This window comes from Geobacillus thermopakistaniensis (genome assembly GCF_000498995.1).
Taxonomy (GTDB): domain Bacteria; phylum Bacillota; class Bacilli; order Bacillales; family Anoxybacillaceae; genus Geobacillus; species Geobacillus thermoleovorans.
In genome coordinates this window covers 1-57,671 of the sequence record NZ_AYSF01000032.1, presented here as the reverse complement: position 1 = coordinate 57,671, position 57,671 = coordinate 1, and the positions used below count along the sequence as shown (strand labels likewise).

At 52.8% G+C, this 57,671-nt stretch carries 52 protein-coding genes and 6 pseudogenes (1 of these 58 running past the window's edge); 10 read left to right on the top strand and 48 right to left on the bottom strand.

The annotated features are described in order from the left end of the window. From T260_RS133920 to T260_RS133940, 6 genes are all read right to left on the bottom strand, one after another. Positions 1–1,487, bottom strand: the 5' portion of a protein-coding gene (locus tag T260_RS133920; protein WP_081712593.1) for an acetaldehyde dehydrogenase (acetylating). The gene continues 25 nt to the left of window position 1, outside the view; the window shows 1,487 of its 1,512 coding nt (coding positions 1–1,487); it begins with the start codon at positions 1,485–1,487; its stop codon lies off the left edge, out of view. Further along, entirely contained in the window at positions 1,471–1,872 is a 402-nt protein-coding gene (locus T260_RS133925; RefSeq protein ID WP_227016037.1) for a BMC domain-containing protein, read from the bottom strand. Before T260_RS133925 ends, T260_RS133920 begins: the two co-directional genes overlap by 17 nt. Positions 1,873–1,899: 27 nt before the next feature. Beyond that, a complete protein-coding gene (gene eutL / locus T260_RS133930; protein ID WP_031212365.1) occupies positions 1,900–2,553 on the bottom strand; it encodes an ethanolamine utilization microcompartment protein EutL in 654 nt (217 codons plus the stop codon). Between the two features lie 267 nt (positions 2,554–2,820). Further along, positions 2,821–2,925, bottom strand: a complete 105-nt coding sequence (locus tag T260_RS1000000140735; protein WP_236620415.1) for a hypothetical protein — start codon at positions 2,923–2,925, stop codon at positions 2,821–2,823. Positions 2,926–3,227: 302 nt separating this feature from the next. Further along, complete coding sequence (locus T260_RS133935) at positions 3,228–3,494, bottom strand: DUF2642 domain-containing protein (protein WP_011231505.1); 267 nt, start codon at positions 3,492–3,494, stop codon at positions 3,228–3,230. 188 nt (positions 3,495–3,682) lie between these two features. Next, complete coding sequence (locus T260_RS133940) at positions 3,683–5,173, bottom strand: peptide MFS transporter (RefSeq protein WP_023633551.1); 1,491 nt, start codon at positions 5,171–5,173, stop codon at positions 3,683–3,685. 332 nt (positions 5,174–5,505) lie between these two features. Between T260_RS133940 and T260_RS133945 the strand changes: the two genes are divergently transcribed. From T260_RS133945 to T260_RS0119775, 3 genes are all read left to right on the top strand, one after another. Further along, positions 5,506–5,889 (top strand): hypothetical protein, encoded by a 384-nt coding sequence (locus T260_RS133945; RefSeq protein WP_023633550.1) that lies wholly within the window; start codon positions 5,506–5,508, stop codon positions 5,887–5,889. Between the two features lie 155 nt (positions 5,890–6,044). Further along, complete coding sequence (locus T260_RS0119780) at positions 6,045–6,566, top strand: gamma carbonic anhydrase family protein (RefSeq protein WP_013523996.1); 522 nt, start codon at positions 6,045–6,047, stop codon at positions 6,564–6,566. Between the two features lie 53 nt (positions 6,567–6,619). Further along, positions 6,620–6,937: a hypothetical protein gene (locus tag T260_RS0119775; RefSeq protein WP_023633549.1), complete on the top strand. Its 318-nt coding sequence runs from the start codon at positions 6,620–6,622 to the stop codon at positions 6,935–6,937. An 86-nt stretch (positions 6,938–7,023) separates the two neighbouring features. On the opposite strand, the gene T260_RS133950 is transcribed toward T260_RS0119775, so the two are convergent. From T260_RS133950 to ilvD, 22 genes and pseudogenes are all read right to left on the bottom strand, one after another. After that, on the bottom strand, positions 7,024–8,019 hold the full coding sequence (locus T260_RS133950) for an alpha-ketoacid dehydrogenase subunit beta (protein WP_023633548.1): 996 nt from the start codon (positions 8,017–8,019) through the stop codon (positions 7,024–7,026). After that, positions 8,016–9,086 carry a pyruvate dehydrogenase (acetyl-transferring) E1 component subunit alpha gene (gene pdhA / locus T260_RS133955; protein WP_023633547.1) on the bottom strand — a complete coding sequence of 357 codons (1,071 nt, stop codon included), beginning with the start codon at positions 9,084–9,086 and terminating at the stop codon, positions 8,016–8,018. The genes T260_RS133950 and pdhA overlap by 4 nt, the downstream gene beginning before the upstream one ends. A gap of 39 nt (positions 9,087–9,125) precedes the next feature. Beyond that, the gene (locus tag T260_RS133960) at positions 9,126–9,920 is read right to left on the bottom strand and encodes an ABC transporter ATP-binding protein (protein ID WP_020278618.1); all 795 of its coding nucleotides are present in this window, start codon (positions 9,918–9,920) and stop codon (positions 9,126–9,128) included. Further along, on the bottom strand, positions 9,895–10,887 hold the full coding sequence (locus tag T260_RS133965; RefSeq protein WP_023633546.1) for an ABC transporter permease: 993 nt from the start codon (positions 10,885–10,887) through the stop codon (positions 9,895–9,897). The genes T260_RS133960 and T260_RS133965 overlap by 26 nt, the downstream gene beginning before the upstream one ends. A 14-nt stretch (positions 10,888–10,901) precedes the next feature. Next, positions 10,902–11,915, bottom strand: coding sequence for an ABC transporter substrate-binding protein (locus T260_RS133970; protein WP_014196076.1), 1,014 nt, complete (start codon positions 11,913–11,915; stop codon positions 10,902–10,904). A gap of 118 nt (positions 11,916–12,033) precedes the next feature. Further along, a complete protein-coding gene (locus T260_RS133975; RefSeq protein ID WP_014196077.1) occupies positions 12,034–13,176 on the bottom strand; it encodes a Leu/Phe/Val dehydrogenase in 1,143 nt (380 codons plus the stop codon). A 186-nt stretch (positions 13,177–13,362) separates the two neighbouring features. Beyond that, entirely contained in the window at positions 13,363–14,313 is a 951-nt protein-coding gene (locus T260_RS133980) for an NAD(P)H-dependent flavin oxidoreductase (RefSeq protein ID WP_023633545.1), read from the bottom strand. A gap of 321 nt (positions 14,314–14,634) precedes the next feature. Further along, positions 14,635–15,651: a phenylacetic acid degradation operon negative regulatory protein PaaX gene (paaX, locus tag T260_RS12755; RefSeq protein WP_023633544.1), complete on the bottom strand. Its 1,017-nt coding sequence runs from the start codon at positions 15,649–15,651 to the stop codon at positions 14,635–14,637. Between the two features lie 263 nt (positions 15,652–15,914). Beyond that, positions 15,915–17,133: pseudogene (locus tag T260_RS01000000137855) on the bottom strand (acetyl-CoA C-acyltransferase). 26 nt (positions 17,134–17,159) lie between these two features. Next, positions 17,160–18,023: a 3-hydroxyacyl-CoA dehydrogenase gene (locus T260_RS133985; RefSeq protein WP_023633543.1), complete on the bottom strand. Its 864-nt coding sequence runs from the start codon at positions 18,021–18,023 to the stop codon at positions 17,160–17,162. A gap of 249 nt (positions 18,024–18,272) precedes the next feature. After that, positions 18,273–19,667 (bottom strand): annotated as a pseudogene (locus T260_RS133990) (aldehyde dehydrogenase family protein); the annotation flags it as partial. 59 nt (positions 19,668–19,726) lie between these two features. After that, a pseudogene (locus tag T260_RS1000000140730) lies at positions 19,727–19,924 on the bottom strand (aldehyde dehydrogenase family protein); the annotation flags it as partial. A 128-nt stretch (positions 19,925–20,052) separates the two neighbouring features. Next, positions 20,053–20,826, bottom strand: coding sequence for an enoyl-CoA hydratase-related protein (locus T260_RS133995; protein ID WP_011231524.1), 774 nt, complete (start codon positions 20,824–20,826; stop codon positions 20,053–20,055). Between the two features lie 14 nt (positions 20,827–20,840). Beyond that, positions 20,841–21,089, bottom strand: a pseudogene (locus tag T260_RS134000) (enoyl-CoA hydratase-related protein); the annotation flags it as partial. Between the two features lie 12 nt (positions 21,090–21,101). After that, positions 21,102–21,878 carry an enoyl-CoA hydratase/isomerase family protein gene (locus T260_RS134005; RefSeq protein ID WP_011231525.1) on the bottom strand — a complete coding sequence of 259 codons (777 nt, stop codon included), beginning with the start codon at positions 21,876–21,878 and terminating at the stop codon, positions 21,102–21,104. After that, positions 21,871–22,182, bottom strand: coding sequence for an EthD family reductase (locus tag T260_RS134010; protein WP_011231526.1), 312 nt, complete (start codon positions 22,180–22,182; stop codon positions 21,871–21,873). Before T260_RS134010 ends, T260_RS134005 begins: the two co-directional genes overlap by 8 nt. Positions 22,183–22,206: 24 nt before the next feature. Continuing rightward, entirely contained in the window at positions 22,207–22,683 is a 477-nt protein-coding gene (gene paaD, locus T260_RS134015; protein ID WP_011231527.1) for a 1,2-phenylacetyl-CoA epoxidase subunit PaaD, read from the bottom strand. Between the two features lie 156 nt (positions 22,684–22,839). Beyond that, positions 22,840–23,673 carry a 1,2-phenylacetyl-CoA epoxidase subunit PaaC gene (paaC, locus tag T260_RS134020; protein WP_011231528.1) on the bottom strand — a complete coding sequence of 278 codons (834 nt, stop codon included), beginning with the start codon at positions 23,671–23,673 and terminating at the stop codon, positions 22,840–22,842. Next, on the bottom strand, positions 23,649–24,002 hold the full coding sequence (gene paaB, locus T260_RS134025) for a 1,2-phenylacetyl-CoA epoxidase subunit PaaB (protein WP_011231529.1): 354 nt from the start codon (positions 24,000–24,002) through the stop codon (positions 23,649–23,651). The genes paaC and paaB overlap by 25 nt, the downstream gene beginning before the upstream one ends. A gap of 12 nt (positions 24,003–24,014) precedes the next feature. Next, positions 24,015–24,926 (bottom strand): 1,2-phenylacetyl-CoA epoxidase subunit PaaA, encoded by a 912-nt coding sequence (gene paaA, locus T260_RS134030; RefSeq protein WP_023633539.1) that lies wholly within the window; start codon positions 24,924–24,926, stop codon positions 24,015–24,017. A 318-nt stretch (positions 24,927–25,244) separates the two neighbouring features. After that, positions 25,245–26,576 carry a phenylacetate--CoA ligase PaaK gene (gene paaK, locus T260_RS134035; RefSeq protein WP_023633538.1) on the bottom strand — a complete coding sequence of 444 codons (1,332 nt, stop codon included), beginning with the start codon at positions 26,574–26,576 and terminating at the stop codon, positions 25,245–25,247. Between the two features lie 287 nt (positions 26,577–26,863). Beyond that, positions 26,864–28,543: a dihydroxy-acid dehydratase gene (gene ilvD / locus T260_RS134040; protein WP_023633537.1), complete on the bottom strand. Its 1,680-nt coding sequence runs from the start codon at positions 28,541–28,543 to the stop codon at positions 26,864–26,866. A 520-nt stretch (positions 28,544–29,063) separates the two neighbouring features. Between ilvD and proB the strand changes: the two genes are divergently transcribed. The 3 genes and pseudogenes from proB to T260_RS134055 all read left to right on the top strand — a co-directional run. Next, complete coding sequence (gene proB / locus T260_RS134045) at positions 29,064–30,188, top strand: glutamate 5-kinase (protein ID WP_011231534.1); 1,125 nt, start codon at positions 29,064–29,066, stop codon at positions 30,186–30,188. Next, on the top strand, positions 30,185–31,429 hold the full coding sequence (locus tag T260_RS134050) for a glutamate-5-semialdehyde dehydrogenase (protein ID WP_011231535.1): 1,245 nt from the start codon (positions 30,185–30,187) through the stop codon (positions 31,427–31,429). Before proB ends, T260_RS134050 begins: the two co-directional genes overlap by 4 nt. A gap of 81 nt (positions 31,430–31,510) precedes the next feature. After that, positions 31,511–31,735: pseudogene (locus tag T260_RS134055) on the top strand (beta-eliminating lyase-related protein); the annotation flags it as partial. 229 nt (positions 31,736–31,964) lie between these two features. Here the strand turns inward: T260_RS134055 and T260_RS134060 are convergent. The 3 genes from T260_RS134060 to T260_RS134070 form a co-directional block, all read right to left on the bottom strand. Then, positions 31,965–32,375: a GtrA family protein gene (locus tag T260_RS134060; protein WP_011231537.1), complete on the bottom strand. Its 411-nt coding sequence runs from the start codon at positions 32,373–32,375 to the stop codon at positions 31,965–31,967. Then, positions 32,347–33,309: a glycosyltransferase family 2 protein gene (locus T260_RS134065; protein ID WP_023633536.1), complete on the bottom strand. Its 963-nt coding sequence runs from the start codon at positions 33,307–33,309 to the stop codon at positions 32,347–32,349. Before T260_RS134065 ends, T260_RS134060 begins: the two co-directional genes overlap by 29 nt. Positions 33,310–33,483: 174 nt before the next feature. Then, positions 33,484–34,533, bottom strand: a complete 1,050-nt coding sequence (locus T260_RS134070; protein WP_236620411.1) for a TgpA N-terminal domain-containing protein — start codon at positions 34,531–34,533, stop codon at positions 33,484–33,486. A gap of 184 nt (positions 34,534–34,717) precedes the next feature. Here T260_RS134070 and T260_RS134075 point away from each other — a divergent pair, with 184 nt between their 5' ends. Beyond that, complete coding sequence (locus tag T260_RS134075) at positions 34,718–35,128, top strand: hypothetical protein (RefSeq protein WP_020278605.1); 411 nt, start codon at positions 34,718–34,720, stop codon at positions 35,126–35,128. A 644-nt stretch (positions 35,129–35,772) separates the two neighbouring features. Here the strand turns inward: T260_RS134075 and T260_RS134080 are convergent. The 5 genes from T260_RS134080 to T260_RS134100 form a co-directional block, all read right to left on the bottom strand. Continuing rightward, positions 35,773–36,339 carry a shikimate kinase gene (locus T260_RS134080; RefSeq protein WP_020278602.1) on the bottom strand — a complete coding sequence of 189 codons (567 nt, stop codon included), beginning with the start codon at positions 36,337–36,339 and terminating at the stop codon, positions 35,773–35,775. 17 nt (positions 36,340–36,356) lie between these two features. Next, complete coding sequence (locus T260_RS134085) at positions 36,357–37,385, bottom strand: LacI family DNA-binding transcriptional regulator (RefSeq protein WP_031212350.1); 1,029 nt, start codon at positions 37,383–37,385, stop codon at positions 36,357–36,359. A 405-nt stretch (positions 37,386–37,790) separates the two neighbouring features. After that, the gene (locus tag T260_RS134090; protein ID WP_023633533.1) at positions 37,791–38,990 is read right to left on the bottom strand and encodes a CaiB/BaiF CoA transferase family protein; all 1,200 of its coding nucleotides are present in this window, start codon (positions 38,988–38,990) and stop codon (positions 37,791–37,793) included. A 25-nt stretch (positions 38,991–39,015) separates the two neighbouring features. Continuing rightward, entirely contained in the window at positions 39,016–39,789 is a 774-nt protein-coding gene (aroD, locus tag T260_RS134095; protein WP_023633532.1) for a type I 3-dehydroquinate dehydratase, read from the bottom strand. A 13-nt stretch (positions 39,790–39,802) separates the two neighbouring features. After that, positions 39,803–40,570 (bottom strand): IclR family transcriptional regulator, encoded by a 768-nt coding sequence (locus tag T260_RS134100; RefSeq protein ID WP_023633531.1) that lies wholly within the window; start codon positions 40,568–40,570, stop codon positions 39,803–39,805. A 588-nt stretch (positions 40,571–41,158) separates the two neighbouring features. Here T260_RS134100 and T260_RS134105 point away from each other — a divergent pair. Continuing rightward, positions 41,159–42,472: an MFS transporter gene (locus T260_RS134105; RefSeq protein WP_023633530.1), complete on the top strand. Its 1,314-nt coding sequence runs from the start codon at positions 41,159–41,161 to the stop codon at positions 42,470–42,472. Between the two features lie 189 nt (positions 42,473–42,661). Here T260_RS134105 and T260_RS134110 read toward each other — a convergent pair whose 3' ends face one another. From T260_RS134110 to T260_RS134150, 10 genes are all read right to left on the bottom strand, one after another. Next, complete coding sequence (locus T260_RS134110; RefSeq protein ID WP_023633529.1) at positions 42,662–43,945, bottom strand: TRAP transporter large permease subunit; 1,284 nt, start codon at positions 43,943–43,945, stop codon at positions 42,662–42,664. Next, positions 43,946–44,536, bottom strand: coding sequence for a TRAP transporter small permease (locus tag T260_RS134115; protein ID WP_023633528.1), 591 nt, complete (start codon positions 44,534–44,536; stop codon positions 43,946–43,948). Between the two features lie 78 nt (positions 44,537–44,614). Then, complete coding sequence (locus T260_RS0119765; protein ID WP_031212347.1) at positions 44,615–45,631, bottom strand: TRAP transporter substrate-binding protein; 1,017 nt, start codon at positions 45,629–45,631, stop codon at positions 44,615–44,617. Between the two features lie 274 nt (positions 45,632–45,905). Further along, positions 45,906–46,742 (bottom strand): sugar phosphate isomerase/epimerase family protein, encoded by an 837-nt coding sequence (locus T260_RS134120; protein ID WP_023633527.1) that lies wholly within the window; start codon positions 46,740–46,742, stop codon positions 45,906–45,908. Between the two features lie 30 nt (positions 46,743–46,772). Then, positions 46,773–48,536 (bottom strand): thiamine pyrophosphate-binding protein, encoded by a 1,764-nt coding sequence (locus T260_RS134125; protein ID WP_023633526.1) that lies wholly within the window; start codon positions 48,534–48,536, stop codon positions 46,773–46,775. Continuing rightward, positions 48,533–49,531 carry a zinc-dependent alcohol dehydrogenase gene (locus tag T260_RS134130; RefSeq protein ID WP_031212345.1) on the bottom strand — a complete coding sequence of 333 codons (999 nt, stop codon included), beginning with the start codon at positions 49,529–49,531 and terminating at the stop codon, positions 48,533–48,535. Before T260_RS134130 ends, T260_RS134125 begins: the two co-directional genes overlap by 4 nt. A gap of 14 nt (positions 49,532–49,545) precedes the next feature. Continuing rightward, positions 49,546–50,982 carry an aldehyde dehydrogenase family protein gene (locus T260_RS134135; protein ID WP_020278589.1) on the bottom strand — a complete coding sequence of 479 codons (1,437 nt, stop codon included), beginning with the start codon at positions 50,980–50,982 and terminating at the stop codon, positions 49,546–49,548. A 3-nt stretch (positions 50,983–50,985) separates the two neighbouring features. After that, positions 50,986–51,828: a citryl-CoA lyase gene (locus tag T260_RS134140; protein ID WP_023633524.1), complete on the bottom strand. Its 843-nt coding sequence runs from the start codon at positions 51,826–51,828 to the stop codon at positions 50,986–50,988. 275 nt (positions 51,829–52,103) lie between these two features. After that, entirely contained in the window at positions 52,104–53,495 is a 1,392-nt protein-coding gene (locus T260_RS134145) for a hypothetical protein (RefSeq protein WP_023633523.1), read from the bottom strand. An 87-nt stretch (positions 53,496–53,582) separates the two neighbouring features. After that, a complete protein-coding gene (locus tag T260_RS134150) occupies positions 53,583–54,434 on the bottom strand; it encodes an HAD family hydrolase (RefSeq protein ID WP_020278586.1) in 852 nt (283 codons plus the stop codon). A 388-nt stretch (positions 54,435–54,822) separates the two neighbouring features. On the opposite strand from T260_RS134150, the gene T260_RS134155 reads away from it, so the two are divergent. Together T260_RS134155 and desB are read left to right on the top strand one after the other, a co-directional pair. Next, the gene (locus T260_RS134155) at positions 54,823–55,236 is read left to right on the top strand and encodes an EamA family transporter (RefSeq protein ID WP_023633522.1); all 414 of its coding nucleotides are present in this window, start codon (positions 54,823–54,825) and stop codon (positions 55,234–55,236) included. A 283-nt stretch (positions 55,237–55,519) separates the two neighbouring features. Further along, positions 55,520–56,638, top strand: coding sequence for a Delta(10) desaturase DesB (desB, locus tag T260_RS134160; protein ID WP_023633521.1), 1,119 nt, complete (start codon positions 55,520–55,522; stop codon positions 56,636–56,638). Positions 56,639–56,813: 175 nt separating this feature from the next. Here the strand turns inward: desB and T260_RS134165 are convergent, their stop codons facing one another. Both T260_RS134165 and T260_RS134170 read right to left on the bottom strand, forming a co-directional pair. Further along, on the bottom strand, positions 56,814–57,197 hold the full coding sequence (locus tag T260_RS134165; protein WP_013145023.1) for a DUF302 domain-containing protein: 384 nt from the start codon (positions 57,195–57,197) through the stop codon (positions 56,814–56,816). 149 nt (positions 57,198–57,346) lie between these two features. Next, positions 57,347–57,577: pseudogene (locus T260_RS134170) on the bottom strand (TSUP family transporter); the annotation flags it as partial. Positions 57,578–57,671: the final 94 nt, after the last annotated feature.

The window sequence follows — 57,671 nt, the reverse complement described above, 5'->3', positions numbered from 1 at the left end:
CTCTTAACAATCTCTGCAATCTCTTCTCTGCTGACTGTTACATTCCCGCCTCGATCTACGGAAATGTTTTTTTCCGTTTCAGAAGCATCCGCCGTTTTGGCTGGCTGCAAAGTTCCACTCTTGGTAGTCTTGATCATCATCCCCTTTATACCAAATGCTACTCGTTTTATATTTATCAAGTGCTGTGGCCCGATGTTATCAGATGTAATATTGTTTCCATAAGAGCCACATCCAAGTGTCAAAGATGGAAAAATTCCTGTTGTTGCTCCTATCCCTCCAAATGCCGTTCCAGAGTTCACCACAATTCTTGAAGCTGGTTGCTTTAAAGCAAACGCTTTGATTACTGCTTGATCTTGACAATGGATCCCAAATGTATGTCCTAATCCTCCTGCCTCTAATAATTTAATGCAAACATCGCATCCTTCCTCCCAACCATCTACTGTATACAAGGCTAAAATCGGAGAAAGTTTTTCAATCGAAAAAGGAATATTTTTTCCAATCTCTTTTTCTTCCCCTATTAGCACTTTGATCTCTGCAGGAAAAAATAACCCTGCCATCTTACCGATTGCTTGAGGTGATTTTCCTACAATTTTCGGGTTTAAGGTTCCGCCAGTGAGAAGGATTGATTCGATTCTTTCTTTTTCCATTTCCGACAATAGATACGCACCATATTTTTTGAGTTTATCGATAAAATCCTGTTTGATTTCTCTTTCTACAACAACAGCTTGTTCTGAAGCACAAATGGTGCCATAATCAAACGATTTGCTCTCAATGATATGCCGCGCCGCCTGATCCAAATCGGCGCTTGTGTGAACGTACACAGGAACATTTCCTGGCCCTACCCCATAGGCAGGCTTGCCAGAACTATAAGCTGCTTTCACCATCGCGGGACCGCCGGTTGCAAGGATGACATCCGTCAATTTATGCGACATTAGTTCCCTCGTTCCCGGTAAAGATGGATATTCCATACACTGAATAATGTTTTCCGGTGCTCCAGCCTCTTTTGCAGCTTTTGCCATAATCTTTGCAGCTTCTAATGAACACTTCAGTGCTGAAGGATGAGGACTGAAAACAATCGCATTTCGTGATTTTACCGCAATAAGAGATTTAAAGATGATGGTGGACGTCGGATTCGTCGAAGGAATCACTCCTGCGATCACACCAACAGGCTCCGCTATTTCCCAAACTTGTTTATTTTCATCACTACCGATAATTCCGACCGTTTTCATATCTTTAATGGCAGCATAAACCTCTTTTGCTGCAAAAATATTTTTTATCGTTTTATCTGTTTCATTGCCGAATCCAGTTTCCTCTGTAGCCATTCGTGCTAAAAAGCTCGCATGTTTTTCCGCCTCTAAAGCCATATTTTCCACAATTCGATCAATCTGTTCCTGCGACAATTCTGCTAATTTTTTCTGTGCTTCCCTAGCTTTATAGAGAAGATTCCTTGCTTCCTGAACCGATAATAAATCAAAGTCTGCCATCATCATTGAGTGTCTCACCTCCCTGAGCAGTATACATATTGGCTGCTTGTGCTACATCAATACTTTTACTATCTCTAGCTCGACTTTTTTTCCTTGTTTCACTCTTTTTTCTCTCTTTATTAACCAGTTTATTAATTACATTACTACTAGGGCGTGGAATGACATGAGAGGTACGATACTCTCCAATCTGTTTGGCCTTCTCTACTCCTGCTGAAACAGCTTCTCTCACAGATGCTACATCCCCAATAAAATAAACTGTCACAATTCCTGCATCGGGTTTATGATATGTAATTATCTGGATATCGGCTGCTTTTGCAGCTTCATCAGCCGCTGCAATTAACGAAGTCAATCCTATTGTTTCAATCATACCAAGTGCATATTTTTTCATCGTCATGCCCCGTCATCATCCCTTTTTCTAAAAAGATTTATGAGGGTGCCGTGCAATATCCTGTACTGCTTCCGCAAAAGCATGAGCTGCTGCTGTACATGCAGATTGACTTCCAGTTAATAATCCTCCTCCAAAATTTGTTTCAGTCGGAGGGGCATACAGTTCACAAATTTTCACATCAGAGGCCTTTAGTGCCGCATCTAATCCGTACATTGCTTCAAGGGGGGGCGCTATTAAATAAGCTAATGGCTCACCTTGTTGAATCCCAGCAATCTTTGATAAGTAACTGCCTGTTCTCGATATTGTACAAGCATAATATGCATGGTTGCCTTCCTCATTTAATGAATAAAAGCAAGGGCCATTTTCAATCACCTCAAACACTGCTTCCAATCCACTCTTTACGTCAGAAGGATTTTCTGCCCCCAAAATCCCGATAAACTCTCCAGAGAGGGGCCCCGATGCATGAGCAGAGCCAGCATAGAAGGATTTGGCATATACTACTTCGACCGCTGCCTTTTTGGTAGCTTCATCTAAGGCCGTATATCCAACATCATCAATTGTTAATGTAACTAAAGCAAGACTTCGAATATGGGCTGCTAAATTTAATTTAATTGCTAAACCAGGATCAACATTTGAGATGATTCGACTAGCTAACACTTTCGCCCTAATTGGTTCTCCAATCACAATATTTCCACCTCCCCGAAACAAAAAGGTGCCTATATACAGAGGATATTCTCTGCATATGTAGGCACCTTTGCCTTACCACTTATGAACATGTAAGCATAGACCAAAACAAATTTCTAATAATCAGTATATTCATAATAAATTTATTTGTCAATATTTTTTAAAATATACTCTATCCCCATGCCCAGTTCTAAACACTCTATTTCCATTAGAAAAACCACTTCATCAAATATTCCAACAAGATCCCCCACGATTCCAAGATTTTTAATCCCCAAACGTCGTTCCTTCAAACCCAAGCAAACCAAGTACCGGAAGCAACAATGCCGGCAGGAAGGAAATCAAAATGCCGTTAGCAAATGCCCCCAGCACTACTACCCATCTGCCTCTTATGGAATTGCCGAATACACTGTAGCCGCTCCAGCGAAATCTTGAAAAGATAAGCCCAAATTCCAACACCCCAATTGCGCAAAAATTGGACTGATTCAATAAAAAAGCCACACGATCGATTTGTGTGACACCATCTAAACTATCTGCCCCTTCCTTGTCCGAACTCCTGCACTAACCGTGCGTGGACGCTTCCTAAGAAGGAGTGACCGTAAGGCAGTTGTCATTGCCCCCAGTTTTTCTTCGACTTATCTTTGCACGATCATATCCCGATCGTAAAGAATAGTTCAATCCTCATCCATTAAATATCGTTCCCATTCATCGTCGTCAGACGAACGATGAGGTTCATATCCGCTTCCTGTTCCTATTAACCGAAGCAGCGCGATAATTAATGCCAAACGGATCAGAATACGCCGTAGTCTTCCTCCAATATTCACCCGCATAACAATAAAATCATCGCCAACTCCCAATAATGTTCCGTGGAATTTTCCATGCACCGTCACAACAGTCACACGCTGCCCAACTAGCTGACGGGCTTGATGTTTAAAATCCATCGTTTCTCCTCCTTTCTACACTAACTATGTAATGTTTTGCAGGAGAAAAAGGTATGGTCATGATAACTACTGCAACAGCGGATTTTTTAACATCACTTGTCAAGAAGTCTCCCGCCTCTACACAAAATGTAGGTGTAAAAAATCAAAAAAATCCTCCCAGCCAATAAAGGCTAGGAGGATCAGATTCTTTAACGAATCCCTTTCATCAATCTCCCGATTCTTGGTGCAATGGCCAATAAGATCAAGCCTAGCACAAGCGCCGCACCGCCGATCGTGCCGAAATAGGCCGTTTCGTTTTCCGGCGTATAGAAGCGGACGAGCTGGGCGTTGATCGCTTGCGCGGCGGCGTTCGATAAAAACCAAAGGCTCATCGTTTGCGCTGAGAAGGCCGCAGGCGCAAGTTTCGTCGTCGCCGACAGGCCGACCGGCGACAGGCAAAGTTCACCAAGCACGACGATGAAATAGCTTAACACAAGCCAGATCGGATGGACGAGCCCTCCGCCGCTTAAATGGCCCGGCACGAGAATGACGATGAACGACAGGCCGGCAAACAACAAGCCGAGCGCGAATTTTTGCGGGATCGTCGGCTGCCGTTTACCGAGCTTCACCCACATCCATGCGAACACCGGAGCCAAAATGATAATAAATAACGGGTTCAGCGACTGGAACCATGCAGGCGACAAGTGGATGCCTGCTACATCCAACTGCGTCCGCTTGTCCGCATAGTTCGCCAAAATTGTCGATCCTTGTTCTTGAATCGCCCAAAACATCGCTGAAGCGACGAACAACGGAATGTAAGCGATCACGCGCGACCGCTCCTCCGCCGTCGTTTTCGGGCTGCGGTACATGACGACAAAATAGATGATCGGGATGATGATTCCTAAGATGCCGACAAGGGAAATAAACGTTTCCACAGTGAACCAACCGTTCGGAATCAAGATTGCTAGCAGCACGGCAATCACGACCGCCCCCACGGCCATGATCGAAGCCGCTTTTTTCTTTTCTGCCGGCGTCAGCGGGTTGGGCACGTACGTCCCCGCCAACCCGAGGTTTTTCTTTCTTGTCGCCACAAATACGACAAGCCCGAGAAACATCCCGACAGCTGCAAGGCCGAAGCCAAGGTGGAAGTTGTACTTCATCCCGGCCGTTCCAACAACAAGCGGAGCCAAAAAGGCGCCAAGGTTAATCCCCATGTAAAAAATGCTAAATCCGGCGTCGCGGCGGTCATCGCCAGGCTTGTACATATCGCCGACAATGCTCGAAACGTTCGGTTTCAACAACCCGGTTCCCAAGACGATGAGCGCCATCGACACAAACAGCGCCGTCACCCCGCCCGGAATCGCCAGGGCGATATGACCAGCCATAATGAGAAGGCCGCCGTAAAAGACCGCGCGCGACGTGCCAAACACCCGGTCGGCAAGCCAGCCGCCAATGATTCCGGACATGTACACAAGCGCCCCATAAATCGACATAATCGCGAGCGCCAGATGCTCATCAAGCCCGAGCCCGCCTTTCGATACTTCGTAATACATGTAGTACACTAAAATGGCGCGCATGCCGTAGTACGAAAAGCGCTCCCAAAACTCGGTGAAAAAGAGCGTAAACAGCCCTTTCGGATGGCCGAAAAAGCCGCGCTGGGGAACGCTGGCAGCGATTTGTTGCTTGTCGATCGATGACATAACCACTACCTACCTCCTTTAAATTCTTTTAATATAATAATTCATTATGTTTATATTGTCAAAAAAATTTTGTATGATTTATATCATGGTAAATAAAACAATAATATTAAGAAAAATAATATTATTTAAATAAAAATTCTGAAAAACATTTCTCCCTTTCCGTTTTCTTCGTTATAGGAAAAACCCTTTTCCGCTTTTCGTTGATCATGTATAATCAATGGCAGGGAATCGTCGTTTCCCCACAACACCATTTCCTCTTTTCCATCTCATCTGCATCTTTGTGTCCACCGCAATTCCCTTATCTTATTGACGATTAGGAAAGGATGTTGTCCATGAGCGAGCCGTGGCATCTTATTTTGGACAAGCTCGAAATCATGCAGCAGGAAATGGCAGAGATGAAGGCCAATATGGCCACCAAACAGGAGCTTGAAGACATCAAAGCCAATATGGCTACCAAGCAGGAACTTGAGGACATGAAAGCGAATATGGCGACAAAAGCGGAGTTGAATGAAATCAAAGCCGACATGGCAAAGGGATTTGCCGCTGTTCATCAAGCCATTCGGGAAATCGATGTGATCGTGAAACGGCTTGAACGGAATCAAGAGCAACAAATGCAACTATTGCTGCGCCAAGAGCGGATCATCGATATGTTATGCCGCCGGTCGCTTGAACATGAAGCGGCAATTTCAGATCTTCACCTTGCCCTCAAAGGCTGATGCCCGCCTCATTGCCGCTTTCGCTCCGCGAGGCATTGTGCATGAATCTATGCTTATTGATGATGGGAAAAGACATTGTTCATTCCGTCCATTTTCTCCCCCGTGCAAAATGTGTTATACTGATCATGACACATAAAATGAAGGGGGATGTGGGGATGCTATACCCGTATAACGGAAAACGTCCGAATGTTCATGAAACCGCATTCATTGCCCCGGGAGCCTATTTGATCGGAGACGTCACCGTCGGTCCGGAATCGACCATTTGGTTCAATGCCGTGCTGCGCGGCGATGAAGGACCGATTACGATCGGCGCTCGAACGAGCATTCAAGACAATACGACCTGCCATTTGTACGAAGGGTCGCCGCTCATTGTTGAAGATGAAGTGACGGTCGGGCATAATGTGATCCTTCACGGCTGCACGATCCGCCGGCGCTCGATCATCGGCATGGGGTCGACGATTTTGGATGGGGCCGAAATCGGTGAAGAATGCATCATCGGCGCCAACACGTTGATTCCGTCCGGCAAAAAGATTCCGCCCCGCTCACTCGTCATTGGCTCGCCTGGAAAAGTGGTGCGTGAACTGACGGACAAAGACCTTGAGCTCATCCAGCTGTCGATTGATACATACGTGCAAAAAGGAAAAGAGTATCGCGAACAGCTGGCCAATCATCGGTAATAACGCCTTGAACGCTCTCCCACCTACGCTAAACGCTTAAAGGTGGGAGATTCTTGAGAACACCCGCCTCACAGCAAGCTGTTAACCAAGCCATCCCCGCCCACTTCAAGTGGGGGGGCTTCTCGGCGCGAGATGATCAAAACAAAATCATCAGAGAACAGATGGTTGCACGAAAAAACGATATTCGCGGCCATCTGTTCGTACAGCTTTTAAAAGAAAAAGAGCCAGCCAGAGGGCATGGCTCTTCGTTTATGATTCATCCGTGTTTTGCACAATCATCTTCCACACTCGAAAAACCGTTTCAATGCGGCGAGGCGGTGTTTTTCCGAACTTGCTTTCTGTTTCATTGGCAAAAGATGAATGATTCCTGATCTCAATGCTTCTACCGCTTCTAACAAACATTCGTTGCTGCTTGGGTGCGGACAAAAAGGGAATTTCATGTCTTCCTCTCGCGCCGCTAGAAATTCATCACTTTTTCGATGGCATGCAAAACGCGCGACGGCGTTGGCAAATAATCGTCTTCATAGGCGAAAAACGGAACCGGAACGTCAAATCCCGTCACCCGTTCGACTGGTGCATGTTGATAGAAAAACGATGTGTCATTGATGACGGCGAGAATGTCATTGGCTAACCCACCGGTCGCATGCGCTTCTTGGACAATGACGGCTCTTCCTGTCTTTTGCACCGACTCGGCAATCATATCTTTATCGAGCGGGTAAAGGGTGCGCAAGTCGATGACATCGGCATCAATCCCTTTTTTCGCCGCCTCTTCCGCCGCCTTCATGGCGACCGGCACCATAGCGCCCCAGGCGATGACGGTCACGTCGTCCCCTTCGCGAAGTTTTTTTCCTTTGCCAATTTCAATCGCATATTTTCCTTCCGGAACGTCCTCACGAAACGCCCGATAGCTGCGCATCGGTTCCAAAAAGAGGACAGGGTCCGGGTCTTCAATCGCGGCGATGAGCAACCCTTTGGCGTCATACGGCGACGCGGGGCAGACGACTTTGATGCCTGGCATATGGGTAAACAGCGCTTCCGTGCTGTCCGAATGAATTTCCGGGGCCCGCACGCCCGCGCCGTACGGGGCGCGAATGACCAAGGGCACGGTAAAATGCCCTCTCGTCCGCGCACGCATGCGTGCCGCATGGGTCATGATTTGTTCATAGGCTGGATAGATAAAACCTAAAAACTGAATTTCTACGACAGGACGAAATCCACCAAGCGCCATTCCAATCGCTGCACCCGTAAATCCAGCTTCGCTTAACGGAGTGTCAATCACCCTCTGTTCGCCAAATTCCTCCAGCAATCCGTCCGTGGCGCGAAACACCCCGCCGTTTTTCCCGACGTCTTCTCCGAGCACGATGACATCTTCACGCTCTTTTAACATGATGCGAAGCGCGTCATTGACCGCTTGCACAAGGGTCAGCGATTTCGTCCCCACCTCGGTGATCATCTTTCCATCCCCCGCTTCCACTGAAGATACGCTTCTTTCTGCTCCGCAATCGTCCATGTCGGTTGGGCGAACACAAAGTCAAACATGTCCGACGCATCCGCCTTTGGATAACGTTCCATTTCGGCCACCGCCTGCTCGATTTCGGCGTTCACTTCCTCTTGCACTTGATTCGCCCACTTTTCATCCCACCAGCCTTCCCGCTGCATCAACCGCTCGACCCGCTTAATCGGATCGGTTGTTTCGCGCCGTTTTTGGCTTTCCTCCTGGTCGCGGTATCTGGACGGGTCATCGGACGTCGTATGGGCGCCATAACGCCATGTCACCGCTTCGATTAACGTCGGCCCCCCTCCGTTTCTCGCCCGCTCGAGCGCCTCAGTTGTTTTGAAATACACGGCAAACACGTCATTTCCATCGATGCGAAGGCCGGGAATATCGTACGCCAACGCTTTTTGCGCGATCGTTTTTGTCTTCATCTGACGGGTGATCGGAACAGAAATCGCATATTGGTTGTTTTGGTTGAAAAAGACGACAGGCGCGTTGAAAACGCTCGCGAAATTCAATCCCTCATGGAAATCTCCTTCTGATGTCGCCCCATCACCGAAGTACACAATCACCGCATTTTTCGTCCCCTTCCATTTTTCGGCGCACGCCGCCCCCGCTGCATGAGGGAGTTGCGTGGCAATCGGAACGCTCGGCGGAACGATTTTTTTTCCCTCAGGTGGAACACACCCTTCCGTCCGCCCTTTCCAGTATAAAAGCGTTTGCGTTAAGGAACGGCCGAACGTCATCATCGCCCCATGATCGCGATAGGTCGGAAACATCCAATCACCATCGTTGAGTGCAAGCGCGCTTCCGACTTGACACGCCTCTTGCCCTTCGTACGGCACATACGTCCCGATGCGCCCTTGCCGCTGCAGGCTGATACATTTTCGGTCAACCATTCTCGTGCGAATCAGATGGCGGTACATCGTCATCGTCAATTCTTTCGTGATTTGTTCACGATATTCAGGCTGCACAATCGTTCCTTCTTCATTCAATACTTGCACAATCGGAAAATCGAGTTCCATGCCATTCCTCCTCCCCATGGTATTTGAATGGCTGATCGATCAGCTCAATACCGCACGATCGCTTGCGAGCTGTTCCCCGCGAATGCGTTGGAATTCTGCGAGCAACTTTTCTACCGTTAAGCTTTTCTTTTCATTCTCATCCACTTCGAAAATGATCTGCCCTTTATCCATCATGATGAGGCGGTTTCCTAAATCGATGGCCTGCTGCATATTATGGGTGACCATCAAGGTCGTCAATCGATATCGCTCCACAATCTCTTTTGTTAAGTTGGTGATCAACTCCGCTCTGGCTGGATCGAGAGCCGCTGTATGTTCATCGAGCAGCAAAATGGCAGGTTCGGTGAAGGTCGCCATAAGCAAAGACAACGCCTGCCGCTCTCCGCCCGAGAGCAAGCCGACTTTCGCCTGAAGACGGTTTTCTAAACCGAGATGAAGGGTGGAGAGCAACTCGCGAAAATCATCGCGCCGTTTTTTCGTCACTCCGCGGCGGAGCGTGCGCTTTTGATTGCGTGTATACGCCATCGCCAAATTCTCCTCAATCGTCATGTTTGGCGCCGTTCCGGCCATCGGATCTTGAAACACCCTTCCGATATAGCGGGAGCGGACGTATTCCGGCATCATGGTGACATCTTGACCGTCAATCCAAATCGTCCCTTCATCAGGAAACAACACTCCTGAAATCAAATTCATCAAGGTTGATTTTCCTGCTCCGTTGCTGCCGATCACAGTGACAAAATCTCCTTTTCGAAGTGTTAAATGAATGTTTTGGAGCGCGATCTTTTCGTCAGGCGTTCCCTCATGAAACACTTTATAAATCCCTTTTAACTGCAACATCCGCCTCACCCTTTCCCGTTGCGGCAACGTCCATCACCTGCGCTCGATTCCATCTTTTTTCTTCTTTGCGTTTTTTCTCTTTTTGTTGACGAACCATTTGCGGAACAACGAGCGCCAAAATGACAATGCATGCCGTAATGAGCTTCACATCCCCTGTTTCGAGAAATTGGACGCGCAAAGCGAGACTCACAACAATGCGGTAAATGATCGCTCCACCGATCACGGCAAGCGTGGCTCGCGCGATCGTTTTCGTTCCAAATACCGCTTCGCCGATAATGACAGAAGCCAGACCGATAATGATCATGCCAATTCCCATCCCGACATCGGCAAACGCGCCGTACTGGGCAACAAGCGCCCCCGAGAACGCGACCATGGCATTGGAAAGGCCCAACCCTAAGACAATGAGCAAATTGGTGTTCGCCGACAGGCTGCGAATCATGCGCGGATTATCGCCCGTCGCCCGAATCGCAAGCCCAATTTCCGTCTGTAAAAACCAGTCTGTGAACCATTTAAACAAAAGAGCAAGCAACGTCATCGACAGGAGAATTCCCCATGTTTTCGCCGCGGCCGAGTCAAGTCCGATTTTCGTCCCCCATTCTTGAATGGTTGTAAAAACCGTCTTCTCATTCAAAAGCGGCACGTTCGAACGCCCCATGATGCGAAGATTGATCGAATAAAGCGCAATCATCATTAAAATGCCCGACAAAAGCGGATTGACCTTCCCTGCTGTATGAAGAAGCCCGGTCATACACCCGGCAGCGAATCCAACGAAAAGCGCCAGACACGTCGCCACAAACGGATTGATCCCGTTGACAATCAACGTCGCCGCCACAGCAGCTCCTGTCACAAAGCTGCCGTCCACGGTTAAATCAGGGAAATCCAACACACGAAACGACAAATACACTCCCAGCGCCATAATGGCGTAAATCAGTCCCGATTCCACTGCTCCCGTGATGGACGCCAGCAACAGCACTCATCCTTTCATTCGATGTATTCCGCCATTTGATCCCATTCAGGCTTCAGTTTGATTCCTTGTTTTTCCGCTGCTTGTTTATTGATCACCAATTTTAATTTTTTCGGATATTCTGGTTTGATCTCTGATGGTTTGGCTTCTCCTTTTAAAATGGCGACTGCCATTTGCCCCGCTTGATAGCCGATATCGTAGTAATCAAACCCATACGCCGCAAAACAGCCTCGTTTTAATGAATCGAGCTCTCCCGTAAAAACAGGGATTTTTTTCTCGTTGGCAACGCTGACAACCGATTCAATGGCAGATACAACGGTGTTGTCCGTCACGATGTAAAACACATCTGCCTTGCCAACTAACGACTCTGCCGCCTGTTTCACCTCGGCTGTGGTCGAAACGGAGGCTTCCACCAACTTCAAATCCGTATGTTTCGCCGCTTCCTTCACTTTTTCAATTTGCGCCAACGAGTTTTGTTCGCCCGCGTTATAAATAAGCCCAACGGTTTTCGCATCCGTTTGCTCATCGATGAATTGAATCGTTTTGCGAATCGCATCGGGATGGCTGTCCGTTGTTCCCGTGATGTTTTCCCCTGCCTTGTCCATCGATGGAACTAAACCGGCGCCGACCGGATCCGTCACGGATGTAAACACAATGGGAATGTCTTTCGTCGCATTGAGCGCACTTTGCGCGCTCGGAGTCGAGTTGGCAAAAATAAGGTCAACCCCATCCGATACAAAGTTATTGGCGATCGTTTGGCTGTTATTCATGTCGCCTTGGGCATTTTGGATATTGTACCGAACATTTTTCCCCTCTTTAAATCCCCCGTCTTCGAGCGCCTTTTTAAATCCATTGAAGGCAGCATCTAACGATGGATGTTGAATGATTTGGGTGACGCCAATCGTAAACGTTTTCTGCTTTCCATCTTCTTTCGCACCGTTCGTCGCGGCCTTCTCTTCTCCCCCACAGCCTGAGAGTGCCAAAACTCCGAAAACGACCGGTATCGCGAATCGTTTGATCGCTTGTTTCATGAATGATTCCTCCTCGCCTCTTTGATCGCTGCTTTCCAAAAGGATTTTTCTCTGAATTAAAAAATAAGGTATTATATTACGTATTTTCAGACATTTTTTCATATGGATAGACTCGGCATTAACGTCGAATATCCCACTTCGGCCGCTTTTGGTGCGTGAAAAAATGATTGCGGCGTTTGCGTTTCTCGAGCCGCTCTTCGCAAAATTGATCGGCTGCCTCGATCGTCGTTATTCCTTCCGATTCAGCCCGCGCATAAATGGCGAGCAGCGTATCATAAATCGCTTTCGTTTTCGCCAACACCCGCTCTTTGTTCGCTCCGTACAGTTCATCGGCCACTTGAATGAGGCCGCCGGCGTTGACGATATAATCGGGGGCATACATGATGCCCTTTTCTTTCAACATACGGGCGTGGCGTTTGTCAGCCAGCTGATTGTTCGCCGAACCGACGACCGCTTTCACTCGCAGCTCGGCGATCGTTTCATCGTTGATGACGCCGCCAAATGCGCACGGGACGAACACATCGGCTTCGACGCGATAAATATCCGTTCCGTTCACCGGCTTGACGGACGCCCCGATTTGCTTGCCGTACGCCACGACCTCTTTGACTGCCGCTTCGTTCAAATCGCACACATACAGATCCGCCCCTTCTTCAAGCAAACGAAGCGCCACTTTTTTTCCGACTTTTCCGAGCCCTTGCACCGCATACGTTTTGCCATGCAAATGCTTGCTGCCAAACACAACATCGTTCGTCGCCTGAATGCCGTAAACAACGCCCTCGGCGGTCGGCACGGATGAGTCGCCGCTTCCGCCATACGCTTCCGGAACGCCGACGATGCAATTCGTCTCTTTCAGCGCGTGCACAAAATCGTCCGGCGTCGTCCCCATATCCGTGCCCGTGTAAAACCGGCCGCCTAATGACTCCACGAACTGGCCGAAAGCGCGAAACAATTCCGGCGATTTGTCTTTGCGCGGATCGCCGATGATCACCGCCTTGCCGCCGCCAAAATCGACATCGGCAGCCAAGCATTTATACGTCATCCCTTTCGACAGCCGAAGCGCATCGGCGAGCGCCTCTTCCGTCGTGGCATACGGATGCATCCGACAGCCGCCGAGCGCCGGCCCAAGAGCCGTGCTATGAATGGCGATGATCGCCCTTAGGCCGGTCGCTTCATCGAGACAAAACACCACCTGTTCATGTTCACGCATTTGGAAAAACAAATCCAATCTTTGTGACATGTTTGGCGATAGCATGACATTCATCGCTTCCCCTCTCCTTTGCTTCACCGCTTGAAAGCGTTTTCAAGTTAATATAACAAAAAATATTATCACGTTAAAATAACGTAATACTATTTTTATAGTAACGATGTTCATTGTTAGTGTCAATCCTCTATCAACCAATTTTTCATCGCCAAAAAAAGACGCCGTTTGACAGGCGTCTTCGTTCGATCAGCGAAATAGTGTGGATAATGATTGCCACTGCGTTTTGGCTTCTGTCATCATTTGTTCAAACAGCTCGGCCACCGTTGGCACGCCATCGATGAGGCCAGCGATTTGCCCCGCGTTGATAAATCCTTCATGGAAATCGCCGAGGAGGGCGCCGCGGCGATGACGATCCTCCGATGTATATTCTTGAAACTGCTCGAGCGGCATGCCTTGCTGTTCATACTCCAGCAGCTTCTCGACATACGGCGTGCGCATGACGCGGCGGATGCGCCCGACCGAACGGCCGACAATGACCGTTTCATTTTCTTTCGCCTCGACAAGCCGCTGTTTATACGCGTCATGAAACGGCGCTTCCTTCGTGGCCACAAGCCTGGTGCCGAGCTGCACCCCTTGGGCGCCGAGAGCCAGCGCGGCAAGCAGCCCGCGCCCATCGCCGATGCCGCCCGCGGCGACGACGGGGATGCGGACGGCGCTGACGACTTGCGGAATGAGCGTCATCGTCGTCAGCTCGAGCGGCGAGTTGATTCCCGCCGCCTCATACCCCTCAGCGACGACGACATCCGCCCCGGCCGCCTCCGCTTTTTTCGCTTGGCTGACCGAGGCGACGACGACGATCACCTTGATGCCATGTTCCGCAAAACGTGGAATCCACGGCGCCGGATTGCCAGCTGAAAGCGAAACGACCGGCACTTGATGGCGGATGACAAGTTCGGCGATCTCCGCGGCGTGCGGCGTCACCTGCAGCGGGATGTTCACAGCAAACGGACGGTTGGTGCGCCGCTTCGTTTCAATAATCAGCGCCTCCACCTCATCGGGCGTCATCGTTCCGGCTCCGATCGTTCCAAGCCCCCCCGCTTCCGATACGGCGCTCGCCAGCTCGGCGTTGCTGATGTTGCCCATCCCCCCTTGAATGATCGGATAACGAAGATCAAGCAAACGACAAACATCATTCATTATATTCACACCCCGTGAAAAATACGTTATATATAAACGATACCATATTTTTTAGAAGATGCGAATGGTTGATTTATATAACGAAGAAAAAACGAACACCAATTAAACCGTATGAATTTCCTTTGAAGCCTATTTTCACCAGTGAAGACTGCCGTAAGTCAACACCGCGCCCCACAGCGATGAAAAATCGACAACGATTGGTGGGCGTCCACACCAATGATGATCGTTTGGACGACAACATGCTTCTTCCACGTTGCCGTACCGAACGTTCCATGAACGTCAAACAGGATGCACAGCTGTTGTTGCGCCGTGCATCCCGGTTCATTCCACCGATATCTCTTCCTCTTCTTTTTTGTCAAGCTCTGCCCCTTCTTGAAACACCGCTTCAAAGAAACGGCTGGCCGGTGCCGCGAGTTGTTGATAATAGTCGTTGAACAAGGCGGCCGCATGGCTTCCCATCCACTCATTCGGCAACAGCTCTTCCGGCAAGCCGGGGTCGATGAACAAAAATTTTCGGTATTCATGGACGAGCTTCGTCCGCTCGACAAAACATTCCGCGTCCGACATTTCGCCGCGCTCGATTTTATGTTTGTCAATCACATATTTTTGACTGTAGACCGCAATAAACTGCTCGTATTTTTGGTTGATCTCTTCTAAGTTCCAGCACTTTTCCACAAGCTGCTTATTCGTATGCGGTCCATCGTATTCGGCAAGAAAGAAGTCGACATACGGGCGGATGTCATACTTGTCGATCAAGTCGTACACTTGTTGCTCCAAATTATTCGGTGAAATCCAGCAGCTGTTGGAAATCGTGCCGAAACCGCTCCAAACAAGCTCCTTTCGCAGTTCATCGCGCAAATGCCGCTTATCCTCAGGAATCGTATAGATGAGAATGCGCCATTTCCCGTCCCAATGCTCGGGGCGCGTTTTGTAAATGCGCCGCGCCGCTTCTTCCATCCGCTTGACGCCGCGTTCCGTGAGCGAATAGTAGCTTTTATTGCCGCGTTTTTCCGCGCGAATCCAGCCTTGTTTGCTCATGCGCGACACCGCCGCCCGCACCGCTTGGTCGTTATGGCCGAACTCGCGGAGGAGGCGGATTAGGCTCCCGATCCAAATTTTTTCGGCTACGTTTTCGACTGACGGCNAGTAGCTTTTATTGCCGCGTTTTTCCGCGCGAATCCAGCCTTGTTTGCTCATGCGCGACACCGCCGCCCGCACCGCTTGGTCGTTATGGCCGAACTCGCGGAGGAGGCGGATTAGGCTCCCGATCCAAATTTCACCGCCGTAATGGCGGATGTAGTCGCCGTAAATCGTAAAGATCATTGAGCGTGTGTTCATTGTGAATGGGCTCCCTTTATCTTGTTTTCGAAATATAATCGTAACAAACTTTTATCACGCTGGCAAGACGGACGAAAAAACAAAAGGAATAAAAAAGAGCCGCACCGCTAAAAAAGCAGGCGGCTCTCAACGGCATGCAAACATGCGGCCGCAGCTTCGGCAGCTTCATCAACTTAGGCAGACGTCATTCAACCAGACCGGCTGTATGACGGGCCGTCGTCTGAACATAACCATCCTTTCCGCCGAACGAAGACAAGGCGCTCTCACCGTTCGTCCGCGTTTTTCACAATCGTCGCGATTCCTTGGCCGACGCCGATGCACATCGTTGCCAAGCCATAGGTGACGCCGCGTTTTCGCATTTCGTAAATCAATGTCGTCAAAATGCGGGCGCCGCTCGCGCCAAGCGGATGGCCAAGGGCAATCGCTCCCCCGTTGACGTTCACTTTCGCCCGATCGAGCTCAAGCTGCCGGATGCATTCCAGCGCTTGCGAGGCAAACGTTTTCGGCGTATTTTTGAAGCAAATTCGNCCGGGCAGCCGTAAAATCCAGCCGAAAACGCAACGCTTTGCGTGTCGCAAAAATCGGGCCTATCCCCATCACCGCCGGTTCGACGCCGGCGACAGCCGAAGTGACATAAACCGCCAGCGGCTTGAGGCCGAGTTCCTTCGCCTTCTCTGCGCTCATGACTAGCAGCGCCGCCGCCCCGTCGTTGACGCCGGAAGAGTTGCCGGCCGTCACCGTGCCGTTTTCAAACAATGGGGGCAGCTTCGCCAGTTTCTCAAGCGTCGTATCCGGACGCGGATGCTCGTCTTTATCGACGACAACGCGGTTGCCTTTTCGATCGTGATAAACGACCGGCACGAGTTCATCGGCAAACCGATTCGTTTCGATCGCTTGTTTCGCTTTCATTTGGCTTTCGTAAGCAAACTCATCTTGCGCCTCGCGCGTAATGCCGAATCGCTTCGCCACATTTTCCGCCGTTTGCGGCATGCTGTCGGTGCCATACATTTCGTGCATTTTCGGATTGATAAAGCGCCAACCGATCGTTGTGTCATACATCTCGATGTTGCCGCGCGGAAAATCGCTTGACGGTTTGGCCATGACAAACGGGGCGCGCGTCATGCTTTCCACGCCGCCGGCGATCATGATATCGGCCTCATTGGCCAAAATCGCCCGCGCCGCATAATTGACCGCATCAAGCCCTGAACCGCACAGCCGATTGACCGTCACCCCTGCGACCTCAATCGGCAGCCCGGCCAACAGCGCCGCCATGCGGGCGACGTTTCGGTTGTCCTCGCCGGCTTGGTTGGCGTTTCCAAAGACAACGTCATCAATTTGCTCGACCGGCACATTCGGATTTCGCTCGATGAGCGCTCGAATGACAACAGCCGCCAAATCATCCGGCCTGACTTCTTTTAGCGCGCCCTTGTAGCGGCCAATCGGTGTGCGCACCGCATCCACAATCACGACTTCTCTGCCCATGTTCTCTCCCTTCCTTTTCTAGCGAATCAGCTGTTTTCCCGATTCGTATAGTCATAGACGCCGCGGCCGGTTTTGCGGCCAAGCCGCCCCGCTTTGACGTATTGCTCCAAAAGCGGCGCCGGGCGGTATTTTTCTCCGAGTTTTTCGTGCAAATATTTTAAGTTGTTCAATCTCGTATCAAGCCCAACTAAATCAGCGAGCTCAAACGGCCCCATCGGGAAATTGAGGCCGAGCTTGATCGCCTTGTCGATCTCTTCGGGCGTCCCGACCCCTTCTTGCAGCATGTAAAACGCTTCATTGCCGACAAGGGCGCTGATCCGGCTCGTGACAAACCCAGGAAATTCATTGACAACCACTGTCTCTTTTCCCATTCGCTCGGCCGCTTCTTTGGCCACTTGCGCCGTTTCGTCGCTCGTCTCAAGGCCACGGATGATTTCCACAAGCTTCATTTTATGAACCGGATTGAAAAAATGCATGGCGATCACCCGCTCCGGCCGCTTCGTGAACGAACCGATTTCGGTCGGACTCATGGTGGATGTATTCGTCGCAAAATAGCACGACGCCGGTGCATGGGCGTCAATCGTCTCGAACACTTGCTTTTTCAATTCAAGCTTTTCCGGCACCGCCTCGATCACCAAATCGGCATCGCGCACAGCGGCCGCCAAATCAAGTGAATACGACAGGCGCGCCTCGGCTTCTTGCCGCTCGCTGTCGGTCAATTTCCCTCGAGCGACCCCTTGTTCAAAAATCAAAGCAATCTCCTTCTGGGCGCTCTCCAATTGTTCTTGCTTAATGTCCACTAAAGTCGTCTGGAACCCGCCGACAGCGCCGACATACGCAATGCCTCTCCCCATCACGCCGCTGCCGACGACAACAAGGCGTTCGATCATCGTCTTCCCCCTCTCCTGCTTTCGCATATGACGGCTGATGCATCAAGCCGGCGTGCCTTTCGCCAAGCAGCGGATGCCGTCAAATGAATGGGCACCCCATCACGAGCGACGGGGTGCTCGGCAAACGAGCGGGCGTGTCTCTCCACGCTTGCCCTAACCGGCTCTTGCCTTCAAGGGCGGCAAACTGAACGTTGCTTCCAAGGACGCGACCCGCTCTCGTATAGTAGCAAACGCAAAACGGAGAAAATCTTAGACGCCAAACGGATTAAGCGGACGCGGACCGTAATACGACAGCACGCTTTTCGTTTCTGTGTACAAATCAAGCGCCTCGACAGACAGCTCACGCCCAAATCCGGACTGTTTGTAGCCGCCAAACGGCGTGCCTGGGAAAGCGGAGAATGGGCTGTTGACCATGACAATGCCGGAGCGCAGCTGTTTCGCTACGCGAACGGCGCGGCCATGATCTTTCGTCCAGATCGCGGCGGCCAGTCCATAGTCGCTGTCGTTCGCCAATTCAATGGCTTCGGCTTCATCGCGGAATTTCATCACGACGACAACCGGTCCAAAAATTTCTTCACGAACCGCTTTCATTTGATGGTTCACGTTCGTCAAAATCGTCGGTTCATACCAGTAACCGTTTTCAAACCCAGCGACAACTGCCTCTTTTCCCCCGGCGGCGACCGTCGCTCCGTCGGCGACAGCCGATTGCACGTATTCGTCAATCACTTCCAGCTGCCCGCGGCTGATGATCGCCCCAACATGCGTGCCGGCATCAAACGGGTCGCCGAGTTTCAGCTGCTTCGTTTTGGCCACGAACGCTTCCATAAACGCGTCATAGATGCTTTCATGCACATACAAGCGGGAACGCGCCTCGCACGATTGGCCGCTGTTGTAGAAAATGCCGAACAATGAGCCGGCGACAGCGGCTTCTAAATCAGCGTCCGCAAACACAAGGCTTGGCGATTTGCCCCCCAGCTCGAGCGTCACCCGTTTTAATGTTTTCGACGCCTTCTCCATAATTTCCTTCCCCACCGGCGTCGATCCGGTAAACGCCACTTTGTCGACGAGCGGATGTTCGACCAAATAGTCCCCAACTTCCGCTCCGGCGCCCGTCACCACATTGACGACCCCTTCCGGCACGCCGGCCTCATGGCAAATTTCCGCCAGCACAAGGCAGGTGAGCGGCGTCAGCGACGCCGGTTTAACGACGACCGAGCATCCAGCGGCAATGGCAGGCGCGATTTTCCAAGCCGCCATCATGAGCGGATAGTTCCAAGGAATGATTTGGGCGCACACACCGACAGGCTCTTTTTCTGTATAGTTGTGAAACGCGCCCGGCATCGGGTTGACCGCCCCGCGGTGCCCAATGATCGCCCCGGCGAAAAATTCAAAGTCTTCAATCGCCTGCATCACTTGCCCTTGAGCAGCCGACAACGCTTTGCCGGTATTCAAAATTTCCAATTCCACCAATTCATTAAAACGTTCGCGCATGATGGCCGCAATTTGGTACAAGATGCGCGCCCGTTTTTGCACCGGAAAATGACGCCATTTCCCACGGTCAAACGCTTGCCTTGCCGCCTGCACCGCCCGTTCGGCATCCTCGCGCGTCCCTTTGGCGACGCGGGCGACCGGTTCGCCAGTGGCNTCGCCTGCATCACTTGCCCTTGAGCAGCCGACAACGCTTTGCCGGTATTCAAAATTTCCAATTCCACCAATTCATTAAAACGTTCGCGCATGATGGCCGCAATTTGGTACAAGATGCGCGCCCGTTTTTGCACCGGAAAATGACGCCATTTCCCACGGTCAAACGCTTGCCTTGCCGCCTGCACCGCCCGTTCGGCATCCTCGCGCGTCCCTTTGGCGACGCGGGCGACCGGTTCGCCAGTGGCCGGATTGGTCACCACAAATGTTTCGCCCGAGGCGCTTTCGACCCGCTCCCCGTTCACAATCAAATGATAGAAATCACGTTTGGTCGGCATCGGTTCCATTTTCTTTTGTTTGACAGTCGCCATCGTTTTTTCCCCCTTGCTTAGTTTCCTTGGAATAGTGGTTTTCGTTTTTCAAAGAACGCCTTGACGCCTTCGCGGTGGTCGGATGTCAATCCCGCAATGCGCTGGCATTCCGCTTCCCGTTCGAGGTAGCGGTCAAACGTCGTTTCCTCGCTTTCGCGAAGCAGCCGTTTGATGAGTCCAATCGCCTTCGTTGGCATGGCAGAGAGCCGCTCGGCAAACTGCTTTACTTCCTCCTCCCAATCAGAGAGAGGAATCACCTTTGTCGCCAGTCCGAGCGCAGCTGCTTCCTCGGCGGTCACTTTTTCCCCGAGCACCGCAAGCTCAAGCGCCTTCGCCCTCCCGACAAGACGCGGCAAATAGTAGAGATGGCCCGCGTCCGGCACAAGACCGACGTGAATAAACGCGGGAGCGAAACTCGCCTTTTCCGAGAGAAGCCGGAAATCACACGCCAGCGCCAAGCTCATGCCCGCGCCGGCCGCCGCCCCGTTCACCGCTGCGACAACCGGTTTTTCAAGATGATGAAGCGCTTTCATCATCGGCGCGTATCGGGAGCGCAACACGTCGCCATGGTCCATTTCTTCCGTCACGCCGCTCAAATCTTCCCCCGCACAAAACGCCCGGCCGGCGCCTGTGATCACCACGCAGCGGACGTTTGGATCCGCCCCTGCTTGTTTTAGCGCCTTTGTCACTTCCGCATTCATCTGCTCCGTAAACGCATTGAGCTGATCAGGGCGGTTGAGCGTCAGCCAGGCGACTTGTCCCTTCACTTCATAACGGATCGTTTCGTACATCGAACGCCCCCNGCGTATCGGGAGCGCAACACGTCGCCATGGTCCATTTCTTCCGTCACGCCGCTCAAATCTTCCCCCGCACAAAACGCCCGGCCGGCGCCTGTGATCACCACGCAGCGGACGTTTGGATCCGCCCCTGCTTGTTTTAGCGCCTTTGTCACTTCCGCATTCATCTGCTCCGTAAACGCATTGAGCTGATCAGGGCGGTTGAGCGTCAGCCAGGCGACTTGTCCCTTCACTTCATAACGGATCGTTTCGTACATCGAACGCCCCCCTTATTTTCCTTGGAAGCGCGGTTTTCGTTTTTCGAGGAATGCCGCCATTCCTTCTTTTTGGTCTTCCGAGGCGAACAATAGGTAAAAGTTTTTCCGCTCAAATTGCATGCCTTCATACAGCGGATAGTCGACCGCTTTCTGCACCGCCTCTTTGATCAGCCGGAGAGCCAAAGGCGGCTGTTCAGCGAGACGCCCGGCCAGCCTCATCGTTTCTTCCATTAAAAGCTCCGGGCTGACGACGCGGTTGACAATCCCCAGCTGCTCGGCTTCTTTCGCCGACATACGCGCCCCAGTCCAAAGCCACTCGAGCGCCCGCTTCGGACCGATGAGCTTTGTCAGCCGCTGCGTGCCTCCCGCACCTGGCATGACGCCAAGGTTCACTTCTGGAAAGCCAAATTCGGCCGCCGACGACGCGACAATCAAGTCGCACGAAAGCGCCAGCTCAAAACCTCCCCCTAGCGCCAACCCGTTCACAGCGGCGATCATCGGCGTTTTCACGATGGACAGGCGATCCCAATCGGCAAACTGGTTCAGCCACTCAAGACGAATGGGGTCATCTTTTGCCATCTCTTGAATATCCGCCCCAGCCGCAAACGCCCGTCCACGCCCGGTCAACACAATGACACGCACCTTCTCATTCCGATCAAACGCTTCCACTGCCGCAACGATTTCCGCCACCATTTGACGGCTCAGCGCATTCAATACATCAGGACGGGCGAGCTCGATGATGCCGACCGCTCCCTCTTGACGCGCCGCAATGGAAACAAACTCACTCATGTTCCACTTCCTCACCGACCATAAAGGTGACGAGGTCGCCGGCAAATGACATGACATCTTTTGCCGATGCCTTCGCTTCTTTCGTTTTCATCGCCTCTTGAAACGCCTCTTGACTATCGTAATACATTTCACACAACAAATAATACTCGCTTTCCGTCCCCATCGGCGTCCCCGTAATTTTCGTCACCTTGATTTTTCGGAGGCCAGGAATTTTTTCCGTCAACGGCACATGCGTCCCATAATAATGGGCGTCAAACTGCTCCTTATCTTTCGGCTGTTTGTACAAGGCGATCATTTTAAACATCACGAACGTCCCCTTCCCCTTTTCTTATCCTGAAATTAATACGGGCTTCATCGCCTCAAACGGATTTTTGCATTGTTTGCAGTAGAAAATGCTGCGGCAGGCGGTCGGGCCAAACAAATTTTCCATGACGGTCCGCTCCGCCCCGCAATATGGACACGCCACTTGCCATGCCCCTGACGGCATTTGCCGCGGCGGCGGAGCGATGCCAAACTGCTTCAGCCGCTCCCGTCCGGCTTCGCTGATCCGGTCGGACGTCCACGGCGGATGGCGGAGAAACTCAACCGTCACCGCCGAGGCCCCTGCTTGCTTCACCGCTTCCTCAACCCGAGTGCGGATGATATCAAGCGCCGGACACCCGAGAAACGTCGGCAGCAGACAGACCGAGACCGCTCCATCCCGAACGTCAACCTGTTCCACCATCCCAAGATCGACAATGCTAATCGAATGAATTTCTGGGTCTTTCACCGTTTCTAACGCTTTCCAAACCTCTTCATTTGTCATGGTTCTCCCTCACAGTTTCCAACCCGCTGCCGTTTTTCCCGCTTTGGCTGCCTAGTGCCGCCAATGCTGCGCCGTTTTGCTCCTTCAACAAACACTTCGCCGTCACAAAGAGGCGTCATGCCCAACGCCGCACGTTGGCCAACAGCGGCGCGGACATTACCATATCGCATGCGGGACGGCGCGGTATACTTCTGACAACGTCGCCAGCGCTTCGTCCAAATCCGGCGTATGTTCGCCGTTGCGGCCGTTGCCATGTTTCATGCCAAACGGCATCGGCCAATCAAGCCCCACTTCGGCAAACGCCGGCGCCAGCGCGGCAATCGTGTTTTCCGTCAGCACCTTTTCCTCATCAATCAGCCCCCACCGCACCATTTCCGTTCCTTTCGCCCCGAGCGTCAATACGCCGGCAAAATCAGCGGCCACATCCTGAATGGCTTTGGTCATTCGCGTCCGCGCTTCCAAAGGGGCATTCGTCAGCTGGACAAACCACGTATGCCAATGAAGCAAATGGTAGTGCAGCTCTACTTGAATTTTCGCTGCCACTTCCGCGAGCGGGGCATAGCTGCTTTTGGTCAGCGACTCGAGACGGACGCGCTTCGCCTGCGTATAAAAATATTGGCGAACAACGGTAAACGCCCAATCATAGCGAGGCTCACGCAAATAATGCCCCGGGCCGTTCGCCCGTTCGAGCAAAACCGCATTGCGCCGGGCCGAAGCCGGACGTGCGTGCGCCAGTTCGTCGGCTGATCCACAGCCAAGATCTTCAAGCAGCTGATAATACATGGCCGCATGCCCCATCGTATCTTGGCTGATGGAAGAAAACGCAATATCCTCCTCGATATGCGGCGCCAACCCAAGCCATTCCGAGCCGCGGTAGGCAAGCAAAAAATCATCATCCGCGAGCTGAAACAATAGCTCGACAAGCGCCTCTTGACCGTCTGGATGGAAGTGAATCGGTTTTTCGCTCATCGCCGAATCTCGCCTTTCCATGACAAAATTTCCTTCTCGTCAAGCACGTTTTGCTCATATTTGCGCCATCGTTTCTTTAAATCCCCATATCCTCGCGTCAACCGGTAATCTTTGTTGTCAAGCCGCTTGAGCGCTGCTTTTTCCTCCTCACTCATTCGCCGGATATAGTCCCGCTTCACGACCCAAAGGTCCGCGACCGGCTCGCGGCGCATAAAGTTTTCCTGCGCCATCACGAGCGCGATCTCCTCATTGGGGGCAAGCAGACTGAATTGATGCTGCATCGGCGCATCCGGCGCTTTGCGGCTGAACACTTCAAACACTTGATAAAATCCTTGTTCTTTCCCCGCCATGGCCATCCCTCCTCATCCGGCCGTCCGTACGGCGCTGAGCGCCTCCCGCACCCACGCGTTCTGCTTATACGCCGTCCGCCGAAGCTCAAGCCGCTCCTGCGACTTCGGCCCGTTGTTGCGGATGATTTCTTTAAACCGCTCCCAATCCGGCTGCCGGTAAATCCATTGACCCTTCTCTTTGTCAAAATGCATTGTCTCATCAGGAATCTTCAGTCCGAGCGCCCAAATGCGCGGCACATATTTCGTAAAGAAGTCTTGGCGCAGTTGTTCATTCGTTTTCGTGCGGATGCGGTATTTGATCGTGATGTCTTGCTTCGAAGTTCCCGTCGTATCGGCCGTCGGCGGGCCAAAAAACATGAGCAACGCCTCCCACCAACGGTTGAGCGCCTCTTGCAACATCTCTTTCTGCTCCTTCGTCCCTTCGGCGAGCGCCAAAATGATCGACTCGCCATGCTGGGCGTGAAACACTTCCTCGGCGCAAATGCGCTTCAGCGCCCGCGCGTACGGTCCGTATGAGGCATCCAGCATGTTCGTCTGCGTCATAATCGCCGCTCCGTCGACGAGCCAGCCGATCAACCCGGCGTCCGCCCATGTCGGCGCTGGCATATGAAACACGTTATGAAACTTCAACCGTTCGTTCAATAAATCTTCGATAATATCTTCCCGTGTTTTGCCGAGCGGGGCCATCAAATCTTCCGCCACCCGAAGCAGCAGCTGGCCGTGCCCCATCTCATCCTGCACTTTCGCCATGATGCCAAGCTTGCGGCGCAGCGACGGCGCTTTCGGCACCCATTCTTTTTCCGGAAGCGCTCCCATAATTTCACTCACCGCATGCATCGCAATGAGCTTGATCAGCGTCACCCGATACTCATCCGGCATCCAGTCATCGGCTTCGATTTTTTCCCCCGCCTCGATGCGCTGCATAAACCGTTCGTATTTCTCCTCATCTGANAAGGGGGTGAAAAAAAGGATGCCGAAAATCCCATAATTTCACTCACCGCATGCATCGCAATGAGCTTGATCAGCGTCACCCGATACTCATCCGGCATCCAGTCATCGGCTTCGATTTTTTCCCCCGCCTCGATGCGCTGCATAAACCGTTCGTATTTCTCCTCATCTGACAGGCGGGTGAACGTCATCATAGCCGCCATCCCCCATCCACCTCTCGTTTAAAATATATAACGTTTGTTTAACGTTATTATATTTTAATGTCATATATTTTGCAATCGTTTTTTTTCTCTATCAGATGGATTGCGGCGCTTCAAGATGGCGGCGGTCAACGATGCGAACCGCTTTCCCTTCCGAGCGCGGGAGCGTTTTCGGCGAATGGAGACGGACGTCAATCGAAATGAGACAGTGCGTTTTCAACAATGACTGAATGCGCCGGGCAAGCAGAGCGGCCTGCTCGCTTTGCAAATCTCCGCCGACCTCGCTGTAAAAACGATCGGTCACTTCCGCATGCAGCTCGAGCGCTTCCAAATGGCCGTGACGGAGACGATGCAGCTGATAGTGCGGAGCCAGTTCCGAGACGCGAAGCAGATGGTGCTCAATTTCCGACGGGAACACATTGACGCCGCGGATGATGATCATATCATCAACCCGCCCCTTGACCCGCGACATGCGCGCCGTCGTCCGCCCGCAAGCACAACGCTCTCTCGTCACGGAAGCGATATCGCCTGTCCGGTAGCGGATGACCGGGAACGCCTCTTTCGTCAAGCTCGTAAAAACAAGCTCTCCTTCTTCCCCTTCCGCCACCGGCTCGAGCGTTTTCGGGTCGATCACTTCGACAAGGAAATGGTCCTCGGCGATATGGAGGCCGTTTTGCGCTTCATGGCACTCCATCGCCACCCCCGGGCCGATCACTTCACTCAGTCCGTAAATATCACATGCCTTCATATCAAACGTCTCTTCAAGCGTGCGCCGCATTTCCTCAGACCACGGTTCCGCACCGAAGATGCCGTATTTCAGCGATGTTTGCCGCGGATCTTTGCCCAGTTCTTTCATCCGCTCGGCAATGTTCAATACATAGGACGGCGTGGCGCAAATGACGGTCGGCTGAAAGTCTTCAATGATCATCACTTGCCGGTCGGTGTTGCCTCCGGATACCGGCACCGTCACCGCCCCAAGCCGCTCGCTGCCATAATGCAGCCCGAGCCCGCCGGTAAACAGCCCGTATCCATAAGCGTTGTGAATCACATCTCCCGGTTTCCCGCCGGCGATGACAATCGCCCGCGCCACAATGTCGGCCCAGCGCTCAATGTCCTGCTTCGTGTAAGCGACCACCGTCGGTTTGCCGCTTGTGCCGCTTGAAGCGTGCACACGGACGCATTGGGAAAGATCGACCGCGAGCAAACCAAACGGATAATGGTCCCGCAAATCCCGCTTTGTCGTAAACGGGAGTTTGCGCACATCCTCAAGCGTGCGAATATCCTCCGGCTTCACTCCGCATTCATCAAACCGTTGCCGGTAAAACGGCACCCGCTCATACACACGCTCCGCCGTCGCCCGCAGCCTCACAAGCTGGATCGCCTCCAGTTCGCTGCGTGCGGCCGTCTCAATGTCATGCAAAATCATCGTTTCCGCCCCCTCTTTTAAAGCGCTTTCATAAAAATGGAAAATACAAAACTATATAACGTTATACAAACGTTATATAGTTTTATCATGATATCTAATTTTAAAATAGGCTAAATATTTGAAAATGTCAACATATTTTCAGACCGACAAAGCTGTAAAAAAAGGAGGCGATGGACGCTCCTTTCCAAAATAAATGAAAGAGGCGGAAAAACCGCCTCTTTTGATCCTGATCGTCTAATGGCGTCCCTCGCGCGCTTGGAAGGGGACAACGCTCTTACAGAAATCCGCTAAATCTTCATAATCCCCCCCGTGCTCGCCGATGTGACGTGTTTCGAGTAGCGGGCGAGATACCCGGTTTTCACTTTTGGTTCAAAGCCTTTCCAGTTCGCTTTCCGGCGTTCGAGCTCTTCATCGGACAGCTTGACGTTGATCGTTCGTTTCACCGTATCGATCTCGATGATATCGCCGTCTTGGATGAAAGCGATCGGTCCGCCTTCCGCCGCTTCCGGTGAAACGTGGCCGACGGACAAGCCGCGCGAGGCGCCGGAGAAGCGGCCGTCGGTGACAAGCGCTACCTTCGTACCGAGCCCCATGCCGACGATTTGCGACGTTGGCGCAAGCATTTCCGGCATCCCTGGGCCGCCTTTTGGTCCTTCGTAGCGGATGACGACGACATGACCCGGCTTGATTTTGCCGCTGGCGATGCCTTCAAGCGCCTCTTCCTGCGAATCAAACACGATCGCCGGACCTTCATGGCGCGTGATGCCGCCTTGGACCGCGCCGGTTTTGATGACGGCGCCGTCCGGCGCTAAGTTGCCGAACAAAATGGCGAGCCCGCCCGTTTCCGAATACGGGTTGTCAATCGGGCGGATGACATCGTAGTTTTTCACTTGGCAGCCGGCGATGTTTTCACCGAGTGTTTTGCCGGTGACAGTCAGCGTATCTAAATGAAGCGTGCCTTCTTTTTTCGCCAGCTCGTTCAACACCGCCGAGACGCCGCCGGCTTCGTGCAAGTCTTCAATGTAATGCACATCCGACGCCGGCGCGAGTTTGGCCAAATGCGGCACCCGCGCCGCGATTTCGTTGATGCGCTCAAGCGAGTAGTCGATGCCGGCTTCGTTGGCGATCGCAAGCGTATGCAGCACCGTATTCGTCGAGCCGCCGAGCGCCATATCGAGCGCGAACGCGTTGTCGATCGCTTTTTCCGTTACGATGTCGCGCGGTTTGATGTCATGTTCGATCAAATACATCAGCTGCTTTGCCGATTGGCGGACAAGCTCTTTGCGCGCTGGGTCAACCGCCAAAATGGTGCCGTTGCCCGGCAAAGCGAGCCCGAGCGCTTCAGCGAGACAGTTCATGGAGTTGGCCGTAAACATGCCCGAACACGATCCGCACGTCGGACAGCCGTAGCGTTCGAGTTCTTCGAGCCCTTTCTCATCGAGCGTTCCGCCTAAATACGCCCCGACCCCTTCAAACACGGACGAGAGCGAAATTTTCCGCCCGTCTTTCGTCACACCAGCTTTCATCGGCCCGCCGCTGACAAAAATCGTCGGGATGTTGAGCCGCATCGCCGCCATCATCATCCCTGGCGTAATTTTGTCGCAGTTCGGAATGCATACCATGCCGTCAAACCAATGCGCCGAGATGACCGTTTCGATCGAATCAGCGATGATTTCCCGGCTCGGAAGCGAATAGCGCATCCCGATATGCCCCATGGCGATGCCGTCATCAACGCCGATCGTGTTCATTTCAAACGGCACGCCGCCTGCTTCGCGAATCGCTTCTTTCACGATTCTCCCAAACTCTTGCAAGTGAACGTGCCCCGGAATAATGTCGATGTACGAATTGACAACCGCGATGAACGGTTTGTCAAAATCCTCATCTTTCACCCCGGCCGCCCGCAGCAAACTCCGGTGCGGGGCGCGGTCAAATCCTTTTTTGATCATGTCGCTGCGCCGCTTTTTCATATTCTGGTCCCTCCATCGTGCAGATTGCTAGGTTGCTAGTATTGTACCACTTTTTCTAATAAAAAGACAATTATCTTTATTCTGAATGCGTTTTCATGATCTACTCTGCGAAAATGAGTCAGAAAAATCAGCCGCTCCTCTTGACAACCGGAGCATTTGGCGTCATAATTTCTTACAAATTATAAATCGCAAGTCTATCCTTGACAATGAAACAACGAGAACGGCACGGGATTAGTAAACCGAGGGAACGCGCCAGAGAGTGGAACCCACAGGCTGGAAGGTTCCTCGCGGGAAGCCGGTTGAACCTGCCCTAGACGGCCGCTTATGCAAACATAAGCCGCACGCCTGCGTTACAGGCCAGAGGTGGGCGCTTTGTGCGCCAAAAAAGGTGGTACCGCGGAACGCTTTTCCGTCCTTTTGCAAAAAAGGAGGAAAAGCGTTTTTTATTGGCCGGCCGCTTCGCAGAGCGGCTAGGCGATCCAACTCATGCCATTCAACACGCAAAGGAGGGAGGAACGCGATGAAACGGCAGCGCGTGGTGGTCAAAATCGGCAGCAGCTCGCTCACCGATCCGAAAGGCGGCCTTTGCCATGACAAACTGTTCGATCACGTTGAGGCGATCGCTTATCTCAAACAGCTCGGCCATGACGTCATTCTCATCACGTCCGGCGCTGTCGCCGCTGGTTTCGGACCTTTAGGCTACCCGGCGCGCCCGACGACAATCGCTGGGAAACAGGCAGCCGCAGCCGTCGGGCAAAGTTTGCTCATGCAGGCGTACAGCTCGGCGTTCGCCCAATTCGGCTTTACGGCCGCTCAGCTGTTGTTGACGCGCAGCGACTTTTACAGCCGCGAGCGGTTCCGCAACTTGTTTGCCACAATCACCACACTGCTTGAGAACGGCGCCGTGCCGATCATTAATGAAAACGACTCCGTTTCCATCGAAGAATTGACATTTGGCGACAATGACATGCTTTCGGCGCTTGTCGCCGGCTTTTTGCACGCTGATGCGCTCATTTTGCTTACGGACATTAACGGGTTGTATGACGCCAATCCGAAAACGAATCCGCAGGCGAAAAAATACGCCTTTTTGCCGGAAATCACCGATGAGATGATCGAAGCCGCCGGCGGCATCGGTTCAGCCGTCGGCACCGGCGGGATGCGCTCGAAGCTTCTCGCGGCTCGAAAAGCACTTTCGTTTGGCGTCAGCGTGTTCATCGGCACGGGAAGCGGCCGAGAAAAACTGGCTGATATTTTAGCTGGAAAAGGAGACGGCACGTACATCGGCGTTCCGTTTCCGAAACAAATGCAAATGCGCAAACAATGGATTGCCTATCATGCTCCTGTCGCCGGCATGATCACGGTCGACAGCGGGGCTGAAGAAGCGTTGCTTATGCGTGGGAAAAGTTTGCTCCCTGCTGGCGTAACAGCGGTTTCCGGCGACTTCCATGCGATGGATGTCGTGGATGTCGTCAATGAAAAAGGGATCACGATCGGACGCGGCCAAGTGTATTACGCCGCCGCCGATTTGAAAAAAGTGAAAGGGCGGCCGAGCGAAGAGGCCCGGCAATACTCTTACCTTCACCGCCCGGAAGTCATCCACCGCGACAATTGGGTCACGTTGCGAAAGGAGAGTGTATCGAAATGAGCGAACTGCTCGAAAAAGCCGAACGGTTGAAAACCGCCTCACAAACGCTCGCCATGCTGTCAGCGGAGGAAAAAAATGAGGCGTTGGAACAGATCGCCCAAACCCTTGACCGCGAACGCGCCTTCATTTTGCAAGAAAACGAGAAAGATATGGCCCAAGGCCGCGAACAAGGGCTGTCGCCGGCTTTGCTTGACCGGCTCCAACTCACCAATGAACGCCTGGACCAAATCATCGACGGCGTCCGCCAAGTCGCCTCGCTGCCTGACCCGGTCGGAGAAATCATCGCAGAGTGGACGCGGCCGAACGGGCTCCGCATCCAAACGGTGCGCGTGCCGCTTGGGGTCATTGGCATGGTGTACGAAGCGCGCCCGAACGTGACGGTCGATGCGGCGAGCCTTTGCTTGAAAACGGGCAACGCAGTTTTGCTTCGCGGCAGCACATCAGCGCTTCATTCGAACAAAGCGCTTGTTGCCGTTATGAAAGAGGCGCTTCGCACAACGGCCATCCCGGAAACAGCCATTGAGCTGCTCGAAGACACGAGCCGGGAAACGGCGCAGCGTATGTTCCGTCTCAACAACTACTTGGATGTGCTCATCCCGCGCGGCGGAGCCGGGCTCATCCGCTCGGTCGTCGAAAACGCCACCGTGCCGGTGCTTGAGACCGGCGTCGGCAACTGTCATATTTTCGTCGATGAATCAGCCGAGCGGCAAATGGCCATCGAGATCGTCCTAAACGCCAAACTGCAGCGCCCATCGGTCTGCAATGCCGTCGAAACGGTGCTCATCCATGAGCGTTGGCCATATGCCGCCGACTTGCTTGAGACGCTTCACGCCCGCGGCGTCGAATTGCGCGGCGACCAACGTCTTGCCTCCGCCTATCCGTTTATCAGCGAGGCAACAGAAGATGACTGGTATACGGAATATTTGGCGCCGATTTTAGCGGTCAAACTGGTCGCCGATGTCGACGAGGCGATTGGCCACATCCGCCGCTACGGGACGAAGCACTCGGAAGCGATCATCACGGAAAACGAGGTGAACGTCCGCCGCTTTTTCCAGGCGGTCGACGCGGCGGTCTTGTACCATAACGCCTCAACCCGCTTCACGGACGGCGAACAGTTCGGCTACGGGGCGGAAATCGGCATCAGCACGCAAAAGCTGCACGCCCGCGGGCCGATGGGGCTTGTCGCCATCACGACGACAAAATCGCTCGTGTACGGGACGGGGCAAATTCGAACCGTGTAACCAAGGGCGGGAAGCGGGACCCCGCCCCTGCGCTCCCGTCCTTTTGACGCATACAACGATTAGGAAAGAAGGGGGGCCACGATGCCGTTCATTGATTTTCGCAGCGATACCGTGACCAAACTGACGCCAGAGATGCGCCGGGCGATGTCGGAAGCCGAAGTCGGCGACGACGTATACGGCGAAGATCCGACCCTCAATCGTTTAGAAGCGTTGGCGGCCAAAATGCTTGGAAAAGAAGACGCCTTGTTCGTCACGAGCGGCACGCAAGGAAATCAAGTCGCCATCTTGACGCATTGCCGCCCGGGGTTTCTGTGAAAATGTCGCACCGACGAGCCATGATTTTCACCCTGAGTGGAGAGCGGACCGCGGCTCATGGACCTTTCCGTGAAAATCCCATGCGGGAAGCGATGATGTTCGTCTCCGGGTGGAGGGCAAACCGTTGCTCGTGAGCCCTTTCTGTGAAAATCCCTGGCCGGCAATCCATGGTTTTCATCCCCAGGTAGAGGGCAAGACGTCGCCTATAGATTTGTTTCTGTCAACGTTCGCTTCGCGGTGCCGCAAACACCCAACAGCGGCTGCCGATGAAATTCACCGCCATGCCCATGATCGTGGCCGCACCTTTCGCGAGCCAAAGCGGTCCAAGCCGTTCGGCCGCCAACAAGACAACAAGCGACACCCCAAGCGACAGCCCGTTGACCGCAAGAAACCGAAGCAATTCCCCAATATTCGCCCTTTGCTTCATTTGAAACGTCCAGCGCCGATTCCAAACGTAGCTGTTCGCCACCCCGGCGCCATAAGACACGACCTGAGCGATGGCCGTGGGAACGCCCGCGGCGGTGAGCAGAAAAAAGACAGCGAAGTCGACCATCGTATTGCCCACCCCGACGACGGCAAACCGCCATATGGCTTGTTTTTCTTTACGGAAGGTAGGAAGGCTTTCGTTCATGTCTCATTCCGACTCCCCATGTTTCATTGATAATATATAGAGGCCGCTCTTTCACTTCATCGTAAATGCGGCCGATGTATTCACCGGTAATTCCAAGCATCGTCATCGTCGCTCCGTTGCAAAACAGCATGACTATCAAAAGCGATGCCCATCCGGCCACGGTCGAATGGGTGAACCATTTCAAGTACAATACCGCCATCATGCCGACCACACTTGCCGCCGACAAAGCAAACCCAAGCCAGCTCGCCAATTTGAGCGGCTTATGCGAAAAAGACGTAATGCCGTCTACCGAAAAACGAATCATCTTCTTAAGTGGATACTTTGTCTCCCCAGCCAGCCGCGGCTCTCGCTCGTATTCCACCGCTATGTGCCGAAAACCGACCCAGCTGACAAGCCCCCGGACAAAACGATTTCGCTCTCGCATATAGCGTAACTGATTACACACTTTACGGTCAATGAGACGAAAATCGCCGGCATCAGCGGGAATGTCGATCTCGGTCGCCGCCCGCAGCAAGCGATAGAACACATACGCTGTCCATCGCTTGAACAACGTCTCCCCCTTCCGCTTGACGCGCCGAGCATAGACAACATCATACCCTTCTTTCCAACGCGCAATCATGTCCAAAATCAGTTCAGGAGGATCTTGCAAGTCGGCGTCAATGATGATGACAGCCTGGCCAGAGGCGTAATCCATTCCTGCTGTAATCGCGATTTGATGGCCGAAATTGCGGGAGAAGTCAATGTACTTCACCGTTTCATCTTTCACGGCCAGTTCCCTCAAGATATCGAGCGTCCTATCGGTGCTGCCGTCATTAACAAACAACAATTCATACGGCTCACCCGTTTGCTCCAGCACCGTTTTCAGCCGTCGGTACGTCTCACGGATCACGAGCGCTTCATTATAGACAGGAATAATGACAGAATAGGTCGCCATCGATTTCCCTCCTTGCTTCTATGGATTTCTTCGGCTACGAAGCTGATCAACCGCCAATGATCAGCTCGAATCAGCTTCATTTATTTTAATGGAGAATCCCATAAAAAACGCTTTTCTACGAATATCCTAGTTTTGAAAAACAGCGATGGATGTCGTCCGTTTTTCTCGCACCTTCTATCCGTTGTATACGTAGAGCGTCATTTCTCTGCGCTCCACTCCACCGTCGAGGGCCTTTTGTCCGCCATTCCATTCTGAAAATGGAACTTCTTTGCAATGTGTTTGAATCCATTGAACAAGCTCATGATTTCCTCGCCCTTCACCGGAAAGGAGAAAATACTTCACCTCACCGTTGCGAGCCATTTCCTCTAGCTTCTTCGGCGTCAGTACGGGATCCGTTCCTCCGAATCCGCCCATCGCCATCACCGCTCGATCGGTGTGAAGCATCAACTCCGCCGCTTCGGTCGCACGGATGGTGGCCGCTAAATATTTGGCTTCACCCACATGCTGCTCCAAATAGGACACTAACGCTGTCAACAAGTGAGAAGTTTGCCACCGCCTTGCCCCATCGCCGGGTTGTCCCGTCTCTCCTCTCAGCAAACGCTCCTCTTGTCCATCCGGCATCCCGGCTGTCGGCATGGGCGCGCCTCTGTCTCGTTGTAAATCTGGTCCAGCGTATGGAATGGTGCTGTTTGTCCCATATAGCACTGGCGTCAGCGACCAATAGGCCGGCAATGCCAGCACGCCAATCAGCGCAGCTCGATAGACGATCCGCCTCCCATGCTCGCGGCCTTCCATCGCGAACCAAAGGCAAACCATTCCAAGGCCGTAAAATCCGACAGCAAGCGGCCATACCGGGGAGAACGAAGCACGGTATTGACAGGCTGTCCATACTTCAAACGCATACGTCGCCACCAAGGCGGCCGGGAACAACCACATCGTCCGCCGTCCGCTGCACGCCAACAAGGCCAACATCGCGCCGCCCGCTCCCACTAATACCGCTATAGCCGGCGCCAGCATACTTAAATAATAGCGGTGATAAAATCCGGCAATGCTAAAAAATACGAGCATCGGACCAAGCCAGGCGAACCAAAAAAGCAAAAATTGATGAAACGCGGTCATCTGCCGGCGTCGCCATACGTCCATTCCCAAGCCGATCGCTACGACGGCTGCAAACGGCAACAGCCAGCTCGCCTGCCCGGCAAGCGGCAGTTGAAACAAAACCACACAAGTTTTTTTCAATTTGAAAAACAAGGTGGTGATACAACATGCTTCTTATCATCACCCATCTTCTATGGTTACGTTACATAGTGTTGGTGAAAGTTTGGTGAAAAAATGAAACGAGCGGACTAGATTTTCATTTTCCCGATGCCGGCCATGTGCTATGATCAGAGTAAAGGAGGTGAAACTCATGGAAGGAGAAACGATCGTGCAGCAAATTCTAAAGGCGCTTGACCTGCATTCCGGTCAACTCCGTCAACAAATGAAGGAAATGGAAGATCGATTGCGCGTCGAAATCCAAGATACAGAAAACCGATTGCGTGCCGAAATCCAAGATACAGAAAATCGATTGCGCGCCGAGATTCAGGATACAGAAAATCGGCTGTATGCCAAAATCCGCGAGACGGAAGACCGGTTGCACCAAAAGCTTTTAGATCTGGAAAAACGCACGGATGCTCGATTTGAGCGCTTGGAAACGAAAATGAACTATTGGCGCCTTGAATGGTCGGAAACGCAGGAAACGGTTGACTTCCTCGCCCGCAAAACCCTCCAACATGAACGAAAACTCCGTTCCCGGGCTGGACAAAACGAAATCTCCTAAAAACGAAAAAGAAACAAGCCAACCGGCCGCCAGCATGTTTTTGCTTGAGGGCCGGTTGAACTTTTGTCTCCTGTTTGCCGAATTCTTTTTTGGACAGACGACCGCCTTGAAGGATCATCGTTATGGCTTCAGCCACCAAAGCCAATACGGCGCCGACAGAAGCAGCACCGCCAAGACAATATATACATAAAACCAGCGGAACGCCCTTTCCTCCATCTTCCCACTCTCCCTCACACCCGGTATCTTCCTTATAACAAAAGGAGCGCTTGTCCGGCAAGAACAAACAGGCATTTCTGCCCAAAAAAGAAAAGAAACGCAGGGTCGTTCGTCTTCCCTCCGCTCCCTGAACGCGACCCAACGTCCGATCCCCGGACACGAAACAGGCCTCTCTGATGGCTTCCGAAAACGAGTCCGCCCATCACTCACATCCACACCCTTGCCGATCAAGAACGCGAGACTGAACGCAAGGCGAGGACAAGCGGATCCGGCTCCCCCGAACCGCTTTGGCCGCGTCCGCAAAACCTGCTATTGGAAAAACCGCGATAACGGCGCCGCATTCCTCGTTCCATCACCAGCTTTCGATGCGGCCATCCAACACGAAAAGGCAAGCTCCCAACAAGAGCCTGCCTTTTCGCCATGACCATCTATCGATTTGGTTCATATACATCCCACGTCCATTTGATCGACTCGACGATTTGCTCGGCCGCCTGTTCGGCTTCAAGCTCATTCAACACCACGCGGGAATGATGGAGGGCGTAAGCCGACTGCCGCTGGAAAAACAGCTGCTCCACCTCTTCCAACGTTTTGTTTTTCAGCACCGGGCGGCTGTCGACAATGAGCGGCAGCCGTTCCTCTTTCCAATAATCCCATGACAAGTCAAGGAAAAAGACGATGCCATGAGCGAGGCATGCGCGCCGCACCTCCTCCTGCAAATACGCGCCGCCGCCAAGCGAAAGGATTTTCAACCTTGTATTTGTGCATAAATCGACGATGAGTTCCCGTTCCACCTTTCGAAAATACGCTTCTCCTTTTTGCGCGAAAAGCTCCGGAATCGACATCCCTTGCCGCCGCTCGATTTCCGCGTCGACATCGATAAAATCGCGGTACAGCTTTTTCGCCACCAGCTGCCCGATCGTTGTTTTCCCCGCTCCCATAAAGCCGATTAAAATGATGTTCCGCTCGCGGAGCGGGATGGTGGTTTGCCTCTCCACGTTCCCTCACTCCCTTTTCAATCGCTCTTTCTAGATGACTGCCGGATGACGAGCTCTGGATGCAAAATCGTCCGTTTCGGCTCGCTGTCATCCCCTTTCATGCGTTCATGCAACCGCCGCGCCGCGCACGCACCGATCTTTTCTGGGAACGCGGCCACCGTCGTTAACGGTGGTTGAAACAACGCTGACTCTTGAATGTTGTCAAATCCCACGACCGCGATATCGCGTCCCGGAACGATTCCTTCCTCTTTTAAGCCGAGCATCGCCCCGAAGGCGACAACATCGTTATAACAAAAGAGCGCTGTCGGCGGGTTCGGTTGTTGCAAAACTCGTTTCGCCGCCATCCGCCCGCCCTGCCTTGTTGTCGCCGACGGCACAAGCAGCGCGTCATCCACCTCGATGCCTGCGGCACGCAACGCCTCGCCGTATCCCCTTTGGCGCGCCTTCCATACGGACGACTGCGGAGAACCGCCAATAAAGGCAATGCGGCGATGACCCTGATCGAGCAAATGCTCAGTCGCCATCCGCCCGCCGGCCACATTATCGATTCCGATATAATCAAACTGTCCAGCCGGAAGTTCATCACGAGCAAACAACACGACTGGAATATCCCATTGCCGCAGCCGCTCAACCATCTCGGTCGAACACCCCGGAACCGGGCTCATGATGACGCCGCCAACCCGATGCTCAAGCATCGTCGATAGTAATGCATCTTGTTTTTCCGGCCGGTCAAACGTCGTGCCTAAAATGACGGTATATCCTTCCTGATCAAGCGCCTCGTGGACGCCGACAAGCAGTTCGGAAAAAAACGGGTTGTCAAGTTCCGTAATAATCAACCCGACGGTGGAAGAGCGCTGCGAGCGCAAATTGGCGGCTACACGGTCATACACGTAGCCTAATTCTTTCATCGATCGAAGCACTTTTTCCCGTGTTTCTTTCGAAATATTCGAACTCCCACGAACAACAAGCGAGGCTGTCGCCCGCGACACGCCGGCATGCTTGGCCACTTGTTCGAGCGTCACACGGGAGCGCTTTTTATCCGACACGGTTCGAATCACCTGCTTTACCGTTGCTTTAACCTACTAAAAGTATAAACGGTTGCTGCAAACAGTGTCAACGCACAGCGCCGGCTGGGCAGGAAAAAGGCGCCTCATCGTTCGTTATCCAAACAACGCAAAAAAAAAAGCCCGGCGATCTCCAAACGAGAAGCCGAGAGTCAACTGCCCGCCGCATGAACTACCCGCCACCTACGCTTTGCTGAGAGGCGGGGGCTTCAAGCGACTTGTGCATGTTCGCTGAACGGCAAGCCACACAAAAACCCTTTATGCTTCCCCGCGTTCCGAAGGTGTCCGTTCTAACCATCTATTTATCATATTGGTTGGCTATCGTCCCCCCCGAAATTCATCTCCCACTTTCACTTTGTTTCGAAGTGGGAGACTTCTTTCGGAACGTTAAATAATCTCTTTTTCTCTTAACTTCTGAATGTCCTCCTCGGACAGGCCAAGCATTGTCTGCAAAATCTCTTCCGTATGCTCCCCTAAATCGGGCGCAATACGGCGCACCGCGCCCGGCGTTTTTTCAAATTTCGGCACGATGCCGGGCACTTTAATTTTGCCAAGGCGCGGATGGGCGACTTCAATGATGTTTTCCCGTGCTTGATAGTGCGGATGCTCAAAAATGTCTTTAATGCTTAAAATCGGACTGACCGGCACCCCATGCTCATCCAAAATGCGGAGCAGTTCATCGCGCGGCTTGGTGCGGATCCAGTCGGCGACGATGCCGTTTGTTTCTTCATGATGGGCGAGGCGCCGTTCATTCGTACAAAACTTCTCATTGGTCAACAAATCTTCGCGGCCCATCGCTTTCGCCAGCCGTTCGAACGTCGAATCGGTGCTCGTCACCAACACGACCCAATGCCCGTCCTTTGTCATAAACGTGCCGGCCGGGCTCGAATGCCCGGACAATCCCGGCGACCGCTCGCGCACTTTGCCCAACTGGTCATATTCAGCGATCAAAAATTCCATCATGCGGAATACCGATTCGTAAAGGCCGATATCGACCATTTGCCCTTCCCCATCGGGGTGAACATCGCGGTAATAAATGGCGGTCACCGCTGCAAAGGCGACATAAATGCCGGTAATGTAGTCAGTTAACGAAAACGATGGGCTGACCGGTGGACGGTCCGGATACCCTTGCAAATACGTAAACCCGCTGAACGCCGTCGCCGGCGTGCCAAACCCGGCTTTTTCGCGAAACGGCCCCGTTTGTCCGTAACCAGAGACGCGAATCATGACCAAATTCGGATTGATTTGTTTCAGCTCTTCATATCCGCCTCCCCATTTTTCCAACGTGCCAGGGCGGAAGTTTTCAATGACAATATCGACGTGGCGGACAAGTTGTTTGAAAATGTTCATTCCTTCTTCTTTGCGCAAATCCAACGTGAGCGACCGTTTATTGCGCGCCAACCCCGGCCAGCGAAGCGGTTCTCCATCCTTAAACGGCCCGACATGGCGCAAGGTGTCCCCTTTCCCCGGCAACTCCACTTTAATGACATCGGCGCCAAAATCGCCGAGCAATACCGCACCGAACGGCGCCGCGATCATCGTTGAAACATCGAGCACTTTGACACCCTCCAACGGCAAACGACCCATGATGCTCTCCTCCCCCAAAGTCCAATTATTGGCTGTATTTCATGATGACCGACAATACATCTCTGACTTCTTCAATGGGAATTTGCCCCGGAGCTGAGCTTTGTTGGCCAACGGCAAACGTGACGGCCGAACCGAACAATCCCCCGACCAAACGAGTGATGGCGCCCAATCCTCCCATCGACATCGTAATGAGTGGGATCTCCAACCCCTGCCGCGCCTCCTCGGTCGCTTGCAACAAGGCAAGAACGTCTTGTCGTGATGTTGGCATGACCGCCACTTTGGCGATATCGGCACCATGTTGCTCAGCTTGGCGCATTTTGGCGACAAGTTCTTCCTTAGATGGCGTACAATCAAAATTATGATAGGACAAAACGAGACGCACTCCATAGCAGCGGGTCAGCTGACGGACAGCGGGGACATAGGGCTCATGGGCAAGCTCGTAATCAAGCAAATCGATCGCGCCGCTTTGGCACACTGTTTCAAACAACCGCAGCTTTTCCTCTTCTGTCAAGGAAATCGGTCGGCCGCCCTCCAGTTCGGAACGAACCGTAAACAAAATCGGGATGTCTCCGGCGATCGCCCGCATCTCTCTCGCCGTTGCCGCCACTTGCTGTTCGTCATGAATCGCCTGGAAAAAGTCCGCACGCCATTCAATCAGATGCGGCTTTTTCGCGCTGATTTGCCTTGTTTCCTCTAACACTTGCCCCGCATCCGCTCCAACGACCGGGGCGCAAATGCACGGCTCGTCTCCCCCAATCAAGACATTGCGCACACGGACGGCGCGTTTTGAAATCGCCATATGCTCTTCCCCCTTATGGTCGATAACCTAGTTTTTCTGAAATCGCTTGCGCTCCTTCTTTCACGATCGTTTCGAACTTCTCGAGCACGTCCGGCGTAAACCGATGCGTCGGCCCGGAGATGGACAAGCAGGCGCTAACTTCCCCACGGATATTGAAAATCGGCGCCGCAACGGCCGCAGAGCCGACTTCCCGTTCATCGATGCTAGACGCAACGCCGCGCTCCCGAATCACCTCAAGCTCCGCCGCTAGACGAGCCAAGCGTTCCTTTGTCGGCATTTGCGCGAAAATTCGCTCTTGAAAGGCGGGCGATTGGTATGCCAACAATACTTTTCCTCCCGCGCCCGCCCAAAGCGGCAGCCGCTCGCCGATTCTCACCATATGGCGCAGCGCCTGAAGCCCCTCGCACTGTTCGACGCAAACGCGGGCCTCTTGTTCCAGCACGTATAAGTTCACCGTCTCCCGCGTCTCGTCGCGCAGCCGCTCCATCACAGGCCGCGCGATTTCCCGCACTTTAATCGATTTGCCGGCAATATATCCTAAATAGTACAATCCTTGTCCAAGACGGTACTTTAACGTCTCCGGATCTTTGACGACCAAGCGGTTTTGCTCCAGCGTAGCGAGCAGGCGCGTTGTCGTTGATTTGGCCAGCGAAATTTTTTTCGCAATTTCGGTGAGCGATAACGCTTGTTCCTCCAGGGTGAAACAATATAAGATGTCAATGGCCCGTTGCACCGTGCGCAAGCTCGTCTCATGTTTCTTTTCTTCCGTCAACTCGTTCATTGTCCCTCCTTTCTTCATTGTTCCGACAAATGGAATTTAATTTCTATCAGTGGAACTCTATTTTCATTTTAGCATCTTGTCTCATCGCTATTCAAGCATTTTTCACTTTTCTTTACATTTTCGATTTCAGAGGAAATATAGCTAGACAACGACGCTCCGCAAATGGAGAAGGTTTATGCAGCTTGACCTTCCCGATCTTCGAGAATCAGCGATTGAGAAGAAATGCCGCTTTTTGCCGAACTCTTCTTTTGACATCCATAAGTTCCCGCCCCATTGATTTTCATGACTCATCGCATAAATAGTTCAAATTTTTCAGCAAGTTATAGACAAAAGAAAGTGAAATTTGTTATAATCCATTCAAGAGTTCCATTGATAGAAAATGAATTACATAGAACGGAACAAAGAGAAGGAGGGACGAACGACAAGACTTTCGGCTTCACTGTAAAAGGAAGACAAACAACGTTGTCAAACCGTTTAGCCCAACACTTGCTATGGAACCATCATTTCTCATAAATCTCACGTCCATTTTTTTCACTAAGAACTGTATACGTTTTCCTACTAAGAACCAAACAAGGATGGTGAATGACCATGAAGAAAAAACGACGTTGGGCGATTGCATTTTTGATCGCCTTAGGAGTCATTATCAACTATTTTGATCGCATTAACATGTCGGTCGGCATTCAGCCGCTGTCGAAAGAATTCAGCCTAACGCCCGGACAGCTTGGCATTTTGTTGTCAGCCTTTGCTTGGTCGTACGCCATTTTGCAAATTCCAGCCGGCGTTATTCTCGATAAAATCGGCGTCAAATGGGTGACGCGCGTTGGAACGATCATTTGGACGGCGGCGTGTTTCTTGACCGCCATCGCCAGCGGACAAGGGCTTGTCATGTTATCGCGCGTCTTGTTGGGCATCGGGGAAGCTCCGTATTTCCCGTCAGCCGCCAAAGCAGTCGGGCAATGGTTCCCGCGCCATGAGCGGGCGACCGCGATTTCCCTTTACGACGCCCAGTCGAAGCTGTCAAACGCCATCGGCACCCCGATCATCGCGTGGATCATCACCGAATGGGGATGGCGGGCCGGCTTCTACGTGACCGCTGTACTTAGTTTGATTTATGCCATCATTTTTTGGGCAACGTACCGCGATCCGCATGAGGACAAGAAGCTTTCGAAAGAAGAATATGACTACATTGTCCAAGGCGGAGCGCAAAAGTCGGATGAAACATCGGGAAACGTTTGGGAGACGATTCGGTATTTGCTGACGAAGAAAAAAGTGTGGGCGACATTGATCGGGTTTGCCGCCTACGGTTACTCATGGTTTTTGTTTCTCACGTGGCTGCCCGGCTATTTGGCGACGGAAATGCACATGTCGGTGTTGAAATCGGGCTGGTACGCCTCAATTCCATGGATCGTCGGCACGATTTCGGAAATCGTGATCGGCGGATGGCTCGTCGACCGGCTCATCAACAAAGGAGGCCATTCGACGCGCGTGCGAAAAACGTTTTTAGTCATCGGCATGCTGCTCGGACTGTCTGTCATCGGCGCCGCCTTTACGACAAATCCGAACATCGCGATTCTTTGCATTTCGATTGCACTCGGCGGCTTAGTCATCACATCATCGATCGCCTACAGCATTCCGACCTTTATTGCTCCTAAAGGAACTGTTGGAACATTAACCGGCCTTTTGACGTTCGGCAACAACTCGATGGCAATTGTCGCACCGATCGTCACCGGCTTTATCGTTCAAGCGACCGGCTCGTTTATGTACGCCTTTCTCGTCGCGGCGCTTATTTTGCTCGCCGGCATTTTCAGTTATATCTTTTTGCTAACCGATTTGGAGCCGATCGAGCCGATCCCAAAGCCTGAAGCAGCTCAAAGAACAGTCATCCCACACATCAAAGCGTGATAAACAAGCTAGGAGCGCCTTCACCCGAGCGATGAGCAAGCCGGATGGAGGCGCTTTTTCATCAGTTCGCTGCCGAATGATGTGAGATTGCACTAGCCACATTCAAAACAATGGTCCGAAGCCTCGACAGCGGCTCTCGGACCTACCTTTTCTCGCCATGACTTCTGTCCTTCCAAGATCAAGTTTGCATCAATGCCCCGCAAACCACCCAAGCGGCACGGTCACAAGAGACGGGAAGAAAATCAACAAAAGCAACAGGAGCGTTTCCACAAGCAAAAATGGCCAAACTCCTTTCATAATGTCTTCCATGCTGATTTTCCCGACCCCGCAGGCGACGTTCAGCACCGTGCCGACCGGCGGCGTGAGCAGCCCGATGCAGTTGTTCAGGATAAACAGCACCCCGAAGTACACCGGATCGATTCCCGCCTTTTCGATAATCGGCATCAACACCGGCGTCAAAATGAGCACCGTCGGCGTCAAGTCCATCGCTGTTCCGACCAATAGCACCAACGCGTTAATGGCCAAAAGCAGCGCCAGCGGATGATCGATGAGCGGCGCGAGCACGTCCGTGACGATCGCCGGAATGTTGGCGACCGTAATGAGCCAGGCCGACACCATGGCCGCCGCCACCAAAAACATGACGACACTTGTCGTTTTCGCCGCGGCCACGAGCACGTGAAACAAGTCTTTCACCTTCAGTTCGCGGTAAATGCACATGCCGACAATCAACGCGTAAAACGCGGCCACCACCGCCGCCTCGGTCGGCGTAAACACACCCCCGCGCAGCCCGCCGACGATGATCGCCGGCAAAATCAGCGCCCAAAACGCCTCGCGGGTCGCCCGCCAAATGTCTTTCGCCGATTGGCGCGGAAGCACCTCGGCTTGATCCCTCCGCGTCACCCACCACCAGCAGACCGCCAAAGAAATCCCAAGCAGAATCCCCGGAACGATGCCGGCCATAAACAATTTCGTAATCGACACGCCGCTTGTCACCCCAAAGATGATCATCGGGATGCTCGGCGGAATGATCGGCGCGATAATGCCGCCGGCGGCGATGAGGCCGGCCGACCGATTGCGGTTGTACCCGGCTTTGACCATCATCGGGATGAGAATGGCCCCAAGCGCCGCCGTGTCGGCCACCGCCGAACCCGACAAGCCGGCAAACAGCACGCTCGCGATAATGGCGACATACCCCAGCCCGCCGCGGATGTGGCCGACAAGCGCCATGGCGAAGCGAATGATCCGTCTTGATATGCCTCCGGCGTTCATCAGCTCTCCGGCGAGAATAAAGAACGGAATCGCCATCAGAGGAAAGCTGTCCGCGCCGCTGATTAAGTTTTGCGCGATGATTTGCGTATCAAAAATATTCAAGTAAAACATGAGGGCAACGCCGCTGACTAACAGCGCAAACGCGATTGGCATCCCGAGCGCCATCACGCCAAGGAGCGATCCGATAAACACGACTAACGCCATCTACCGTTCACCTCCCGCGGCGCCTTGCTTTCGCCCGAGCGCCAGTTCTGTCGCTTCGTGTTGCACTGGAGCGGCCGCCATGATTGCTTCTTCGGATTCTTTCATTCTCGTCAACTCGTCAATCGCCCCGGTGCGAAACAGCGCCTGATACAGATGAAACAAGATGATGAGGCCCATGCCGATGCTCACGACAAGCCCAGTTCCGTAGATGAACGCCATCGGCAGCCCGGTCGCCGGAGCCCGGCTTCCGACACTGCTGAGCGTAATTTTCCAGCTTCCGTCAAACAGCAAATAGAGCACGTAAAGCACGATGGCGTTGCTGATGACAAACACGATGCGCTTGGCGCCGGTCGGCAGCTTTCTCACCAATGTGTCGACGCCTAGATGGTCATTGTCCTTCAAAGCACCAATGGCTCCAAGAAACGACATCCAAATGAAGAGAAAGCGCGACATTTCTTCCGACCAAGTGATGCCGGAGTTAAACCCATAGCGGAGTACGACATTGCCGAACACAAGAATGGACATGAAAGCGAGACAGAACGCCATCAATGCGTTGAGCGTCTTCTCCAGAACGGCTCCGATCCTTTTCATCGTTGTTCCCTCCAAGTCTGAAAGAATGGAAGGACTCTTAAGGGGCAGTCCCCCTTAAGAGCCGGCTTTGCCATTCTGTTATTTTCCTGCTTCAATCAATTCGTTCACTAAATCTTGCCCAAATTTCGGCGCATATTTTTGATAGATTGGCTGCACTTTTTCCACGAATTTTTGCTTCTCTTCCGGGGACAGCTCGGTAATGACCATTCCTTGCTGTTTCAAATAGTCGAACATTTTCTCATCTTCTTCTTGATTGAGCTTTCGCTGATAGTCTCTTGCTTCTTCCGCCGCTTTTGTAATGATGTCTTTTTCTTTGTCCGTCAACGTGTCCCAAAACTTTTTGCTGATGAGCAGCGGGCTCGCATTGTAGACGTGGCCGGTTTTCGTCAAATATTTTTGCACTTCGTAAAACTTATTGATTGCGACATTCCCGACAGGGTTTTCCTGGCCGTCTACAACGTGTTGTTCTAAAGCGGTGAACAGCTCGGTAAAGGCCATCGGTACCGGAGTGGCTCCTAACTCTTTCCACAAGTCAATATGAAGGTCATTTTCCAATGTCCGAATTTTCAACCCTTTAATGTCATCCACGCTTTTGACTTCCCGCACGTTGTTCGTCAAATGGCGGAAGCCGTTTTCCCAATAGTTCAGGCCGATCACGCCGACAGACGGCAAATCGTTGAGCAAGTCTTGACCGATTTTCCCATCCAGCACTTTGTAAGCGGTTTCCCGATCTTTGAATAAAAACGGCAAGTCTAACACCCCAAGGCGCGGCGCAAAGGAAGCGATCGGACCGGTCGACATCGTCGATCCTTGGATGGTTCCCATCTTCAGCGCTTCAAACACCGCCAAATCTCCCCCAAGCTGCCCATCCGGATACACTTCGACTTTGATCGATCCGTTTGTCTCTTTTTCCACGATTTCGGCAAATTTGTACAGCCCTTTCGTCAACGAACGATCTTTTGATGTCGCGACGGCCATCTTCATCACTTTTGGTTCTGCTTTTTTCGCCGCACCGCCTCCTTGCGGCTCAGATTTCGATGAGCACCCCGCAAGCACCAACAGGCAGGCAAACAACAACACCAACATCTTTTTCATTACCTTTTCCCCCTTCTTTCCTCTATAGTGCAATGGTTGATGCAGCCGAACGGATCAACCGGCTGGCATCGTGTTGTATGTTGAACCCGCATTCCCGTTTTGCCGCAGGCCATTCTGTTCTCTCTCGACCGCGGCCGGTCATGCGGGAAACAACCAAATGAATGGAGCATTTATTTTTAATAAACAGAATTAATATATAAAATTTTCAGATAACTATGAATACGTGTATGGCAGCCTCCCTTGTAGGAAGCGCTGCCAAACTTTTGTTTATCGATCACGCCGATAGATCGCTTTGCTCCGTGACATGACGAGCAAAATAGTCTTTCGCCGACTGCAGGCAACGTCGCGCATGCTCTTCGTAGCCCAATTCCTTTACACGCTTGATGTTTGGCAGCTCGATCGAGCAGGGAATTTCCGGAATGCGACGGACAATGTCGGCAATATCAATCCCGCCTTCGCCGATGTACAGCCGCTCTTCGCGGAGAATTCTCGTCATCTCTTCTTTTGACGCCGGAATCTCGCCCGGCGCGTCGCAAAGATGGAGAAAATGGAACCATTCCCGCGGCACGGCTTCCAGCGCTTCTGGCGAATCGCCAGCGCGATGAAAATGATGCAAATCAATCATAACGCCAGCATTGTCTTTCCTTACCGTCTTTAACACATCGACGACTCCTGCCAAATTCGTCACCGCTGCAATCGGCACGTACTCCAAATCAACCGTCAACCCGTATGGTTCCGCCAGTTCGCACAGCTCGGCAAATCGCTCGATGTAAACACTGCGGTCGGTCGTCCAAATGCTGCTTAAGACGTGGCGGCCGCCCAGTTCAGCCGCCACTTCCAAGGCCGGTTCATACCGTTTTGGATCCGTATCGGCATCAATGCGGGCCAGCTCAATATCCAGCAGATTGACGCCGGTTTCCCGCAACGCTGCTTTCGTCTCACGCAACAGCTGTGGATTTTCCGCCAACGCATAGTTTGGCTCGCCGGGCAGCCCCATGTAGATGATCCGAAAACTGACGTAATCATACCCTGCCCGGGCGGCAATATGCGCCATCTCCGGCGGCGGGCAGCCGAGCACCGTCAAATGGGCCAATGAAAAGGTTCTCGCCATATCCTTCCCCCCGATCTTGAAGGTTTCTTCTTACCGCTCCACCGCAACATGGTGAACACGTTTGCCTGGGGAATAGATGTCCATAATATTCCAGTGGCCGGACGTCGGCGTCGGGACGTTGATCATTTCTACATCGATGACAAACGGTTTGTTCGCCTGAATGGCCCGTTCGAGCGCCGGTTTAAACTCTTCCGCCGAGCGAATTTTCACCCCTTCAACGCCGTATGCCTGGGCAATGGCTGCATAATCCGGCGAATACGGCTTACCGTCCTTTTGGAAAACCGTCCCGTGCGTCGTGCCAAAATGCGCTTTCTCGAGCCCGGCGATCGTGCCAAAAGCGTAGTTGTTCATAATGACCCAAACAACGGCGATATTTTCCTCAGCCGCTGTCGCCAACACCGCCGGATTTTGGCCAAATCCACCATCTCCAACGAGCGACACGACGACGCGATCCGGGCAGGCGATTTTCGCTCCAAGTGCGGCCGGAGCGCCAAAGCCCATCGTCGCATAACCGCCTGGCGTTAAAATCGTCCCTGCGCCATACGCTCGGAACTGTTGGCCGACCCCGTTTTTGTTCCAGCCGACATCGGTCGTGATGATGGCATCTTTCGGCAGTACTTCCCGCACCTCATGCAAAATGCGTTCTGGACGCATCGGATAGCTGTCGTCTTGAATGTGCGGCGCATTTTGCCGCCGGAATTCCTCTTTATAGTTAGCGATGCGTTCTTTCAGCGCCTCGTCCGTCCGCCCTTGCGGCACGGTTTGTTTCGCCACGCGGTTCAACACGGTAAGCGCTTGCTTGACATCGGCGACGATGCCGAGTTCCGTTGGATAGTTGCGCCCGATTTCGTTCGGGTCGATGTCAATATGAATGAGCTTCGTTTCCGGAATGTTGAACGTATACTCCGGCTCCCATGAGCTGCAATCAGCTTCGGAAAATCTCGTTCCCAATGCCAAAATGACATCGGCGTTTCGGCACATATCATTGACAAATTTCGCCCCCCAAAATCCGCTCATGCCTAGTGTCAGCGGATGGTCATCCGGCAGCGCCCCTTTACCCATCAGCGTGTGCGCAACCGGGAGGTCGAAGTGTTCCACAAACGTTTTCAGTTCTTCCGCCGCATCCGCCAGCATAATGCCGCCGCCGACGTACACAAGCGGGCGTTCCGCCTGCATCAGCTTCTCAATGATGTGTTTCGCGGTTTCATCGTCAATCGACGGCTTATGCAGCGTTTTTGTATGCCGCTTTTGCTTTTCAAACAGCGCCACATCCACTTCTTTGGAGAAAATGTCCATCGGCACGGAGACAAGCACCGGCCCCGGGCGGCCGTTCTCCGCCAACTGGAACGCTTTTTCCAAAATTTCCGGGAACAAATCCGGCCGGTCGACCCGCCATGCCCGCTTCACAAACGGGCGGTAAATTTCATATTGCGACGCATCGGCGTGCAAGTTGATCTCCTGGTGCGGATGCTTCCCGTAATAATGGCTCGGCACATCTCCGGCGATGACGACCATCGGAATGGAATCAAGCGCTGCGTTCGCCACCCCGGTCGCCGCATTCGTCAGCCCTGGGCCAACGTGGCAGAGGACGACAGCCGTTTCCTTTTTCGCCCGCGCATAGCCGTCGGCCATATGAGCGGCAATTTGTTCGTGGCGGACGTTGACGAACTTGATTGAACTATGCTCCAAAGCCGCCAACACTGCGATGTTCGTATGGCCGCAAAGCCCAAAAATATGCGTAACACCGCGGTCTTCCAAATACCGGACCAACTGTTCGGCTACTGGTTTTTTCATCGCTCTTCCTCCTCCTTGAAACGTAACACGACTTTGCCCGCATTGCCGGATGACGCCAACTCATACGCCCGCTGATAGTCGCGGACCGGAAAAATGCGGGAAATGACCCGTTCGATCGGATGCGGCATCGTCTGCAAATAATGAATCGCTTGCAAATAGTCATCCGGGAAGCGATAGATGATCGAGCCATGCACAGTTACTTCGTTGCGAACGAGGCGCACGACCGGAAATGTCGCTTCATTCGCCAGACCGATCAACACAAGATGCCCCCCTGGAGCGACAAGCTCCGCCGCCTGTTCGACCGCTTCGCGCGCACCGGCCGCCTCGATGACAACATCAAACATTTCACCTGACAGCGCATCAGGCGCAAGCGTGCGGATGTCCGCCATCGCTTTCACCGTCTCCAGTTTTAACGGATTCACATCGACCGCCGTCACGTCCGCACCCAAATGGCGGGCGAGGACGGCCGCCATCATCCCTTCATTTCCGCAACCGATGACCGCTACGCGCATGGCGGGCTCGATCCGCACTTTGCTTAAAGCATGCACGACGACAGCAAACGGTTCGACGAGCACCGCTTTTTCATCGGAGAGATCATCAGGAACAGGAAGCACATACTTGGACGAGATGATGAATTCATGCGAAAATCCGCCGTCGACGTTGATGCCAAGCGATTTTTTATGCCGGCAGATGTTCGTCAACCCTTTTTGGCATAAGTCGCACGTTCCGCAATACGTATTCGGCAACACAACGATCCGTGTCCCGATGTCATACGCCGCCTGTTCTCCTTTTTCCACGACGACACCGACTAGTTCATGCCCGGCGCGAACGGGATAGTTCGCGTGCGGAAGTTTTCCTTTCAACACCCCAAGATCCGACCCGCAAATGCCTCCATAGATGAGCTGTATTTTCACCTCATCCCCCTCAGGAGAACGGACGGCCTCGAGGCGCCGCAGCTCTAATTCATTCGGCTTCGCCACGTAAAGCGCTAACATGTTGGCACCACCCATCATCCTTGCGGAAACTGCCATACAATCATTTTCATTTCCGTCATTTCTTCAATCGCATAACGCGGGCCTTCGCGGCCGATGCCGCTATTTTTCACGCCACCGTACGGCCAATGATCCAACCGGAAATTCGAGGTGCCGTTAATGACAACTCCGCCGACATCAAGCGCCTCCGCCACTTGATAGACGATGTCCATCCGGTTCGTAAACAGCCCGGCTTGCAGGCCAAAGGCAGAATCGTTCGTCTCTGCGATCGCTTCGTCAATCGTCCGGTACGGGATGACGCTGACAACCGGGCCGAACACTTCCTCACAAACGACTTTGCTTCGTTTCGGCGGGTTGAAGAGCACCGTCGGCTCCACCGTCGCCCCGCGCCGTTTTCCGCCGCACACAAGCGTCGCCCCGCCCGCGATGGCCTCATCGATCCAATCCATCACCCGGTCTGCCGCCCGTTCATCGACCATGCAGCCGACATCGGTGTCCGGCAGCAGCGGATCGCCGACTTTCAACGCCTCGACTTCCCGTTTGAGCAAGTCGGTGAACGGTTCAACGACCGACTCATGTACGTAAATGCGCTGGACGGAAATGCAGCTTTGCCCGGAGTTGCTGTAGCCGGTTTTCGCGCAAAGCGCGGCCGCCCGTTTCAAATCGGCGTCTTCATGGACGATCGTCGCCGCATTGCCGCCTAGCTCAAGCAGCACTTTTTTCATGCCGGCCAACGCGCAAATGTTGCGGCTCGCCACCACGCCGCCGGTAAACGAAATGACGTTGACGCGATCGTCTTTCACGATTTGCTGCCCAACCTCGGCGCCGCCAAGCACCATGTTGATGGCGCGCGGTGGAAGCCCGGCCTCTAGCAACAACTTCAACAGTTCTGTCGCAATAAGTGGCGTCTGCGGCGCCGGTTTTAACACAACGGTGTTGCCCGCCGCAAACGCGGGTCCGACTTTATGGCAAATCAAATTGAGCGGGGCGTTGAACGGCGTAATCGCCGCCACGACGCCGACCGGCACACGGAACGTCACCGCCACCGCCTTCACCCCGCGCGCCGAGGCGTCGCCCGGAATCGTTTCCCCAAACAGCCGTTTCGCTTCTTCGGCCGACTGCTCGAGCGTTTCAATGGAGCGGGACACTTCATCCAACGTATTTTTGAGCGGTTTGCCGAGCTCTTCCGAAATATAGCGGGCAAACGTTTCTTTCCGCTCCTCAAGCAGCATCGATGCCTTTTTTAAAATGCGCGCCCGCTCATAGGCCGGAATTCTCGCGATGTCTTTTTTCGCCGCAAACGCAGATGCCAACGCTCTTTCAACATCATCCGGCGTCGCGAGCTGCTGTTCGCCGATCACTTCCCCGGTATACGGGTTTTTCACCGGCTCAACCGCACGCGGTTCTTCCACCCATGTCCCGTTAATATACAACTGTGCTTTTCTCATATTCATCACCTACTCTTCGAAATGACGTCTCCCCGGCCCAGTGTAGCGGACTAAATCGCTCCGGTTCGGGCACGGTCCTTTGATCAGCACGCCGTTTTGCCACTCTTCAAACGCATGGGCGACAATGCCCATCCCCCGCGACAAAGCAAACACACCTTTCGCCGCCGTAGCCGGCACGCCGAGCTCACACTGGATCGCGGCCGCCACCCCGTCGATGTTCATCGTCATCCGTTTCCCTTTCGTTTTCTCCAAATGGGAACGATACGCTTCCGCGATCGCTAAATACCGCCCGCTGATTTCTCCTTCTTCCACCAATTCGCCAGCTAACGCATACAGCCGTCTGACACGTGGGTCGTCATCATGAAGCTGATGGCCGAATCCTGGCAGTTTCCGCCCTTCACGGAGAAACTGTTGAAACTGCTCACGGATCACATCCGCCATGGCGCCTTCCCCGCCGCGAGCCTCGATTTGCTCGTTCGTCTCGTAAAACAGCGCCATCGCTTTTTCCACCGCTCCCCCGTGCACATCACCAAGCACGTTAATGCCGGTTGCCACGCACGAGTTGAACGAAATGCCGCATGTCGCCGCCATGCGGGCCGCCGCAATCGACGGGGCGCGCGGGCCGTGATCCGCCCCGGCGACAAGGACGCTCTCCCATAACTTCGCCTTTTTCTCGCTCAATATCTCGCCGCATAATAAGAGGTACAGCATTTGCGTGTACGACACATTGCCGATTAATTCTTCAATCGGATATCCGCGAATGAGAATTTCATTTTTGCGGACGTCGCTGATCGACGTCTCCCACCACGCCCCTCCATCGGCGTACATATCGAGCGCACTTCGTTGCTTCATCTAAGTCTATCCTCCTTCGTCGCTCTTTGTAGATCGATCTAAAAGAACAAGAGATAATTAGATCGATCTAAAACAAAGAATGAAAGGTAGTTAGATCGATCTAAAAAGGGTCTACAGAGCAGACCTTCTCTCTTTCTATTCCCTCAATGAGCCGATGATCACCCAACGCCCTGCCTTGACATCACCGGTTTTATTAGATCGATCTAAAATTAAGCCTCACTTATCAAAAAATTCGATTGATTCAATCTCATTATACCTTTCTACTGAAAACGCTGTCAACCAAAAAATATTCTTTCCACTAAACAGGCGATGCCGATTCCTGCTGTCATATAGCCGAGAGCGAACGGGACATTCCGTTTGCCGATCCGGTACGGGTTATCCCCAAGCTCCTCAGACAGCAAGGAAACAGAAATATTGTACGGGCTATACATCACTGTCGCCAAACTGCAGCAAATGAGCACGATCGACAACGGCACAGCCGGAACAAGCAGCCGCACCGGCTCAAGCAGCGGCATCAGCAACGTCAAGCTGACTAACGGATGAAACCCGACGAGCGACGTCGCGAAAAAATAAGCGGCAATCATGGCATACAGCCAGACGGAATGCTCCGCCCCGACGCGGAACCAGCCCTCAAGCACCGCAAGCAGAGGGGATCGGGCCAGCATCTCGACAAACAATCCAGCCCCTAAAAACATGAAAAAGTAGTTCGCCAATCCTTCTGTCCGTTCTCTCCAATGGCGGAACGCCACCGTCGCGTACCGCTTCACCCGGCGCGCGAGCAGCGCCCACCCGAAGCAAAACGGGACAAGCAATAAGACGACAGAAAACAAAAACCCTTTGCCAAGCCAATGTTGCAACAAGGAAACGAGCACGGTAAACACGACGAGCACCAAAAGCAGCTGGGCTGCCTTTTTCCCGACCGAAACAGTCATTTTCCCATTCGTTTCCACGCCGTTTTCCAACGGGATGCAACGGTACGAAACAGCGGCCATCCCCCAATCGACCATCGCCATCGTAAAGGCCAGCAGCAACAAAAACAGCGCCACTTGATCATAACGCACGCCGGTAAAGTCAATCGTCGTGCTGATCATCACTTCCATCGGACTCCACGTCAAACAAAGCGCATACGCCCGCAACAAATTCCGAACATAAAACGACTCGGCCTCCCGTCCGTCCAAATTTTGCAGCGCGGCGCGCAACGAACGGACAAGAAGCGGAATCGTAGCAATGTTTAAAAACAATCCAAGCAAATGGCAGACACTGAAACTGCGGCGGTATAACGAAGAAACGCTCTCGGCGTTCCGCTTAAGCCATTCGCTTAAACTATGGTCATACCGTCCGACGCGAATGAGCGTATTCATAAACGGCAGCACAAAAAACAGCGAGAGCAGCCCCAACACCCGTTCAAAATGAAGGACAAACGTCGGCCACGCATCGCCATAGAACAGAAACAACCCAACGCCAAGCCCAAAAAACAGAACTCCCGACACCATATACACCCCGTGGGCGTAAAACGCTGACACGACGAATGCCAACAGCGCCGCGGCTCCCATGACATAGTGAATGGGAGCCGCCACAAACTGCGCCAGGACATACAGCACCACCGCCGCTGTGTACACCGGCACCCGCAGTGTTCCGATCATGTCTTTGATGCGATCGTTCGTCATCGTTCTCCCCTTTCTTTGTAGTATATGAGATTACTATACTACATTTTTTCAGCAAGCGGCAGACAAATGAATAAAAAACGGGTGCTGCTACACCCGTTTCGCAAGCACCCGCTCAAGCCCCGCCGCCACGCCGTCTTCTTCATGGGAGAGGGTGACGAAATCACAATTCGCTTTCAATTCGGGGGCGGCGTTGGCCATGGCGACGCGGCAGCCCGCCACCTCAAACATCGACAAATCGTTATGGCTGTCGCCAAAGACGACCGTATCGCGCAAATCGATGCCGTAATGGGCAGCGAGTTGCTTGAGCGCCTCGCCTTTTGTCGCCCGTTCGTGGTTCATTTCTATGTTGTGCGGATGTGAGGAGGTGACCGTGACGCCAGGGAGCGCCGCGAAACGGGAGGCCGCATCACGCAACCGCTCGCGGTCAAGGGCGAAAATCAGCAGCTTATAGATCACCCGCTTCGGGTCGTCCCACACCGTGCGGATGTCGTCGACATACGTCACCCGCGCTTGCTGGAACTGCTTGTTCACCAGCCATTTCACATCCGGGGCCGCAGCGGCCATCTCGGAAGCGAGCGCTTCCCATTGGGCGCGGTTGTGCAAGCCGACATAGACCGCATCGCCCGTGTACGTCTCGCAATACAAATCCGACTGTTCGCGCACCCACTCCAGCGTCGGGCGGACCGCCGCCCGTTCGAGCGGCGCCTCGCTGATGACCGTGCTGTCCTCAAGCGTCACGATCGCTCCGTTTAAGCTGGCGATCGGACAGACGAGGCCTGCCTCACAAAGCGGGGCGAGCGCGTCTTTGCGCGCCCGCCCGGTCACGACGGCGACGATGTGGCCTTGCGCTTTTGCAGCCGCAATGGCCGCCCGGTTGCGCTCGCTGATTTTTCCTTCCCCGTTTAACAGAGTGCCATCCATATCGAGTGCAATCAACATAACTCATCCCTCTTTCCTTTGTCATGCAAAGAGCTTCTAGAAAAACGGCGTTCTGACAGAAGCAGGGGGCTAGTGGAAAGCTGGAAATTCCCGCACTTTTCACTCCGCACTCCAGCGCCTGCCTCCATCTGCTCTTGTTCTGCAACTCTTCCTTTTATTCTGAATAGCTGTCGGCTTCTTAGATCGCAAACTGTTCGAACAATTGCCGTACTTCATCAGAACGAGGGGTTGGACCTGTGCTCATATTGACGCCCAACTCGCGCAAAAGCGGCGCCAGCAGCGGTGCTTGTCCTCCATTATAACAAACGAATGGAAAAATGGTGAAATGTTCTCCCTTCTCGTAGTATAATAGATGAGAAAAATTCTCAATGAAAGCGAAGGGATGTGCATGTGGATCGTTTATGCTTTGCTGGCGGCGGTGTTTGCGGCGCTGACATCGGTGCTGGCGAAAATCGGCATTGAGAACGTGAACTCCCATCTAGCGACCGCCATTCGCACCGCCGTCGTGCTTGTGCTCGCATGGATGATCGTCTGGATGACAGGGGCTCATCAAGGCGTCAAAGCAATCTCAACGAAAAGCTGGGTGTTTCTCTGCCTCTCAGGAGCGGCGACCGGATTGTCATGGCTTTGTTTCTACAAAGCGATCCAAATCGGCGATGTCTCGCGCGTCACCGCCATTGACAAATCAAGCTTGGTGCTGACGATTTTGTTTGCGGCTATGTTTCTCGGCGAACCGCTGTCCGCGAAAGTGGTGATCGGGGTGTTGCTCATTACCATCGGTACATTGATCATGATGTTTTAGCCAGCCGCCTGCTCAAGCGCCTAGCCTGTCCTTCTGGAAAAACTGCCATCATGCCCAAATTTGGTATTTTTCCATCAAGCCTATAGACAGAACGATCCAAAAGATGTTATAATAGTCTTTATAATGACCAAGAGCTTTTCTCGCCTCTCCACATCATTTAGGCATAGAGGACAGCTTTTGGGATCACCTCATTAAAAAATAAGGTCTTCGTTGCGACCAAGAGTGTGTGAATGGCTTCGCCGCTGCTTGTCAAACGGAGAGTAGTTTGAAAGGAGATCACTGAATGAATGATTTTCACCCGTTCGGTTGGTACGCGGCGAAAATTGCCCCGCATTTGCCGAAAAAAGCGTTTCAACCTGTGAAGTCCCGCTTGTTTGGAGGTCTGGCTTATGTAGGGCTCGTCATCACCGGCATCCTCGCTGTATCACTTTTTCATCTTCACCCGGTATGGAACCTCCTCATCTCTGTTGTGCTTGGTTTCAGTTTTGCTGCGTTAGGATTTTTAGGACATGAAATTTTGCACGGCACAGTCGTCAAAACGCCATGGCTGCGCGATCTTCTCGGAGCGATCGCCTTTTGGCCGCTTTGCACCGGTCCGAAGTTGTGGAGAAAATGGCATAACGCCAGCCACCATGTGCATACCCAGCATGAAGAAAAAGACCCGGACGCGTGGCCAAGCATGGAGAAATTAGCGAAAAGCCGCCTGCTCTCTTGGGTATACCGCATCCCGTTTCCGATTCGCGCTTCTTTCGCTTTTAGCTCCTTGTCCGTGATGTTTACCGTTCACTCGATCCGGATGCTGTTTTACTTTTTCAAAGACTTTCGCCGGAAGAACCGCGCAGTTGTCCTGTTTCAATTTTTCTTGCCTTGGGCGACATGGCTCGGGCTGTTATGGCTTGTCGGCTGGGAAAAATGGTTTTTCGCCTTTTTGCTTCCGCTGCTCGTCGCCAACACGATCGTCATGAGCTATATCTCAACAAACCACCGTCTCAATCCGTTAGTGCCGGTCAACGATCCGTTGGCCAACAGCTTGTCCGTCACGGTGCCAAAGTGGGTGGATATCCTTCACTTCAACTTTTCGCACCATACCGAACATCATCTCTTTCCAGCGATGAGTTCGAAGTACTATCCGCTCGTGAAAACATACATCAAACAAATGTGGCCCGACCGCTACCACGAAATGCCGATGGGAAAAGCGTTGGCCGCCCTTTGGAAAACGCCGCGCGTCTACTACGAGCAACATGAGCTCATCGAGCCAAAGCAAGGCCATGTTTACGGCACGCTTGGCAATGGGTTGGATCCCGACCGGATTGTGCATCGCGAGCTGGAAACAGAAAAACAGCCGCGCTCAGCCAAAAAACGGGCAAAAACCAAAAAAGCGGCGGGGCAAGGGAATTTGTAGAAAGGATTGGCTTTGCAACAATCAGCCCCCTATGTGATTCTCCTTTTGGATCATCGATCAAGAAGCGGCGGAGAAGGGAAAAGAGCGCTTTTCTTTCTGCAAACCTGCGTTTCCGTGTATGTGCGCACAACCAAAAGGTGCCCCATCACTTTGGGACACCTTTTTTCATTGCCCATCAGCGGCAGCGGTCGAGGCAAGCGGCCAGCCGCTTCTCAATGTCGGCCGCGATTTCCTTCAAAGCAGGATCGTTCATCATGCCAACGAGCATCGTCGGTTTCGGCATGCCGATTTTCGTTGTGCCGTTTTCTTGGTAGACGACGAGTTTGCACGGCAAAAAGTAGCCAACCAAGAGGTTTTCGTTTAGCACCCGAGCCGCTTCTTGCGGGTTGCACACTTCTAAAATGACCATCGGCGTGGAAAAATCAAGCCCCTTTTCTTGCAGCTTCTCGGTTACGCTAAACTGCCAGAGCACGCCAAATCCTTCTTGTTTCAAGCTTTCTTCCAAACGCTCGATCGTTTCGTTCATGCCCGTTGACACGTCAACCGTGTAATGGAACATCGCTCATTCTTCCCTTCGTTATGTTTTCCCGTTGTTTAGCATGCTCAAATCGATCGCTCACCATCACGCAGAAAACGGACGGCGACACATGATCAGTTCCAGCATTCACATGTCTTTTCCCGTGACCCGTCGCCTTTCAAGCGCTTCGATCATAAAATATCCACCCAAATTTTCACCGCCGTCGCCAAAATCAACACGGCAAGGATGACTTGCAGCACTTTCGTGTTCATTTTTTGCCCCGCTTTCGCCCCTAGCGGAGAGGCAAGCAAGCTCGCGACGACCATGATGAGCGCCGGGATGTAATCGACTTGGCCGGTGGCGATTTTCCCGAACGTAGAGCCAATGGAGGAAATGAACGTAATGGCCAAATTTTCGGCCATCTTTTATTACACGGGATATGAAGGCAAAGAGCTAACGTTTTTCGGCTATGTGACCGCAAACGACTTCAGCGGGGAGCGCAACCTGGAAAAGATA

Excerpts from the sequence above, each read along its gene's own strand:
- T260_RS134145 (WP_023633523.1), bottom strand. The coding sequence starts at position 53,495 with ATGACGAACGATCGCATCAAAGACATGATCGGAACACTGCGGGTGCCG.
- T260_RS134065 (WP_023633536.1), bottom strand. The coding sequence starts at position 33,309 with ATGGCGACCTATTCTGTCATTATTCCTGTCTATAATGAAGCGCTCGTG.
- T260_RS134155 (WP_023633522.1), top strand. The coding sequence starts at position 54,823 with ATGTGGATCGTTTATGCTTTGCTGGCGGCGGTGTTTGCGGCGCTGACA.
- ilvD (WP_023633537.1), bottom strand. The coding sequence starts at position 28,543 with ATGAAAAAGCGGCGCAGCGACATGATCAAAAAAGGATTTGACCGCGCC.
- T260_RS134090 (WP_023633533.1), bottom strand. The coding sequence starts at position 38,990 with ATGGGTCGTTTGCCGTTGGAGGGTGTCAAAGTGCTCGATGTTTCAACG.
- paaA (WP_023633539.1), bottom strand. The coding sequence starts at position 24,926 with ATGCAGCGCATCGAGGCGGGGGAAAAAATCGAAGCCGATGACTGGATG.
- T260_RS134075 (WP_020278605.1), top strand. The coding sequence starts at position 34,718 with ATGGAAGGAGAAACGATCGTGCAGCAAATTCTAAAGGCGCTTGACCTG.
- T260_RS134120 (WP_023633527.1), bottom strand. The coding sequence starts at position 46,742 with ATGGCGAGAACCTTTTCATTGGCCCATTTGACGGTGCTCGGCTGCCCG.
- T260_RS134140 (WP_023633524.1), bottom strand. The coding sequence starts at position 51,828 with ATGAAGCAACGAAGTGCGCTCGATATGTACGCCGATGGAGGGGCGTGG.
- T260_RS0119765 (WP_031212347.1), bottom strand. The coding sequence starts at position 45,631 with ATGAAAAAGATGTTGGTGTTGTTGTTTGCCTGCCTGTTGGTGCTTGCG.
- T260_RS0119780 (WP_013523996.1), top strand. The coding sequence starts at position 6,045 with ATGCTATACCCGTATAACGGAAAACGTCCGAATGTTCATGAAACCGCA.
- T260_RS133945 (WP_023633550.1), top strand. The coding sequence starts at position 5,506 with ATGAGCGAGCCGTGGCATCTTATTTTGGACAAGCTCGAAATCATGCAG.
- T260_RS133925 (WP_227016037.1), bottom strand. The coding sequence starts at position 1,872 with ATGAAAAAATATGCACTTGGTATGATTGAAACAATAGGATTGACTTCG.
- T260_RS133985 (WP_023633543.1), bottom strand. The coding sequence starts at position 18,023 with ATGATCGAACGCCTTGTTGTCGTCGGCAGCGGCGTGATGGGGAGAGGC.
- paaB (WP_011231529.1), bottom strand. The coding sequence starts at position 24,002 with ATGGCGGGGAAAGAACAAGGATTTTATCAAGTGTTTGAAGTGTTCAGC.
- T260_RS134150 (WP_020278586.1), bottom strand. The coding sequence starts at position 54,434 with ATGTTGATTGCACTCGATATGGATGGCACTCTGTTAAACGGGGAAGGA.
- T260_RS133970 (WP_014196076.1), bottom strand. The coding sequence starts at position 11,915 with ATGAAACAAGCGATCAAACGATTCGCGATACCGGTCGTTTTCGGAGTT.
- paaD (WP_011231527.1), bottom strand. The coding sequence starts at position 22,683 with ATGACAAATGAAGAGGTTTGGAAAGCGTTAGAAACGGTGAAAGACCCA.
- T260_RS133935 (WP_011231505.1), bottom strand. The coding sequence starts at position 3,494 with ATGGATTTTAAACATCAAGCCCGTCAGCTAGTTGGGCAGCGTGTGACT.
- T260_RS134110 (WP_023633529.1), bottom strand. The coding sequence starts at position 43,945 with ATGGCGTTAGTCGTGTTTATCGGATCGCTCCTTGGCGTGATGGCGCTC.
- T260_RS134125 (WP_023633526.1), bottom strand. The coding sequence starts at position 48,536 with ATGAAAAAACCAGTAGCCGAACAGTTGGTCCGGTATTTGGAAGACCGC.
- pdhA (WP_023633547.1), bottom strand. The coding sequence starts at position 9,086 with ATGGAACTCGATTTTCCGATTGTGCAAGTATTGAATGAAGAAGGAACG.
- desB (WP_023633521.1), top strand. The coding sequence starts at position 55,520 with ATGAATGATTTTCACCCGTTCGGTTGGTACGCGGCGAAAATTGCCCCG.
- T260_RS134060 (WP_011231537.1), bottom strand. The coding sequence starts at position 32,375 with ATGAACGAAAGCCTTCCTACCTTCCGTAAAGAAAAACAAGCCATATGG.
- T260_RS133960 (WP_020278618.1), bottom strand. The coding sequence starts at position 9,920 with ATGTTGCAGTTAAAAGGGATTTATAAAGTGTTTCATGAGGGAACGCCT.
- T260_RS134050 (WP_011231535.1), top strand. The coding sequence starts at position 30,185 with ATGAGCGAACTGCTCGAAAAAGCCGAACGGTTGAAAACCGCCTCACAA.
- T260_RS133940 (WP_023633551.1), bottom strand. The coding sequence starts at position 5,173 with ATGTCATCGATCGACAAGCAACAAATCGCTGCCAGCGTTCCCCAGCGC.
- T260_RS134135 (WP_020278589.1), bottom strand. The coding sequence starts at position 50,982 with ATGAATATGAGAAAAGCACAGTTGTATATTAACGGGACATGGGTGGAA.
- proB (WP_011231534.1), top strand. The coding sequence starts at position 29,064 with ATGAAACGGCAGCGCGTGGTGGTCAAAATCGGCAGCAGCTCGCTCACC.
- T260_RS133980 (WP_023633545.1), bottom strand. The coding sequence starts at position 14,313 with ATGAATGATGTTTGTCGTTTGCTTGATCTTCGTTATCCGATCATTCAA.
- T260_RS134100 (WP_023633531.1), bottom strand. The coding sequence starts at position 40,570 with ATGAACGAGTTGACGGAAGAAAAGAAACATGAGACGAGCTTGCGCACG.
- T260_RS134115 (WP_023633528.1), bottom strand. The coding sequence starts at position 44,536 with ATGAAAAGGATCGGAGCCGTTCTGGAGAAGACGCTCAACGCATTGATG.
- T260_RS134010 (WP_011231526.1), bottom strand. The coding sequence starts at position 22,182 with ATGTTTAAAATGATCGCCTTGTACAAACAGCCGAAAGATAAGGAGCAG.
- T260_RS134105 (WP_023633530.1), top strand. The coding sequence starts at position 41,159 with ATGAAGAAAAAACGACGTTGGGCGATTGCATTTTTGATCGCCTTAGGA.
- aroD (WP_023633532.1), bottom strand. The coding sequence starts at position 39,789 with ATGGCGATTTCAAAACGCGCCGTCCGTGTGCGCAATGTCTTGATTGGG.
- T260_RS134165 (WP_013145023.1), bottom strand. The coding sequence starts at position 57,197 with ATGTTCCATTACACGGTTGACGTGTCAACGGGCATGAACGAAACGATC.
- paaK (WP_023633538.1), bottom strand. The coding sequence starts at position 26,576 with ATGATTTTGCATGACATTGAGACGGCCGCACGCAGCGAACTGGAGGCG.
- T260_RS133995 (WP_011231524.1), bottom strand. The coding sequence starts at position 20,826 with ATGTACGAAACGATCCGTTATGAAGTGAAGGGACAAGTCGCCTGGCTG.
- T260_RS134005 (WP_011231525.1), bottom strand. The coding sequence starts at position 21,878 with ATGAGTGAGTTTGTTTCCATTGCGGCGCGTCAAGAGGGAGCGGTCGGC.
- paaC (WP_011231528.1), bottom strand. The coding sequence starts at position 23,673 with ATGGAAAGGCGAGATTCGGCGATGAGCGAAAAACCGATTCACTTCCAT.
- T260_RS133975 (WP_014196077.1), bottom strand. The coding sequence starts at position 13,176 with ATGAATGTCATGCTATCGCCAAACATGTCACAAAGATTGGATTTGTTT.
- T260_RS133950 (WP_023633548.1), bottom strand. The coding sequence starts at position 8,019 with ATGATCACCGAGGTGGGGACGAAATCGCTGACCCTTGTGCAAGCGGTC.
- T260_RS134130 (WP_031212345.1), bottom strand. The coding sequence starts at position 49,531 with ATGTTAGCGCTTTACGTGGCGAAGCCGAATGAATTAGAGCTGCGGCGC.